Source organism: Catalinimonas alkaloidigena, from assembly GCF_900100765.1.
Lineage (GTDB): Bacteria > Bacteroidota > Bacteroidia > Cytophagales > Flexibacteraceae > Mooreia > Mooreia alkaloidigena.
In genome coordinates this window covers 1-57,034 of record NZ_FNFO01000006.1, presented here as the reverse complement: position 1 = coordinate 57,034, position 57,034 = coordinate 1, and the positions used below count along the sequence as shown (strand labels likewise).

The window sequence follows — 57,034 nt, the reverse complement described above, 5'->3', positions numbered from 1 at the left end:
GTTGGCACGAGTATCGGCAACGCATCTTTACGGATTTCTCCTGCTGTTCCTTTTTCTGAGCAGTCAGCGTGCTGTGCTGGCCCAAACCAAGCCCGAGGAGCCCCCTCCCACTACGCGCATTTTGTTTCTGCTCGACGGTTCCGGCAGCATGCTGGCCCGCATGGAAGGCAATTACTCGCGCATGGTAGTCGCCAAACGGCTTCTGTCCGATCTGGTTGATTCGCTCGCCGGAAAGCCACACCTGGAACTGGCCCTGCGGGTGTACGGACACCAGTTCGACCGTCGTCAGAAAAACTGCCAGGACTCTAAACTGGAAGTCGGGTTCAGTGCCAACAACGTCGACCGCATCAAAGAACGCCTCCGCGCCATTGTGCCGCGCGGCACCACGCCCATCGCCTATTCGCTGGAACAGGCGGCGCGCGACTTTCCGAGCGACCCGCGCTCACGCAACATCGTGATCATCATTACTGACGGCCTGGAATCGTGCGACGGCGATCCGTGTACGGTAGCGCTGGCGTTGCAAAAGAGCCGGACGTTTCTCAAGCCTTTCATCATCGGGTTAGACGCGCAGGGCAACAACTTTGCCGATGCGTTCGCGTGTCTGGGGCAGTATTTCGAAGCGTACGACATCAAAACCTTTCGGCAGGTGCTCGACAAGGTGATGAAACAAACGCTGGAACCGACCACCCTCAGCGTGGAGCTGCTCGACAGCGACGGCAAGCCGACTGAAACGAACGTCAACATGCAGTTTTCCAACAGCGTGACCGGCGCGACGGAGTACGATTTCTACCACTACCTAGACGAAAAAGGACAGACCGATCACCTCGCCGTCGATGCCGTGCTGAGCTACGACATTCTGGTGCGGACCATTCCCCCGGTGCTCAAAGAGGACGTGTACCTGGAAGGCGGGCAGCACAACGTGGTGCGCATCTCTGCCCCGCAAGGCGCGTTGCAGGTCCGGAAAGAAGGCGGCAGTCCGCAGGAACAACCCGCCGTGCTGGTGCGGCACCCGCGTACCAGGCAAACGCTCAACCAGCAAACCACCGGCGAAGCCGTCAAATACTTGGTGGGCACCTACGACGTGGAAGTGCTGACGCTACCACGCACGACGTTCGCCGATGTCAAGATCGAACAAAGCAAAACCACGCCGTTGAGCCTTCCGGCCCCCGGTATTCTGAACGTCACGAACCTGACCTACGGCATCGGGAGTTTGTACGTTCTGCGCAGCGATACCGAGAATGAACTGTTCTACCAATTTCAGGACCGGTTGCACTTAAATTTGGCACTTCAGCCGGGGAACTATAAAATTGTGTTTCGGGCCAAATCGGCCAAAGGTAGTCGGTTCACCGATGTGAAATATTTCACCATCAAGTCGAACCAGACTACCAACCTCAAGTTATTCTAACGTATTTTAGCACGTATAAATCCTTCTTCTCCCCATCTAACACGGTAACCATGGAAACCAAAATAGAACGTAAACATTATTCATATACCGAAAAACAGGATACGCGCTCGGGCTTCGGTGCCGGGCTTCTGGAGTTAGGCAAATCGAATCCCAACGTGGTGGCGCTTACGGCCGACCTGATGGGTTCCATGAAGATGACCGCGTTTCACAAGGCCTTCCCCGACCGCTTCTTTCAGTGCGGCATTGCCGAGGCCAACATGATGGGCATTGCGGCGGGCCTGACCATCGGCGGTAAAATTCCGTTTACGGGCACTTTCGCTAACTTTTCGACGGGCCGCGTCTACGACCAGATTCGCCAGTCGATCGCGTATTCGAACAAAAACGTAAAAATATGTGCTTCGCACGCCGGTGTAACGCTGGGTGAAGACGGCGCAACGCATCAGATTCTGGAAGACCTGGGCATGATGAAAATGTTGCCCAACATGACGGTAATCAACCCGTGTGACTTCAACCAGACGAAGGCCGCTACCCTCGCCATCGCCGAGCACGTCGGTCCGGTCTACCTGCGGTTCGGTCGCCCGAAGGTGCCGATTTTCACGGCCCCTGACCAGAAATTCGAGATCGGAAAAGCCTGGCTGGTCGATCAGGGAACGGACGTCAGCATTTTCGCCACCGGCCATCTGGTGTGGGAAGCCATTCAGGCCGGCGAGCAACTGGCCGAACAAGGCATCAGCGCCGAAATAATAAATATCCACACGATTAAACCTTTGGACGTGGAAGCCATCATAGCATCGGTTGGCAAAACCGGATGCGCCGTCTCGGCCGAAGAGCACCAGCTCAACGGTGGCCTGGGCGACAGCATCGCGCAGACCCTGGGTCGTCATCTGCCCGCTCCGCTGGAGATGGTGGGTGTTAACGACACGTTTGGGGAAAGTGGCACGCCCGAGGCACTGATGCAGAAGTACGGTCTAAACGCTGCACACATTGTCGAAGCAGCCAAAAAGGCGATCGAACGAAAATAAGCGCCCTGCGTTTTTATACAGAAGCCGACCTGAAAAGTCGGCTTTTTTTTTGCCGTAGCCAAAGCATGCGCCACGAAGCAAGCGTTATGGAGAGTACCGAATCGGTCGCGTTATCGGATCAGGAATTGTTGTCGCGGTTTGCGCAGGAAGCATCCCGTGCGTATGCCTTCAACCTGCTGGTGCGCAAGTATCAGCAACGGGTGTACTGGCACATCCGCAAGATGGTGATCGACCACGACGACGCCGACGACCTGACGCAGGAGACGTTCCTGAAAATCTGGCAGCACCTCCCCTCGTTTCGGGGCGATGCGCAACTCTACACGTGGATTTACCGCATTGCCACCAACGAGTGCCTGAGCTTCCTGAAGAAAAAGCGCAAGCGGTTTTTCCTGCCGATTGTCGATGTAGAACACGAGTTGCGCGGCAAGCTCGATACACAGGAACACATCGACGGGGAGGCCATTCAATTGCACTTGCAGAAGGCGCTGCTGACCCTGCCGGAAAAACAGCGGCTGGTCTTTAACATGAAGTATTTCGATGACCTGAAATACGAAGAGATCTCCGAAATCCTGGGCACGTCGGTAGGCGCACTGAAGGCCTCGTACCACCTGGCGGTGAAGAAGATCGAAAATTTTATGAACCAACATTAAACTCTCGCGCCGCCGCAGAGTCCAATACATGCCATGAGCACCTCCGATCAACAACCGTTTCGTCTGGACGACACCCCGCGAGAGCATCCGTTTCGGGTGCCTGAGGATTACTTTGCACAGCTGCCGGAACGCCTCCAGCGGCAAACCACAACGCGCAAGGTGGCACCGTGGTGGGCACTGGGGGGCAGTACACCCCGCTACCGCACGTACCTGGTGCCGGGCCTGGCGACGCTGCTTCTGCTGGTGATAAGCATCGCTTTCTGGTTCAGACCGGGCGACCCGGCGTCCGCTACTTCAGAAGAGCTGCTGGCCCAGGTGCCGGCGCAGGAATTGCGCCAATGGCTGGATACCGCTCCCCTGAGCGACTACGAATTGGTGGAACTCGCTACGCAACTGGACGAAGCGGCCATTCCCGAACCGGCATTCGAATTGAATGCTTCGGCGCGCGAATTGCAGGAAGAAATTGAGTTGTACGATACGAACGAAGACCTTGTATACTGATGAAAGCGATACATAGATTCCTAAAATCCGGAGCGCTGGTAGGGTGCCTGATGCTGTGCGCCTTCACGCTCCAGGCGCAATCCCGTGCGGAGCGTTCCGAGCGCCTGGAACAAGCCAAAATTGCCCATTTCACCAACCGGTTGGCCCTGAGTTCCGAACAGGCACAACGGTTCTGGCCCATCTACAATGAGTTTTCGGACAAGCGCCGGGCCAACCACCGGCAGATGCGTCGTTTTCACGCAACGGAACTGGACAGTTTGTCGGATCAGCAGATCACACAACAGTTGCAAGCCATGATGAAAATGCGCGAGGCCGAAGTCCAGATGGAAAAGGAGTACCTCGCCAAGTTTATGGAAGTGCTCTCACCCCGGCAGGTCGCTCAGTTGTACGAAGCCGAACGGGAGTTTGCCCGGATGGTGATGCGCCGGTTGAAAGACCATCCCCCCCGCGATGAGATGTCGCATCGGTAGGGCAATCAGAGGTTGATGTTTTCCAGCAGGGTCGCATAGCCCTGCCCCACACCCACACAAAGGGTGCACAAGGCGTACCGCTGCTTGCGGGCCTGCAGTTCCAAAGCGGCGGTTTGGAGGAGACGCGCCCCCGACATCCCCAGCGGATGCCCCAGTGCAAGAGCCCCGCCGTTCGGATTGACCCGCGGATCGTCGTCGTCCAGCCCCCACGAACGCAGGCAGGCCAGGCACTGCGCGGCAAAGGCTTCGTTCAATTCGATTACGCCCAGGTCCGAGAACGTAAGCCGGGCTTTTTGTAACACTTTGCGCGAGGCCTCTACCGGACCCAGCCCCATGAGGCGCGGCTCAAGTCCCACCACCTGCGAGGCCACAATGCGCGCCAGCGGTTGTAGGGCAAACGTTTTCACCGCCGTTTCCGAAGCGATCAACAGCATCGCGGCTCCGTCGTTAAGCCCGGAAGCATTGCCCGCCGTCACAGTTCCCCCCTCCCGACGAAACGCGGGCTTGAGCGTGGCCAGTGCCTCCAGCGTCGTATCGGGCCGGATAAACTCGTCTTCCCGAAAGAAGAGCGGCTCTCCTTTCCGCTGCGGAATCTCGATGGGTACAATTTCCTGGGCCAGTCTGCCCGTGTCGCGGGCGCGGGTCGCTTTCTGCTGACTTCGGTACGCAAACCGGTCTTGATCTTCACGGCTGATCGTTTGCAGATCGACCAGATTTTCGGCGGTTTCGCCCATGGCCTCTGTACCGTACAGGGTTTTCATCCGCGGATTGACAAACCGCCATCCAAAACTGCTGTCGTACAACTGCGCGTCGTTTCCGTACGGTTGCGAGGGCTTCGACAGCACCAGCGGACTTCGGGTCATGTGCTCGACGCCTCCGGCAATGAACAAATTCCCGTCTCCAGCCTTGATTGCCCGGTTTCCGTGGATCACCGCCGACATGCCGGAAGCGCACAGCCGGTTGACGGTTTCGCCGGGCACGGTGACGGGCATTCCCGCCAGCAACAGTGCCATGCGCGCAACATTGCGGTTGTCTTCGCCTGCCTGGTTGTGACACCCCAGAATGACGTCGTCGATATGGTCAGGCGGCACCTGCGGATTTCGGCTCAATAAAGCCTTGAGGACAAAAGCGGCCAGATCGTCGGCACGTACGTCCGAAAGGCCGCCTCTGAACTTCCCAATGGGCGAGCGAATGGCATCTACAAGGTAGGCGTCCTGCATGGATACGTCCGTGGCGGTGGTTGGAAAACGGGTGCCAGGGAAGGTAGCGAAAAAATGCCAGCTGGCTGCTTACAGCCTGACGACCTTGAAGGTATAAGTCTGTTGCGCGTCCCACACCCGGATCAGGTACACGCCCGGCGGCAGCGTTGCCACCGGAAAACGAAGTTCTTGCTCGGCAGTAGCACGCGCAACTTTCTCCTGATGTACTAACCGTCCCAGGGCGTCGTATGCCCGCACCTCGAAGGCGTGTTCCCACAACTCTCGCGACAGACCCAGTTTTACCGGCCCTTCTTCCACCACCGTAGGATAGATCGCTACGTTGCCCGCAGTTTTCTGACGAAGGAGTTGCTCTGCCAGCGTCGCCGCCCGGCCGAAATTAGGAATCCCGTAGCCCAGCAAACTGTCGGGATGCGTCGCCTGCGAGCCCGCCTGGTGCAACACCTGAATCACCTCCGCAGGCGTCAGGTCAGGAAACGCCTGCCATACCCCGACCGCCAGGCCGCACAAGATCGGTGCCGCGAACGAAGTGCCGTTCCCCGCCACCACCGCGCCGGAGGGCTGCACGACCACCGCTTGTACTCCCTGTGCGACGACATCGGGTTTGAGGCGTCCGTCGGCCGAAGGCCCCCGGCTGCTAAAGCTGGCATAACTGCTGTCGGACCACACCGCACCTACCGTCAGTACGGAATCGGCGTCGCCCGGCGCGGTAATTTTACCGTTCCAGCTTACGTCACTTCCTTCGTTGCCCGCACTAACCACCACCAGCATGCCCACAGAAGCGGCCATGTCAGCGGCGCGTGTCACAAAAGCTGTGTTGCCATCCATCTGCGCCGGTACGTACGACATGGCAGGATCGTTGAACTGCGAGTAGCCCAGCGACGAGTTGATCACGTCGACGCCCAGACTGTCGGCCCGCTCGGCGGCAGCCAGCCAGTTGAATTCTTCGATGGTACGCTCGCCCGACGTATCCTCGGTCCGAAACAGGTAGTACTGCGCCCGGTAGGCAGTTCCGACGGTTACGCCCGGCAGGTAGGCCGCAAGGCAGGACAGCACCTGCGTGCCGTGTGAACTGCTGCGGTAGAGTTGCGGAGTACGGCTGACAAAATCGTAGGTGCCGAGTACTTCGCCATTTTCCGGATTCTGGTCATAGAGATGCGCAAAAGCGGCCAACGCGTCGGCATTGGAGAAGCCTGCGTCGAGCACGGCCACTTGCATGCCCTCACCCCGCCAGCCCTGTTCGTGCATATGCTCTGCCCCCAGCATGGTCACCTGCGAAGCGGAGGCACCATAGAACGCTTCGGTTTCGTCGGCCAGCGCCGTGATCCCGCTTTTCAGGCGCGGTCCTTCGGCGGGCAACGACAGCGTCAGGCGCACATCGTTGGCAACAAAATGGAGTTTTTGAATGACGGTCAGCACCGAATCGCTGGCCTCGATCACCGCGCCGTTGAACCAGCGCGACGTGTAGCGTACCTCGGCACCGGCATTTCGCAGCGCTGCTACGTAGGCAGGTGTTACGGGCAGATCGCGGAGGGTCAGGTCAATGTGCTGTCGCTGGCGTCGCTGTATCGCGCGCTCCGACAAAAAAGCCTCCGGCCGATCGAGCGAATAAGGCGTTTGCAGTTTGTCGGTGAAGTACACAAAATACGTCTGTGTGCCGCCCAGCGGCGTAGGCGATTGGGCCCACACCAACGGTGCGCAGAGGAGCCATAGACACAGCCACGACCACATGCTATTCTTTCCCATAACCGACCAGCCGCTGACGGTAGATAACGCCGCGGCCGATGCGCTGCGGCACCACGGGCAGGCCATTTTCGGTGGCGTACTCCAGGTGCTCCAGGTGTACTTCTACCAGCCCCACGCCCCGGGCATACACTTCCGTATGCACATCGCGCCCCAACAGGTTTGAATCTACTTCGATGACCTGTCCTCCTTCTACGCGTCCGTTGTAGACCACCTTTAGCGTCTGGGCGTAGGTACTGTCGCCCACCGTTCTTTCGTCGCCCACTTCGGTGAACAGCAGCATTTCGGCTTCGCGGGGGTTGTACACGTTTACGTTCCAGGTCGCGCGGTTTTTCGGAGGAAAGATCAGGCGCACGAACGTGATGTTGTTTTCGATGCGTAGCGCCTGTTGGGCCGTACGGCGGGCGGTCCAGACCGAATCGGGAACGGAAGGCCAGCCCACGTTGGCATGGGCACGGCGAAAGCGCTCGATCCGAAAGGCCATCTCGCCCGTCAGGTCGACAAAACTATCCGTCACCACCTCCCGAAGTTCAAAATGGCTCGAATCTTTGCCCAGCACGCTGTACCCGATCGAGTCGACTACATACTCCTGGTACTGCCCGATTTCCAACGGGAAATAGGCATAGCCGGCGTCTACCGCTTCCGGATCGACGTCGTGGGGCGTGCAGCCGTTCCACAGCAAGGCCATGATGCCCAGCACAACCCACCCGCAATGTCGTTTCGTGCTATTCACGGTCGCGGTGGAAGCTTTTCAGGATCCAACCCCCTCCGACTACATCGTCGCCTTCGTAGAAGACGGCGGCCTGTCCCGGCGCAATGCCGTTGACACCTTCGTGAAAATCCACCCGCATGCGGTTCCCTTCCTGGGTGATCAGCGCCGGGGTGCCGCTGTCTTTGTAGCGCACTTTGGTTACCGTTTGCAGGGGTGTATCGAGTGCCTCGTACTTCATCATGTTCAGTTTACCGACGTACATGCCGTCGCGCGACAGATCGGGCAGACGCCCCAGCAGTACGCGGTTGGTGTCTTTCTGAATCTCGGTGACGTAGACGGGATAGCCCAAGTGCACGCCCAGTCCCTTGCGCTGCCCGATGGTGTAGAACGGATAGCCCTCATGGTGGCCCACTACCTGGCCGGTTTCCTCCAACACAAACTCGCCGCCGTTTACATCCGCCTCCAGGCCCGGCACCCGCCGTTTCAGAAAGCCCCGGTAGTCGTTGTCGGGCACGAAACAGATTTCGTACGATTCGGATTTGTTGACCAGATCCATGAAACCACGCTCGCGGGCCATGTCGTAGATCTCGGTTTTGCGCAAATGCCCTAACGGAAATAGCGTCCGGCTCAGGCTGGCCTGCGAAATGCCCCACAAGGCGTACGACTGGTCCTTGTGCTGGTCCAGTCCTTTGGAAATTACGTAACGGTCGTTTTCGTGCCGGATGTTGGCGTAGTGCCCCGTTGCGATGAAGGCGCAGTTGAGCCGGTCGGCCCGCCGCAGCAGTGCGTCCCATTTGATGTGCGTATTGCACAGCACACACGGGTTGGGCGTACGGCCTTCCAGGTACTCGCCGGTAAAATGGTCGATCACGTAATCGCCAAACTCCTCGCGAATGTCGAGGATGTAGTGGGGAAAGCCCAGGTTTACGGCCATGTTGCGGGCATCGTTGATCGAATCGAGACTGCAACAACCGGTTTCTTTTTTCGAGGAGCCGGAGCTGGCATAGTCCCACGTTTTCATGGTCATGCCAATCACTTCGTAGCCTTCTTCGTGCAGCAGCAGCGCGGCCAGGGAACTGTCGATCCCGCCACTCATCGCTACCAGCACTCGTCCATGTTTGCTCATAAAAGCCTACTGTTCAGGTCAATAAAAAAGAGGCGACCACGCCTCTGTCTCTTCTTGTTACGTTTAGTTCAGGCTGCTTCGGATGCGTTGCGCGTACGCCCGTACGGCCTGCGTATAGGTACCGCCCGTGGTGGTAAGGTACGCTTGAATCCAGCGCGCAGCCAGCACATGGGTCAGTTGTTCGGCCGCATCGGCACCCTCCACCACAATGGCGGGCGCTTCTTCCCGGAGCAATGCCTCCTCGGCATCGGCCAGCTGCTGTCGTTCGTAATGTTCCAGCAGGGTGCGGATGGCTGACAGGTTCATCCGTGCAACTTACGAATCAAAGCTACCACCTGCTCTTCTTTACGCGACGCCAGGGTGTCTTGCAATTGTCCGTTCTGAAAAACCGCAAAAAAGGGCAGATCAGTAACGCCCACCGCCTTCCGCGCCTCTGGGTTCTGCTCGGCGTCTACATCCAGAAACGTGACATCCCGAAAGCCGTCTTCTTCGGAAAGCCGACGAAACTTAGGATCGAACAAACGACACGAACCACACCAGCCTGCGTGGTATTTTACCACTACTTTAGGATACTGCTGGAGGAAACGGTTAAAATCGCGGTCAGATGCCACCAAAACGGCCATACTCCTTCATGGGTCTTAGGTAGAGCAAAGGTAGTAAACCAACAGAATACCGCCGCCACACGTACCTGCAATACGCCACCTCGTTTTTCCGAGGTAGGAACTTAACACGGTTTTATCCCTATTCGTTCTATCGCTTGATGTATACTTGCATATGATGCTAAAAACTACCGTTTTCCTGAGTTCGGTGAATAACCTGAGCGACGCGCGCTACGGAGCCGGCATGGGCGTTTCGCTGATCGGCTTTCCGCTGGCCACTTCGCACCCGCACCGGTTGAGCGAGCAGGACTTCCGGGAAATTACCGACTGGCTGGCGGGCGTCGCGCTGGTCGGCGAGTTCGACGACGAACCGGCCCACGAAGTCCGACGCCTGGCCGAGCGCTATCCGTTGCAATACGTGCTTACCAATAAATCGGAAGCCATCGAAGATCTAGTGGGGCTGGAATTGCCGATCATTCTGCGGGTGACCGAAACCAATCCGCAAAAACTACAGCAGCTGATGGCCTGGCACGCCGATACGGTCCACTATTTTCTGCTGGAACTGCCTCATGGGACCACTTCGCACGGGGACCTGCCACTTTCGCCGCCGCAACTCCAGCAACTGTGTGCCGATCACCCCATTTTACTGGGCTATCCGGTCACGCCCGAAGCGCTCGATCCGCTGCTTAACGACATCCGACCGATGGGGATTGCCCTCCGCGGCGGAGAAGAAATTCGCCCGGGCTACAAAGATTTTGACCAGATTGCCGATGTGCTGGAGGCACTCGAAGCCGAGTAGTACATGCGGCGAGCCCGTACAGTCTGTAATTTATTGTTTAGTTCATCACCGATACGCTTCACCTATGGCGACAACGCTAAAAATCCTTCCGAACGGCTCCATGAAAGTAGAAGGCGATTTTGAAATTCTGGATGCCGAAGGGAAACCCTACGGCTTAGGCGGACGCACGTTAGTGTCGCTCTGCCGCTGCGGAAATTCGAAGAACAAACCTTTTTGCGACGGCTCCCACAAGGGCTACTTCGAACACACGCCGCAAGCTTTCGATCTGCCTCCTAAAAAATAGGCACAAAACCGGTAGAACTTCTGGCGCTACCGGTTTTGTACATTTAAGATATCGAGGGCCTGCGCCACGTAATACGGTGTATAGTTGAACCCATAGGCTTCCAGGAAAACACGAATGGCCGTCACGATGCCCGTCTTCTGAAACGTGATTTCGTAGTTGGTGCTGATTTCTTTCAAGAACTGCTGCGCCTGCAACGGCAGTTTGGCAAACTCTTCCTCAAACGATTTCAGCCGGTCGTCACGCGTGTTTTCGCATTCGGCAAACAGCTCGCTTTCGGTTTGGGGCACCAGCCCGGCGACCGTCTTCACGTTGTATTCGTAGGCCTGACCGTTCCGCACGTACGAAACCACCACACCCGGCACCACTTCCTGGCGCTCTTTTCCTCTTCTAAACAAGAAGTAAACCCGCTGCCCTGCCTGATACTTAGGTGGCGCGGGGGTCCGATTTGTCTTCATTACATTCTCCATGTCATCTTAATTTAAGCGGTTCTCAATTGAGTTGGCATTTTCCATGGCAATGAGTTTGTTCTCCATGCCGTCAAATGTTCCCTCTAATTCACGTGCATACGCACGCCAAAAGTTTAGCTCCTGCCCCTGATGAAGGATGTACTTCTCTGCCTTTGCAAACAGATTTTGCACCATAGGTTTTTTCTGGATCCCAACCGTTCGTTTCTTCCAATTCATACTTTCAGTTTCCGAAGTCCATCCAAAGTATAAACTTTACAAGATCCTCCCTAACACAGGTTTTTGAAGACACGCTATTTTTACTCAAGGTTCTGCCAGTTCGGCAGGTTTCGTGTACAACGCCCTTTTTTTCCTACACTTCCTGCCAGAAAAAATTGTCTTTTTTTCTTACGCTCCTCGGTTTTTTGTCAGGCCGTTCCCACGGCGTCCTGTCGGTAACATTATACAGTAACAAATGAAGATAGGTCGCTGCGTAAAATGTTATGGAGCTCACTCAGCGGCGTTTCCGGCAACGTAGAAGCGAAAAATCGGCAAATATCGAATGGAAGAGGCACGGGAGATTCTTCGCAAAATCACATCTGTCACCAGCACGGTACAACCAGACTTTACGTCCCTAAAACCTTGGAGGCGAGGTAAATTCTTAAAACCTTACCTTCCCAAACATTGGGAAGCATTTCTACCGATTTCACAACTTATCGCGTTGCCAGAGTTTCGTGCCAAGAGGCGTGCCCTTCCTCCCGATCACCGGGATCTTGCACCCGCCAGCGGTATCGGCAACAGCCGAGGTTGGGCTAATTTGCTCGCAGAACCGGTGTAGGATCTGCCCCGCCTTCCGACGGTTTTAATGCCCGTTTGCGCGTGGGAGGATAACGGCACCGCCCGGGCAATCCAAACGCTTGCGTTATGCGTTGCACGAAATGAACAAAGCAGCCGATTTTTGCATTGGAAAGAAGGCTTACCCTCCTGTGTACGAAGCAGGATGTCTCCGCACCAAGATGTCGACATGAAGCAGATACCGCAACGCCCGATGGCCCTTTCGACCGGCAAAGCCATTGCCCTGGCTGAAATCCCCGAGTTTTTTGTGGCGTGCGAGCGGGTCGCCGATCCTTCTCTGGTGAGCCGACCGCTGGTGGTGCTTGCGCCCGATGCAGACGAAGTACGGACCTGCAGCCACGAAGCCCTGGCGTTGGGCATTCTGCCCGGTACGCCCCTCTTCAAAATCGGAGCTTTGGTCGAAGCGCACCAGATCGCCGTTTTACCAAGCAACGATGCGTTGTACGACGAGTTATCGCAACGCGTGTGGGATACGCTGGCGCACTATACGCCTCACCTGGAAGCGCATGGACCGGAGGCCGCTTTTCTTGACCTGGACGGCCTGACGGGACAGGACCTTCACCAATACGGACAGACGTTACAAACCACCGTCGGCAAGTGGCTCAACCTGCCGCTCTCGGTCGGCATTGCCGAAACCCAAACCCTGGCGAAAGTCGCCAACCGCATTGCGAGGCGCTCTAAAAAGGCGCAGGGAGTCTTGGCCTTGTTGCAACCGCACCACGTGGAAGCCGCCCTGCAACGCACCCCCATTCAAGACGTGTGGGGCGTGAGCACACGCATCGCCGACTTCCTGCAACGGCACAGCATCGAAACCGGCGCCGCATTTCGGCACGCGTCCCCCGACTGGGTGAAACAGCACCTGCGCACGCCCGGGCTTCGCCTCTGGAAAGAGTTATGGGGTTTTCGTTGCAATACACCGGGTCGGGCCGCTTCTGCCGCCCAGTCCATCAGCGCCACACGGGGGTTCCGCCCTCCCCTCTCCGACGCCAAACTAGTGACTGAAGCCGTGGCGGCACTCACCACCCGCGCGGCCAGGAAGCTACAGCAACGGCGGTCGGTAGCAGGAATGGTCTCGGTATTGCTCACCACGCCCGCAACGCACCACGCTTCTGCGTCGCACACCCTAACTCTAGCCCTGCCGCAGGCCACCCAGTCGCCCGCACAGTTGGCGCAGTTCACGTCCGAGGCCCTGTCGCGCTGGTTGCGTTCCGATCGTGAGGCCCCCGCCCCGCCTTACCTGAAAGCAGGAGTCCTTCTGCTGGACGTGCGTCCCGAAAGCCCGACTCAGTATAACTTATTCGAGGCCACGGACGAAGGCCACCAGCAGCGTCAGTTCCGCAAAATGATCGATCAGGTGCACCAGAAAATGGGCCATGACTTTGTACAACAGGTTGCCCAACGCGCGCGTCAGGAAACGGCAGACGCCCCGACAGCACCGCAGGCTACCCTCAGCTGGGACGACCTCCTCAACGTACATTAAAAAAACCATCCGACGGTTTTTACCGGGATGGTCTTTCTCCTCTTCGCTGTATCGATCCGGGTGTTATTCCTTTTCTACCTTGATTCCGTACGTGCCCGTCCCGTTCGAAGTGTTGTAATGACGCACCTGCACGGTATAGGTCCCGGGTATTAACTCGCTTACAATGCGGGCGTTGCGGCCCGTTCCGCTGTCGTCGTCCTGCGCCAGCAAATCGCCCGTCGGCCCAAACAACGTCATCACCACGTCGGTCGACCCGCTGGTCTCGACCGTATACCGTCCGGCACGTTTGGCCTGAAAAGAGAACAAGTCCTCTTCTCCGGGTTGCCCGATCTCGGCCTGGGTAGCGCCCTCGAAGACGGGCAGTTCGACCGGTGCAGTCGGCACCGCATTCGGATAGACCAACTCGGCAAATTGTCGATCCAGGTCGGAGAGCTGCTCATTCGGGTCGGTATGGAATCCGTTGAGGGTCCATTCGGCCGGAAAGCTGTACAGCATAATCGAGTCGGGATCGAACGTGCTGCCGTTGATCTGGCTGGTCTCGTACTTTTCGTACAGGTTGTGGTCGATGGTGGTTTGGTTCCAGAAATTAGGGGGGCCGCTGAGGGCCGTGTTGACCACCGGTTTGTTCCATTCAATTGGATTATCGCGGGGGTTCTGGTGCTCGTGGATCATGCCGAGCATGTGTCCGAACTCGTGCAGAATCACGCCCTGATCGAGCCAGCCGAAGTTCATAGTAGGTTGGTCGGCCGGAATGCTCAGCGCATCGGTCCCGATGTACGACCAAGCCCCGTCGTCGTTGAACGCAATTCGGATTTGTGCATCTACGGCATTGTCGAACACAAACGTGAGGTTGGCGTACTGCGTCCACTCTACAGAATACTGCTGCACCTGAGCCTGCTGTGCGGCCGTGCCTCCCAGGAAGCGGAAGTGCAGCGTAGAGCCGTTGGGCCAAAGTTTAGCGATCTGAAAGGCCGCGCGGGTGGGGCCAATGCCCAGGCTGAGCATCGGGCCGGTCAGGGGTTTACGAAGGTCGCCGGGCAAAATCCGGTCAAAACACACTTTATCAGTTTGTGCCATGGGGAAAATGGAGGATGAGGGTGAAAGGAGAAGGCGCCAGAAGCGCCTGTGTATAGACGCAAGCGCGGGCCAAGGGTTACGGGTGCTTAGCCCGCCCAGGCGGACAGACCGCAGCATGGCTTCGGCAACGGTTCAGGAGGGCAGCCCACATGCGTAGACACCTGCGACACAGACCATTGCGCAGCTTTCCCAAAACACGAGGCGAGTGAACTTGAGGGCAAACGGCCCGAGGAAAGCCGTCATCAGAACATGGGAAGGATCGAATGATACGGAGCGGTCTGACCTGCTCCCTCCTTGCGGATGCCTGCCCCAGAGCGAAAGCGCTGAGAAGCCGCTTGTCAAGAGCGGCAATAACGCAACGATGGCCCGGAAAGGCAATACTGATTTTTCAGTATTTTCCAGTCAGCACTTCACCTACTTACGTCAAGGCCACTTCCGGGTAGTGAGCACCGACACCCGGAAGTGGCCTTGACGTTATCAACCCAGGTCGACTATTCCTGGTCTTTCAGACGCTCCAGCGCAGTTTTCCCGTTTTCGTTGGCCGGGTCCAGGCGCAGAAGCTTCTCGTAGTTCGCAATGGCCATTTCTTTGTTGCCTGATTTCGCGTAAGCTTCTCCCAGCCCTTCGTACACGTTCCAGGAGTTGGGGTAGAGATCGGCATTTACTTTAAATACCTCGATGGCGGCTTCGACCATGCCCGCTTCCAGCAGATCGTAACCCGTTGAGTACAAGCTATTTTCGAGCGCCTCGGAGTTGGTGGTCAGCGTGCCGGGATTGGAACCCAGGGTCGCCGGGAAGTGCGTGATCTGCGACAGAATTTTCCACTTGTCGTTTTTCTTGACCAACACACGGTGTTCGCGCGTCAGTTGTTTGTACTGCTGGTCGGCCTCAGGCGTAGAGAGCGTCTGGTCGAATTCTACCCAGGCCATCATCCCATCCGAGTGAATCATGAAGTTCTCGTCCGTGAATTTCACGCCCGAGGGCCCCGAGTTTTCCTTCAGGTTTTTGATCATCTGCGGCCCGAAATTTTTCCAGCCGACCGTTGCGCTATAGCCATTGACCACAATCGTGCGCGACGCCTGTTCGTCGTGCAGCCAGGTATCCTGCCAGGCTTTGGCATCGCGCTTGTAAAAAGCGGCGGTTTCGGCATGAATGACATCCATGATGGCGCTTTTGTCGGCCGCCGACTGCGCCTTGGCCTGTTGAACGGTTCCGAATACGAGCGCAAGGCAAAACAGGGATAAGAGAGATTTCTGAAACATGGTGGTATGCGTTAGAACGAATGTATACATGGAGTAAGAGCGATGCGTATCAGCGCTGCTGAAGGCAAGACACGGAAGCAAATCCGCGTCGCAAAAAGTGGTACACAACTGAGCTGGTAACCTGACCAAGGACTGTCCGAGGGAGTCCTATTTCCCGTAGGGGACGTAGAAGCGGGGAGCGCATCTGTTCGATTTGTCTAATCCAATGTGCGCATGCACAATAGCATTATAAAAGCAAGCTACATGAATTAATCAAGGCGATTTACTCCGCTGTTTCAAGCCCGAAAAGCGCAAAATCGCCTAGGGCTAGATAAATAAAAAAAGTAGATATTCCAAAAAAATCGCGTGATTCAGGCTATTTCAAACGTTTGAACATGCCGGTCTTTTGCCCACGCTGGCTAGTAGGTCCCAGTGCATACTCGGGCCAAAGGACAGCATTCTGAGAACAACAGAATAATTGCATATTTCTAATGCACTCTCCCTCTCTGATGAGCAAAAATTGTTGCCGCCAAGCTCTTTACAGACGAAATACAATGCTTCAAGTGAAGGTACGAGCCAGATAAAAAAGAAAACCCGCCTCTGCTTTTTGCAGAAGCGGGTCCCGGTAGCGAGGAGCAGGATCGAACTGCCGACCTTTGGGTTATGAATCCAACGCTCTAACCATCTGAGCTACCTCGCCATTTAAGTGGCGCAAAGGTAATAGTAAATGGGGAAACATATCAAGAGAATGGCGCATTTTTTATAACTTGCGCTCCCATTTTCGGGGTGCGCAGGCGCACTCCGGCCTTAATTTCAGCGCAGATGGCATGGTAACGAGCACCCACTTTGAAAGAGAATACGAGCTCACAACTCATCCCAAAGACCTTTATCCCTTCCTGGTGAGCGATTACGGCTTGGCGAAATGGTTTGCTGACGAAGTGGTGATTCACAACGAGCGCTCGTATAGCTTCATCTGGGACAAAAAGACTTTCCCAGCCAAATTAGTGGGACGACGGCAGAACAAGTACGCCAAGTTCGAGTTTGCCCCGGTCGACGGAGAAAACCCGACCTGGATGGAGTTCACGATCGAAACCAACGACCTCACCCAGGAAGTTTACCTGAAAGTGGTGGACTACACGAACGACGGCGATCAGGAAGAAATGGAGAAAATCTGGGACAACCTGATTGAGAATCTGCGGGAGTCGTTGCTGAACGTCTGAGCCGTTTCGGCGAGATTTTTGTTACCCTTGCAGCGGAAGGCGGGCAGCCATTGGCCACCTCCTTTGCTCGTTTCTCTTTCTCGTGCGCATGAAAAAGCTGGATCAACTGATCATTCGATCTTTTCTGGGACCTTTTTTCCTCACGTTTGCGGTGGTGGAATTCATCCTCCTGACGCAATTCCTGATCAAATACCTGGACTATTTTGTAGGAAAAGACCTGGGACCGGAAATCTTCGCCCAACTGATCTCCTACTTCGCGTTGACCATCGCTCCTACGGCCCTGCCCCTGGCGGTACTGCTCTCGTCGCTCATGACCTTCGGCAACCTGGGCGAACACCGGGAGCTGACGGCCATCAAAAGCGCGGGCATTTCGCTGCTGCGGGTACTGCGCCCGGTGGGCGTCCTGGTGCTGCTGATTACCCTGGGCAGTTTTTTTTACAACAACACCGTGCTGCCGTGGTCTAACCTGAAGGCCTTCAGCCTGTTGTACGACATTCGGCAGAAGAAGCCCTCGTTCGACATCAAGGAAGGGGTGTTTTACGACAAGATTCCCAACTACCGGATCAAAATCAATAAGAAATACCCGGATGGCCGCTCCATCGCCGACATCCTGATTTACGACCACACGGAAGGGCGTGGCAACAACCACGTGATTCTGGCCGACTCAGGACAGATGTACAACATCATGAACGACCGTTATTTGGTGCTGGAACTCTACCACGGGAACGATTACCAGGAACTGCTGGAGGAGCGGCGTAACCCTGACGAAGAATACGTTCGGAACGAATTCGACCGCAGCAAGATGATTTTCGATTTGTCGTCGTTCAACCTGAGCCGCACGGACGAAGGGCTGTTCGCCAGCAACAAGATCATGCGCACGGTCCCCGAGCTGCGTTACGACATCGACTCGATGCACCGTTCCGTCGAAGGGGTGACCAAGAGCGTGGACGCCAACATCCGCTCCTATTACCTCTACAACCTGCGCAACAACGAGAACCTGCCCGCCCGGGCCATACCCGACACGGCCTGGATTCAGCGAGTGGAGCGTCGCTCGCCCACTTACTCGTCTACCGACCTTTACTCGCGGGCCATCAACCAGGCCCGCAGCATCCGCAGTTTCACCCAGAGCTATCGTGAGCGCTACAAAGGCTACTGGCACGAGATTACGGTTTATAACATCGAAATTCACAGCCGCTACACGCAGGCCGTCTCCTGTCTGATTCTGTTCCTGATCGGCGCTCCGCTCGGGGCCATCATCAAGAAAGGCGGCTTTGGTATTCCGGTCCTGATTTCGATCATTTTCTTCATTGTGCTCTACGTCCTGACGATTCTGGGGAAAAAGTGGGCCAACGAACACATCATCCCCATCGCGGCCGGGATGTGGACCGCCAACTTTGTGCTGTTCTGGGTAGGGTTGTTTTTCCTCCGGCAAGCCCGCAACGATTCGGCCCTGTTGGACAGCGACCTGTACGTGGATGCCTTCAAGCGCTTGTTCCGGTGGCTGCGCCTGCGCCCCGCCAAGTCGTGAACCAACGCAGGTCGTCGGCGTACGTTGGATAGAAGGGCCACCGGCCCGAATGGGGAGTTTACGAACCTAACCTGAGATTGCATTATGAAATGGGCACTACGCATCGCACGTATTGCAGGCATCCGCCTTTACATCCACTGGACGTTTCTTCTGCTGCTGGGCTGGGTTGTGGTCCGCGAAGTGGGTCGTGGTAGCGATACCGCTACCGTTTTACTCACCCTGGCCTACGTACTGACCATTTTCGGCTGTGTGGTTTTGCACGAACTCGGCCACTCCCTCACGGCCCGCCGCTACGGCATCCCGACGCGCCGCATTACGCTCCTGCCCATTGGCGGGGTCGCCAGCCTGGCGCGCATGCCCGAAGACCCGCGGCAGGAACTGCTGGTGGCCGTGGCCGGTCCGGCCGTAAACGTCGTCATTGCCCTGCTGCTGTTGCCCTTTATCGACGTGGGGCAGGCGTATACGGACGAAATGACGACGGCCATAACGCCTCACAATTTTCTGCTGTCGCTGTTTGCCGTCAACATCGTACTGGTGCTCTTCAACGCGATTCCGGCCTTTCCGATGGACGGCGGGCGGGTGCTGCGGGCCCTCCTGGCGCTCAAAATCGGGCGTACGCGCGCCACGCAGATTGCGGCCCGCATCGGGCAATTCATTGCCTTTGCTTTTGCGGCGTACGGCTTCCTAGGCGGCAATTTTCTGCTGATCTTCATCGGGATTTTTGTCTACTTCGGAGCCCAGGGCGAAAACCTGGCCGTCCAGCACCTGGAACACCTGCGCGACCACGTGGTGCGCGACGCGATGATGACGGACGTGGCGGTGCTGCGTTCCGACGATCCGATTCAAAAAGCGGTCGGGCAACTGCTGGCCCGGACCGATCAGGATTTTCTGGTGGTGAACGAAGAGGCCCAAGTGCTGGGGATTATCACGCGTGCCCGGCTGATAGAAGCGCTGCAACGCGGACGTACGGAGGCCACCGCGGCCGAAGTCATGGAAGCGCCTTCGGAGGCGTTTCACCCCACCGACCGCATGACCCAAATCTGGCCGCGCCTGCAGCGCGAACGCCGCACCCTTTTTCCCGTGGTGGAAGGCGGGCGACTGGTCGGTGCCATCAACCTGGAAAACGTAAACGAGTTCATCATGGTCCAGTCGGCCCTGAACCACTACTGACCCCAGTCTTTTCAGGAATTGCTCAGAATGAGCGCCGTCGCTTCGAGCAAACTTGCGGTCTCCCAGTGGGCCTCGGGGCCTTTCGGTTCGCGGCCGGCAATGTGAATCAGGTGCCCGACGCCGGCTTTGTGCCCGGCCTGCGCATCGCGGCGTGTGTCGCCCACCAGCCACGAGTGCGCCAGCGCCACCCCGAACCGGGCGGCGGCCCGTTCGATCATCAGCGAGTCGGGTTTTCGCGATAGCGATTCGGATACCGAGGGATGCCCCGGCGCAAAGTAGAGGGCGTCGAGCACATGCCCGCACGCTTCCTGCAAAATGGCGTGGCACTGCCGAACCTCGGCCGCCGTATACAGCCCCTTGGCAATGCCTGCCTGGTTGGTGACCACAATCAGATGATAGCCCGCCGCTTTGAGTTGCTGTAACGCTTCCGGCACGCCGGGAAGCACCACAAAATCGTCGGGACGGTAGGTGTAATCCCACCGATCCTGGTTTAGCACCCCATCCCGATCCAGAAATACCGCTCTATTTTTCATACCTTGGCGGCGCAAAATAGTGGATAAAAGGCATAACCCGGGCAGCATATTCCCGTTTGCCCAAGTAGCGTAACACGTAAACACAACACATGATTGGGATTATTGGCGCGGGCATCTCAGGCCTCAGTCTGGCGTACGAACTTCAAAAACGCGGCATCGATTATGAACTCTGGGAAGCTTCCGGCCACTCGGGCGGGGTCATCACCACCCAACGCGAAGGCCCCTACTTGTTTGAATTAGGCCCCAATTCCATTCTGGTCGATCAGGAGGTCGAGGCTTTTGTCCGCGAGGTAGTGCCCGAAGGAGAAATTCAGTTGCCCAACCCCATCAGCGAGGGACGGTACATTTACCGGGACGGTGCCTACCAGAAACTGCCCGCCAAACCCAACGAACTGCTGTTCAGCAACTATTTCTCTCTGGCCACCAAATGGGCCATTCTGCGCGAAACCACCCGCCGGGGCCAACTGGTGCCGAACGAAACGCTCGCCGATTTCTTTGCGCGCCGTTTTACGCAGGAAGTAGTCGACTACGCCGTCACGCCGTTTGTGTCGGGCATTTATTTCGGTGACCCGCGGCAGCTCCTGGTGGAGAAAACCTTCCCCATGCTGGCCGAATATGAGCAAAAGTACGGCTCCATCGTCCGGGGATTTGCCCAGCAGAAAGGCACCCAGCGGCGAAAATCGCTGAGCTTTCACAGCGGCATGCAAACGCTGCCCAAATCCATTTCCGCGCAACTCCACAACGTCCTGTTCAAGCACTACGTCACCAGCGTCGACACGACCGACGACGGGTTTCTGCTCGAAATCCGCTCGCCCGACAGCACCACGACCGTGGCGGTCGACCAACTGGTGCTCTGCGCACCGGCGGCGGTCAGCGCTACCCTGCTGGAGCCCTCGTTCCCGCAGTTTGCCAAAGCCTTGTCGGCCGTGCATTGCCCCCCTATGGTGGCGGTCCACACGGTCTACAAACGTGCCCACGTCGCTCATCCGCTCGACGGATTCGGCGGCTTGCACCCGAAGGTAGAGAATCTGTTTTCGGGCGGGAGCATCTGGAGCAGCTCGGTCTTTGACGGACGCTGCCCCGACGACGAAGTGCTGCTCACCACGTTTGTGGGCGGCAGTCTTTCGCCCACTCACCTCGACCTGCCCGAAGAAGAGATTATGAGCCGCGTGCACCAGGAACTGAAAGAGCTGTACGGCATCCGGGCCGACCGTCCGGTCCGGCAACGCATTGCCTGGTGGCCCAACGGCATTCCGCAGTACGACCGCCACATCAACCCGGTGTACGAACAGGCCGCGGCCGCCGAAAGCCGCCGCCTTTACAGTTGTGCCAGCTGGCAGGGTGGCGTCTCGCTGGCCGACTGCATTAAAAAAGCGCGCCGCCTGGCCGAACGCCTGAGCGCCAGCGTCTGACCGACTTCCCTGGTATTGGAAAACTCGCTTATCTTTGTGCGCTGGGTACTGCTGGCATACAGCGTTTTTCCTGAGTTCGCACCATCTTTGCTCTTTCGAAAAACCAAACTGCATTTGTGAACGAAGCTATTGTCGTCATACCGACGTATAACGAAATTGAGAACATCGAACCGCTGATCCGGCGGATCTTTTCCCTGCCCCGGTATCTGCATGTGTTGATTGTCGACGACGGCTCGCCCGACGGAACCGCCGTAAAAGTGCGGGAACTCAAGCAGGAGTTTCCCGAACGACTCCACCTGAAAGAACGCCACGGCAAGCTCGGTCTCGGCACGGCCTACATCCACGGCTTCCAATACGCCCTGCGCAACGGCTACGAGTACATTTTTGAGATGGATGCCGACTTTTCGCACAATCCGGAAGATCTGGTGCGCCTCTACGACGCCTGCGCCGTAGAAGGCTACGACATGGCCATCGGGTCGCGGTATGTGACGGGCGTCAACGTCGTAAACTGGCCCATGAGCCGCGTCCTGATGTCGTACTTCGCCAGCGTTTACGTCCGCACCATCACCAGCATGCCCATCAACGACGCCACGGCCGGGTTCAAATGCTACCACCGCCGCGTGCTGGAAACCATCGACCTGAACCACATCCGGTTCATCGGCTACGCGTTTCAGATCGAGATGAAGTTCACGGCCTGGAAATACGGTTTCAAGATCAAGGAAGTGCCCATCATTTTCACCGACCGCACCAAAGGCGAGTCCAAAATGTCGCGCGGCATTTTCAAGGAGGCGATTTTCGGGGTGATGAGCATGAAACTCAACAGCTTTTTCCGGAAGTACAACCGGCCCCTGGAAACCAGAAAACAGGAAAGCTGACGCCTGCCCGTGGCCTCTGGCTCAGTTCGTTCTCCTTACGTTAAACTTGTTATGACTCTCGTCCCGGAAATTCACCGCCTGTTCGGCGACCGCGTACGCCTCCGGGTCTGCGGCATCTGCCGACGGGGCGACGACGTGCTGCTGATCCGCCACGAAGGCATCGGGACCAAGGGCTACCTCTGGGCACCGCCCGGCGGCGGGGTACACTTCGGCGAAGCACTGGACCAGACCCTGATCCGGGAATTTCAGGAGGAAACCCACCTGGAAATTACGGTGGGGCCGTTTTTGTTTCTCAACGAATTTATCCGCCCCCCGCTCCATGCCATCGAGCTGTTTTTCGCGGCAGACGAACGGGGCGGCACCCTCCAGCGCGGTCACGATCCCGAAATGGCCCCGCACACCCAACTGATCGGCGAGGTGGCGTTTGTACCCTTTGCGCACATCAAGCAGGACGATCCGGCTCTGTACCACAACGCGTTTGGGGAAATCGAACACCTGGACGACCTCTACCGGCTGGGCGGGCGCGCGTTTTCGAGTCGCTAGCCAGGAACGGGTCCCCGACCGCAACTGCCCATAATTTACTATTTTGGCAGGCCACAACCCGACACCACCATGCAGTCTCAGAATCCGAATTACGAGCAAACCATCCGCGAAAAGCTGAAGGGGCAGCACTTTATGCACCTGATCGGCTTCGACCTGACGGAAATCCGCGAAGGCCACATTGAAGGCTGGCTCACGCTGGAAGAAAAGCACCGGCAACAGTTCGGGTTTGTGCACGGCGGTGTGATCTCCACGTTGTGCGACATTGTCGCAGGGTTTGCGGCCTATTCGCTGGTGCCACCGGACTGCGGCGTGGTGACGGGCGAACTGAAAATCTCGTACTTCAAACCCGGCCTCGGCGAGCGGCTGCACGTGGTGGGGCGGGTCCTCAAAGCGGGGCGGCGCATCCATTTCTGCGAAGCCGAAGTCTACGCCCATACCGGCGACAAGCGCGATTTCATCGCCAAAGCCACCACCACCATGGTCGTTGTCAAACCCACCACGCCCTGACGTCAGAAGGTCTTGAAACTCCGCCACAACCGGCTACAATCGCGTAAATTTGAGGAATGATCTCTCTGGCTTCCCTCCTGCGGGAACAATTTGTATTTACGCCGACGCCCGGCCAGGCTGCCCTTTTTGCGCGGCTTCAGGATTTTTTTGAGGACACCCACCAACCGCAACCGACTTTTCTGCTGCGCGGCTACGCCGGTACAGGCAAAACGTCGGTGATCAGCGCGCTGGTCCACACCCTCTACCGCCTCGACTACAAGGCCGAGCTGCTGGCACCGACCGGACGCGCCGCCAAGGTAATGTCCCAATACTCGGGGCGACGTGCCTACACGATTCACCGGCGCATCTACCACCAGCTGGCCGATCCTTACACCGGCAACATGGAGGTGAAGGTGCAGAAAAACTACCGGCAGCGGACGCTTTTCATTGTCGACGAGGCGTCGATGATCACGGACGATCCGGGCAGCGGCGAGTACGGCATTCTGATGGACCTGATTCGGTTTGTGTTCGAAAATCCCAACAACCGCCTAATGCTGGTCGGCGATACGGCCCAGCTGCCCCCGGTTGGCCAGCCGCTTTCGCCCGCGCTGGACCCGAAGCTGTTGCGCGAATCGTTCGGACTGTCGGTGTGGGAACACGAGCTGCAGGAAGTCACACGCCAGGCCGATCAGTCGGGTATTCTACTGAACGCCACCCAGTTGCGCCAGCAGATTCACCAGGAGGATTTTAAGTTGCAGTTTCGCACACGCGGCTTCCGTGATACGTTCCGGATGACGGGCGAAAAGCTGGAAGACGGCCTGCACTACGCCTACGACAAGTACGGCAAGGAAGGCACGGTGATCATCTGCCGCTCGAACAAAAACGCCTCGCTGTACAACGAACACATCCGCCGCCGCATCCTGCAACGCGAAACGGAGGTCGACGCGGGCGAGCACCTGATGATTGTGCGGAACAACTACCAGGCCCTCGGCGACGACGAAGCGGCGGGTTTCCTGGCCAACGGCGACTTTGTGGAAGTGCTGCGCGTCCGCAACACGGAAGAGATGCACGGGTTCCGGTTCGCGACGCTGCAACTGCGCCTCCCTGACTACCCCGACCAAACTACGTTCGAGTCGAAGGTGCTGCTGGACCTCCTCCACAACCAAAATGCGTCGCTCACCACGGAAGAGTACCGCCGCCTCTACGACAGCGTCCGCGCAGATTACGCCGATGCCAAAACGAAAAAGGAGTTCAAGGAGGCGATGAAGATCGACCCGTACCTGAACGCCCTCCAGGTAAAATTTGCCTACGCGCTCACCTGCCACAAATCGCAGGGCGGGCAGTGGCCCATCGTGTTCGTCGACCAGGGCTACCTGACGGAAGAGCGCATCGACCGCGAATACCTCCGCTGGCTCTACACGGCCGTGACCCGCGCCACCCACGAACTCTACTTCGTCAACTTCCACGAGCGCTTCTTCGAGAGCGGTGGAACAGCGAATTAGTGGAATGATGGATTAAGACATTCGTTAAGCGCCAACACAGAAGCCCTTCCAGCAGAACACGTGCTACTCTTCCCGTTCCGCGGCGCGGAGGGGTTCCCACCAGGGGGAAGTCGGTTCTTCCAGGGTGAGGCGTTGGCCGATGACCGGTGTCATCAGTTCCGTGAACCCACGCTCCCGGGCGGCGGCCGTCAGGCGTTCCACCGGATCGGTCCAGGGGTGAACGGCCAGCGCGAACGCGCCCCAGTGAATCGGCATCAGGCGCTTCCCACCCACATCCAGCCCGGCCTGCAGCGTCTGTTCCGGCATCATGTGGATGGCCTTCCACTTTTCGTTGTACTGCCCGCACTCCATCATCGCCAGGTCGAACGGCCCCAGCCGCTCCCCAATCTCCCTGAAATGGTCGCCGTAGCCACTGTCGCCACTGAAGTAGACGTTGGTGCGCTGCCCCCGGATGGCCCACGAGCCCCACAGGGTTTTGTTGCGGTCGGTCAGGCCCCGCCCCGAAAAGTGACGCGCCGGCGTGAGGGTGACCTGCAAGCCTGCGTACGCACGGGATTCCCACCAGTCCAATTCCGTAATTTTTTCGTCGGGAATGCCCCACCGCCGCAGATGCGACCCTACGCCCATCGGCACGAAAAAGTGTCCCGTCTTCTCTTTCAGGGCCATTACCGACGGGTAATCGAGGTGATCGTAATGGTCGTGCGAAAAGAAAATGGCATCGACTGGCGCGAGGCTGTCCAGCATCAAGGCCCGCTCGTACGGAAAGCGTTGCACGGAAAACGACACCGGCGAGGCGGCCGGTCCCAGCATCGGGTCCAGCAACAGTCGCTTGCCTTCCAGTTCTAACAAGATGGCCGAATGCCCGAACCACGTGAGGTACAGGGGCGCAGTCGGGACGGCCTCATGAGTTCCGGCTAGGCCCGGCCGGACAGGCAGCGGCACTTCGGGCACCGTATGCTGCGCCGTGAAAAACTCCCACAGACTTTCCAGTCCGCCCCGGAAGCCCAGGTCCATCCGGGTTTCAACCAGGTTGACGAACTGCCCGTCGGCGTAATGCGGCGAAGCCTGCACCCGTTCCAGGTACGGCCCGCGCGGCGATTCCCCGAACTGCGGCGCCAGGTTCACGAACAACGCCCCCCCAACCGCCGCCAGCAACACCAACAAAACCAGCAACCACAGCACTCGCTTTAACACTCGTTTCATACGAAAGACCACATGAATTTTTGAACCAGCAGGCGCACCGCCTTTGCAAGATTACACAGCAGCGACCAAAGTAAAGTCTACCGAAGAAACCCGACGGCGTGTTGGGGATTTTCCGACCTGACGGGTACTTTTAGGCATTTCTGAACGGGAACCCGACACGACACCTCGGCCGAACCGTTCAAGGCTTCATAACCTTTTCCATTCCCTGAGATGCTACAGAAATTCATACTTCCGCTCTTTCTGGCACTGGCATGGTGCGTCCAAGCCGCCACGGCCCAGACGACGATGACGCCCGAACTGCTCTGGCAACTGGGCCGCGTCAGTGGCGTGGGCCTGTCGGACGACGGACAACAGGTCGTCTACGCCGTTTCGACGCCCAACCTGGAGCAAAACAAAAGCGCCACGACGTACTACGCGCTTCCCCTCAAAGGCGGCACGCCGCAACCCGTGGCCAACCCCGCGACCCTGGTGCAAGATCGGAACGTCTCGCCCGACGGACGCTACACACTCACCACAAAAGAGGTATTGGTGAAGAAAGTGACGAGCGCCGAACTTTACCCCGACCTGCCCCAGGCCGATGCCTACGTGTTCGAAAGCCTGAATTACCGCCACTGGGACACGTGGGAGGACGGCAAATTCTCGCACCTGTTTCTCCACCCGATGCAAAACGGTCAGCCCGGCGAGGGCAAGGATATCATGCCCGGTGAGCCGTACGATACTCCCCAGCAACCGTTCGGCGGGGAGGAAGATTACACCTGGAGCCCTGACAGCAAAACCATTGTCTACGTGACCAAACGGGCCTACGGTACCGACTACGCCGTCAGCACCAACACCGACTTGTTCGCCTACGACGTGGCCACCGGCCAAACCCACAACCTGACCGAAACCATGAAAGGCTACGACGTGGCTCCGGCGTTTTCGACGCAGGGCGCGCTGGCGTGGCTGAGCATGAAACGCGACGGCTACGAATCGGACAAGAACGACCTGATGGTGCGCTCGGCCGAAGGAATTCCCCTCAACCTAACGCAGCAATGGGACGGCACGGTTAACTCGTTTCTCTGGAGCCAGGATGGCAAACGGATCTACTTCACCGCGCCGGTCGACGGCACCATTCAGTTGTTCCAGGTGGATTACCCCGGCCGCACCAAGAAGATGCCCGTGGTTGAGCAACTCACCGAAGGCGATTTCGACGTAAACGGCATCGTGGGGCAGTCGGGCAATACGCTGGTCGTGTCCCGCACGGACATGAACCACGCGGCGGAACTTTACACCGTCGACCTGAAAAAGGGGACGATGCAGCAACTGACGCACGTCAACGACGCCACCTACAGCCGACTGTCGCTCAGCAAGGTCGAGAAACGGATGGTGCCCACCACCGACGGACAACAAATGCTGGTCTGGGTGATCTACCCGCCCGACTTCGACGCTTCCAAAAAGTATCCGACGCTGCTTTACTGCCAGGGCGGTCCGCAGGCAGCGCTGACGCAGTTCTACTCCTACCGCTGGAATTTTCAATTGATGGCGGCCCAGGGCTACATCGTCGTCGCTCCGAACCGGCGCGGCATGCCCGGCCACGGTGTGGCGTGGAACGAACAGATCAGCGGCGACTGGGGCGGTCAGGTGATGCAGGATTACCTCTCGGCCATCGACGCGGTGGCGGAAGAACCGTTCGTCGACAAAGCGCGGCTGGGCTGCGTGGGGGCTAGTTTCGGCGGCTATTCGGTGTTTTACCTGGCGGGCATCCACGAGGGACGATTCCAATCCTTTATTGCGCACGATGGCGTCTTCGACCTGAAAAGCATGTACGGCACCACCGAGGAGCTCTGGTTCGTCAACTGGGATTTCGGTGGCCCCTACTGGACCCAGAACAACGCGGAGGTGCAGAAGACGTACGAGCAATTCGACCCGAGCAGTAGGGTCGCAAAGTGGGATACGCCGATCCTGATCGTGCAGGGCGGCAAAGACTACCGCGTGCCCATCGGGCAAGGCCTGGAAGCATTTCAGGCGGCGCAGTTGCAGGGCCTAAAGAGCAAGCTCCTCTATTTCACCGACGAAAACCATTGGGTGCTCAAAGCGCAAAACGCCCTCGTCTGGCAACGGGAATTCTTCAAATGGCTGGACGAAACGCTGTAGCGTAAACTAGCTTCACGCCTGTTTGTCATCTAAAGTTCCTCTTTGTCATCTCGAACAACGTGAGAGATCTTGTTCCAAAAGGCAGAAGATCTCTCCCGCTGGTCGAGATGACAGTTGGGTTGATGTGTCTTTTCTTGTGCGTGTGCATTTAGCAACAGAAGCCACCTGATCAACCGGATGAAGTACCTCCCGATCTTTTTTCTGCTTTTTATCTTGTTTGTGCAATGCAGCCAGCCGAAAAAGAAATTGACGGACGTAGTGAAAATCCATTCTCTAGCAAATGATGGAACGATTTCACAGACCGATACTCTATATTGGCAGACCACCCATCACGACGGGTACATCTCCACGAAATACGGGCAAAATCCGGACCCAAACCTGGACTTGGATACAGTCTTGATATTTTACGATTTCCGCCAGATGGTGGGAAATGATTCTAGCATAGAAATGTTTTCCGAATCGTGTCGAAAACTCGGCAGCGCAACCTATCCTAATCTAACAGGACAAGACTCTACCGCGGTTACCCTGTTTTTATATGACGACCCTGCCAGAATCGATGAAGAAATGATTTTCTTTTTTGACGAAGATCTGCGCCTGCTCATGACGTACGATTTGAACTGGAGATATGTATACGAACTTTATGAATACGATTCCACCTCGTTTCTGCTCTACCGACAGATTCTGGAAGATAGCCTCCACCGACCCCATTTGTCTGAATGGAAATGGAAAGGGCTGAAAGAAACGCTATCGGATCTCGACCTTGAGCAAACGCCCTGAGCATAGTCAGAAAACCAGTTGTCATCTCGCCCGCAGGGAGAGATCTGTTGCCCTTTGGAACGAGATTTTCCCTGCGGGCGAGATGACAGCAAGGGGCGAGATGACAGAAAGAGTTTTTTTACTTACCCCGCGCAATCGACCTGGTCGAGCGTTTCGGTGGTTTCCTCGCCACTGTCGCGGTCGAACATCGCGCCGTCGATTTCCACCTGGCCGGGGCGGGTGATCATGAGGCCCTCGTCGGTCAGCTCCATCGTAATTTCTTCCGTCTGGTTCTGCCCTTCAATCATGTAGTCATAAGTCGCCAGGATGGTGTTTCCTTCTTTACTGCCCCGAACGGACCCGCGCCGGGCGTCTTTTTCGGGCGGAAGCCAGTTGTATTCGCCGGTCACGTCCCCCCCCGCCAGCGTCAGGTGCACCTCCGTTCTCACGCCGTTGATTTCCTGTTCGAAGCACAGCGTCTCCTCGCGCATGGGCTCCATTTCGGTAGTGGTAGAATCGTAAGCGGCGGTCTCGTCGCGGGTTTCGGAGGATTGGCACCCGGCCAGCAGCACGAGGGCACAGGCGAAAGAAAGTAACGTTTTCATAAACAATAGCATTAGCGGAACAAACGCGCCCACACCTTTGCGCGCAGGCACAAAATTCTCCAAGGCTACGGCTTCCGGCTTCCAAAGGTTATGCTTACGCATCCGCAGCGGCCGACGTCACCCCCGATTCGGCTTGAATCACCCCGCTTTTTCCGATACCTTCGCCCCGACAGCCGTTCTTTTTGTTTTCCATTCCCGTCTATGAACCAACGCCTCTGCTTCCTGTTTCTGTTCTGTGGTTTTCTGCTGGGGGGATGCCAGCCCTCCGACGACCACAGCACCACAACCGATGCTGCCTCGTTTCAGGGCACCTGGCTGAACACCCGGGCCGACGCGCCGGAAGGCGTTGCCCGTCTGGAACTGACCCAAACCGGCGATTCGCTGCGCGGCACGTTCGAATACAAAACCTTCGACAGCAACGGTGTGCTGACCTCCAGCATCGGCGTTTCGTCCCTTCTCGGCACGGTGAAGGGCAACGGTGCTCAGGTCACGATTTATGACCCGAAAGGCCGGAAAGCTTCGGCCGCGCAACTCACCCTCGATGGGCAGACCCTCACGTTCCGGCGCACCGGTGCCCAGGTCAATTACCCCGACCAGTTTGTGGTCCGAAAGGATACCGCCCACGCAGCGGCTGCCGCACCGGATCTGGAACGCTTCAAAACCACCCCTGCGTTTTCGGAAGACGGCGTCGATTTCCGGGCCTCCGGCACCAACCCGGACTGGACCTTAGCGATCGATTTTCAGAAGATGATGCGGTTCGAGTCAGGCGACCTGACGCTCAACACCCCCGTCACCAAGCCCAGCCTGGCGCAGGACGCACCCGTTATCCGCTACGCGGCCCATACAGAACAGGGCACCTTGCAGGTCACCCTCCGACCCGAGCCGTGTGCGCAGCAAGGCAACGAATTGCCGTATCGGGTGACGGTCGCCGCCAAAACGGAAGCCATGTCGGGCGAACTGCAAGGCGAAGGCTGCGGCGAATACTTGGGTAACTACCGCCTGAACGGCAAATGGACGCTGGTGCAAGTGGGCGACACGAAGATCGATCCGGCCCAATTCCCGCAGGAAATTCCCTTTCTTGAGTTTCAGCTCACGCAGGGGACCGTCACCGGCCTGGCCGGCTGCAACCGCGTGCGTGGCCCGATCATCCTTCAGGGCGACCAACTGACCTTCGGGCCGTTGATGGGCACCAAAATGAGTTGCCCGAACATGGCCGTAGAACAAATCCTTACTTCGTTTCTTTCCGAACAGACCCATACGCTCCGTTTCGAAGCGAATCGCCTGGTGCTGGAAGGCACCCGGGGCAATCTCATCCTGACGCCCGCATCCTGATGAAAACACCGCTCCTGTTTCTGTTTCTCGCCTGGCACGTCGTGGCACGGGCGCAAACGCCTGCACAGCCGGGCCTCCAACCCGGCTTTGACCAGGAAGAGTACATCGAGTTGCTCAGGGCCTACTCGCGCTGGGGCGACTCCGTTTTTTACCACGGCATCGACGCGTCTACCCGCTACCAACCGGTGTACCGCTCGCCGGTAAACGGCCTGGAAAACGCATGGGAATTGTACCGCGATGCGACCCGCAATGTGGCGGTGGTGAGCATCCGGGGAACTACCGCCGATCCGGTCAGCTGGCTCGCCAATTTCTACGCGGCCATGGTCCCGGCGCGGGGGCAGTTGCAGCTGTCGGACGAACAGACGTTCGACTATACCCTGGCCGAACATCCGCAGGCGGCCGTGCACGTGGGGTGGCTGGTGGCGCTGGCGTCGATGGCGCCCGACATCCGCGCCAAGCTGGACTCGTGTTACCAGGCGGGTACGCGCGACATCATGCTAATGGGACACAGCCAGGGCGGTGCCATCACGTTTCTGCTCACGGCCTACCTGCATCACCTCCAGAAAGCCGGTGAACTGCCCGCCGACCTGCGGTTCAAGTCGTATTGCAGCGCCAGTCCCAAACCGGGTAACCTCTATTTTGCGTACGAGTACGAAGCTGCTACGGCAGGCGGGTGGTCGTCTACGGTGGTAAATTCGGCCGACTGGGTGCCCGAAGTGCCCATTTCCATTCAAACCCTGCACGACTTCAACCCCACCAATCCCTTCACCAACGCGCAGGCGAGCATCAAGCAACAGAAATTCCCCAACCGGGTCGCACTCAACTACGTCTACAAACAACTCACGAAACACACCCTTCGGGCGCAGAAACGTTACCAGAAGTACCTCGGAAAAATGGCGTCGAAGATGGTAGTCAAACAATTGCCCGGCTTTCAGGTGCCGAAGTATTACGATTCCAACCACTACGTGCGCACGGGTCCCTACGTCGTGCTGCTGGCCAACGGCCCTTACCTGAACGAGTTTCCCGACAGCGACACTACCGTTTTTATCCACCACATGCTGCAATCGTACCTGTGGCTGGCGCAACGGATGGAGGTAACGTCGGGCGGACCGTCGTCCGATTTGCAGGGAAGCTGGCAACTGGACTACCTCTCGGGCATTCGTATTGCGTTCGAGGGGCTGTACCCGGACGCCAGGCCCGTGCTGATGCTCGACCCCGAAAACCAGTTGGTGAACGGCAACAGCAGTTGCAATGCCTTTACGGCACAGGCCGAATTTGCCGGCACGTCGCTGACCATCCACAAACCGATGGCCGCCACGATGCGTGCCTGCCCGGGCGAAGGCGAAATGCGCTTCTTTCAGATGCTGGAGCAAGTAAACCGGTATGCCCTGACCGGCCGCAACACGCTCGAATTGTACGCAAACGACGTTCCCGTTATGCGTTTCACAAAACTTCGCTAGAGGCCCCTACGCCCCTGGCACACAAAACTTTGGAAAAACTCGCCGGGCGGTGTTTGTTTTTCAAAACTTATGCTCAAATTAACGACGCATTCCGGACCGACGCAGGACCACTCCTCCGCTTCGCGCATGCATACACGCGACTCTCTTTCCAGCTACTACCACGGCCGTGCAGGGCAGTAGTAGTACCTCTCAGCAATACGCTGTTGTTTCTGTCAAGTATGTTTCATCCTAATCTGATTACTGTATGTTGAAAGAGTTCAAGGAGTTTGCCATGCGTGGCAACGTCATGGATCTGGCGGTAGGTGTCATCATTGGTGCAGCCTTTGGTGCCATCGTCAAGTCGGCCGTCGATGACCTGATTATGCCCCTGGTCGGAAAAATTATCGGCAATGTAGATTTCAGCAACCTCTACGTGCCTTTGTCAGACGACATCACGCCCGGGTTGCCCCTGGCCGAAGCCAAAGCCCTGGGACCGGTCTTTGCGTATGGCAATTTCTTGTCTGTGCTGATCAACTTCATCTTTCTGGCGTTCGTCATCTTCCTGATGGTGAAAGGCATGAACAGCCTGAAACGGAAGAAAGCCGAAGCGCCTTCTGTGCCGCCGGCGCCAACCAAAGAAGAAGTGCTCCTGACGGAGATGCGCGACGCCCTGCGTCAGATTGCCGCCAAGTAAATGAACACACCTTAAAAAAAGGGGGACGCTCGTTAACGAATGAGCGTCCCCCTTTTGCGTGTTGTAGTCTGTGTCCCGATAGGGCCTCAACGGCTCCTGGTGTACGCCTGCGTGGTCAGGTAATACTTCGTGATCATGTTCTGTTTCTCCCAGGCAGGAATTTTTCCGTCGGCGAGGTACTGCAGAAAATCTTCCGTCACCTGCGAAAAGTGGGCTTCGTGCCCGACCTTAAACTCGTCGGGAATCTTGACCTCCCACCCTTCCGGCGTTTCGGCCATCGCCACCCCGGGGTACTGCTGCCCGATGCGCGCCAACGCCTGTTGTAACGCCGCGCCGATCGCCGCACGGTCCTGTCCCGCTACCGGCTCCACGTAAAGCGTCGGCTGGTAGTTCTGCGGCTGGTCCTGCCGGATCACGAGGTTGGCCTTAGTCCCCCGCATGATGGAGTAGTGCGTATCGGCCGCGCCCTCGGGGGCCTGGAAATTCCAGATGACCGACACTTTACCGTGCACGCCCCGCACGGTGAACACAAACTCGCCGTTGGCATGGGTACTCAGGCTGCCGCTTTCGTTCACGTGCGGTTGCAGAAAATCGGGGAAAGTCGCCACGCCGGTTGCCGTCTCGAACTGCCGGGGCGAAAGCTCGGTCGCCCAGCGGCGGGCCGACAGCACCTGCACTTCGCTCGTATCGATGCCCTGTTCGGGAAAACATTCCCACAGAATCAGGTCGACCAGGTGAGTCGAGACGTCCACGATACCGGCCCCTTGCTGGTCGGCATCGAAAAACCACGCCGGACGAATCAAGGGTTTACCCGCCACCATCTTATAAAAGTGGTGGACGCTCTCTTTCGAAATGGCGGGTTCCTGAGGCGTTCCCTTCACCAGCTCGCCAAACACCTCCGGAAAACCGGCCAGTTCTTTTTGCAACATCGTCGAGATTTCGTGCCGCTCGGTCATGATGTCGTAGATCAGCACGCCCCGCTCGTCGGCCTTGCGGAAGGCGTCCAGCAGACGCGGGTAGTCGGCCGGTTGGATCACCATCGGCTTGTCGGCCAGCACGTTCAGCCCTTCGTTGACCGCCGCGTTGATGTAGTCGGTTTTCTTCGCGTTGTTGCCCGACAGCACCACCACATTGCCCGGTTTCTGTTTCAGCATCTGTTCCAGAAAATCGGGACCGGTGTAGACCTTTTCTACCCAATGCGTCGGGTCCTCGGCCCGCGTGTTGAACTGCTCGATGCGCGCCAGGTGCATCTGCAGGTCTTCCCCCTCCGGCGCGTAGACGTGCACGACCGAGTCAACCTGTGGATAGTCGTATTTCTGCACCAGTGCGGCGTGGAAATGGCCGGGGTCGAGGGTCATCAGCCGTACGTCGGCCGTTTGGGAGGCGGAGTCGGCCGCGGCACGCGTCCGTTCAGACGAAGAAGAGGAACAGCCCGCGACACACACCGCAAGGGGCATCAGAAGCAATGCAGAATAAAATGAGTTGTACATCAGAACAAAGAAAGGTTATCGCGCAAAAGTAGCCCCCAGGCCCGTCTCGCTCGAACGCCGCAGGGCCGGAATGTGGTGGATGCCGTATGGATAACGCTGCGGCAGGGCCAGCATGGCGTTGGCTTCGTCGTCATTTTTGAAGCGCTCGTTCAGCGGGTCCCAGTACAGCTTCCGGGGCAGTTGCATGGCGATGTGCGCCACCAGACAGGCGCTGCACGAACGGTGGGCGATTTCGGCCGGGGCCACGGTCTGCCGACGGCTTTTGATGCAGTCGAGCCAGTTGCCGTGCTGTTCGGAACTTTCGTACAGGTGAATTTCGTCGGGGCCGATTTCCGATTTCAGGATCTTCGGATCGCTGGCCTGAAACGCTTCGGAGTTGCCGCTCGGTTTGGTCGGGTCGCTGGCCGTGACGCCCACGTCGCCCCGCGAGACGAAAATCCAGCCTTCTGACCCTTCGAACCGCACGCCGTTGGGGTACGATCCGCTGATGAGCATCGTGACGCCGTTGGCGTATTTGGCCGTGACGTTGAAGTCGCCGTGGACCGTCCAGAGGCCCGACTTCGGAAAGTCGGCTTCCGCTTCCACCTCGATCGGACCGGTGTATTCCGTGCCCATGCCCCAGTGGGCCGTGTCGACGTGGTGCGCGCCCCATCCGGTGATCATCCCCGCCCCGAACTGCCGGCAACGCAACCAGCCTGGCCGGGAGAAATCGGCCTGCGGATGGACGCGCTCTTCCGTATAATAGACGTAGGGCGTGGAACCCAGCCACATGTCGTAATTCAGGTTGCCGGGGATGGGCATTTCCTGCGTACTGCCGCCGGGCGGGTCGCCGGGCAACCCGATCTTAACGGTATGAAGCTCGCCGATGCGGCCGTTGCGCACCAGCTCGCAGGCGCGTTTGAACTGCGGCCACGGTTTGACGGACCGCTGCTGGCTGCCGATCTGAAACACCCGCCCCGTTTTGTGCAGGATGTCGCTCATCATCCGCCCCTCTTCCACCGTCAGCGACGCGGGTTTCTGTAGGTAAATGTCTTTTCCCGCCAGGGCCGCCTCAATGGCCGGCTGGGCGTGCCAGTGGTCGGGCGTGCTGATAATCACCGCGTCGATGTCGGGGTTTTGGAGCATCTCCCGGTAGTCGTCGTACATCTGCACGTCGACGTAGTTTTTCTTGCCCTTTTTCTGGTTGTACCACCCTTCGATGAACTCCTTCCCTTTCCGCTTGCGCTTGCGGTCCAGGTCGCTCACCGCCATCACCCGGGCCACGTCGTAGTTCAGGGTTTCGGGCAGGTCGTGTCCCTGCGCAATCCGCCCGAAGCCGATCTGCCCGATGTTTATTTTGTTGCTGGGGGCGTTCTTGCCAAAAACCGTCGAGGGCACAATGGTCGGTACAAAAATGGCCCCCGCTGCGCCTAGCAGCGACGTCTTGAGGTACGCGCGGCGCGTCAGGCCGTTGGTGGAAGAGGTAGGTTGGTCTTTCATATCAACAAGGTGAAAATCCGTTTGGGAAGAAGTTATGGCGTTATGAGTGTTGCGTTAAAAGTTGAAGGGTTGAAGTTCTACGTGCGATGGAACACCTGACTAGTGCGCTCAGCCGCTAAAGGATGAAATGCCCTCTCCACTTCACAATCCAGACTTCACACGTCACTTCCTCTGCACCCGCCCCGCTTCACACGTTACCATCGGCGTACTGCTGCCTGCGCTCTGCGCCCATTCCCTCAATCACGCATTAGTGATTCACGTTGCTTCACAAGGGCTACTTTCCCGGAAACTATACTCAGTGCATTCTTTTCAGGGGGTAGCCGCTTTGTCCGCCGCCCATTGGATGCCGCCCAGGATGTGACGCAGCAGCATCGGGTCCTGGTACTGTTCCGGCCGGTGTCCGAGGGCCGTGTACCACTGCCGCCCGCCGTCGAACGCATGATACCAGGCGAGGGGGCACAGCCCACCGAACACGTCGCCGGGGTACTCTCCTTTTTGATCGTCCGTTACCGTCGACAGGTCGGCGGCCAGCAGTACGTGCATATCGGGATTCAGAAATTTCAGGTAGTAGCACTCGTCGTCCTTCACCGGCCAGACGTCCGGCAGAAAGTCGGTGGACGGATGCGTGCGGTCCAGCACCTTCACGTCGAAGTCCTGGCGCTCAGGATGGCGGAAAAAGCGGCCGCCCAGCATCTGCGCAAACCAGGGCCACTGCCGCTCCGAGCCGCTGGTCGAGTGCAGTCCGACAAAGCCGCCCCCCTGCCGGATGTAGCGTTGAAAGGCGTCCTTTTGTGCCTGGGTCGTAAAGGTTTCGTTGTTGGTATTGGAAAAGATCAGGACGGCGTACCGCCGCAGGTTGTGGTCGGTGAAGACGGCGGGATCGTCCGATGCATCCACCGCAAATCCGTGTGTTTTGCCCAGCCCGCGGATGGCCTCCACACTGGCCGCCCGGTTTTCGTGCACGTAGCCTTCGCCGTTGCGGGTGTACACCAGAACGCGGAAGGAAGCGGGCGTTTGCGCCACGGCGACAGCGCTCGCCAGCCACAGCAGCAGGCCCCACAACGGGACCCAACGGAGGGAGAAGTTCGGCATGGTGGTTAGTAGATCGGTCCTAAAAGTAAGCGAAAGCCGTCGGAACTCGCAACCGATTGCATAAAATATGCTTTGGTCGAGCGAAGCACTAGCGGTAAACACTTCTTCACCGCACCCGTTATGGAAGTATGAAAATTCTTCTGACGGGTGCCAACGGTTACATCGGGCAGCGGCTGTTGCCGGTGCTGGTGGAACAAGAACACGAGATTTATTGCCTGGTGCGCGACCGGCGGCGGCTGAACGCGCCCGACCGCGTGCTGGAGCGGGTCAAGATTGTGGAGGCGGATCTTTTGGAACCGCTTGACACCGACACGCTTCCCCACGAGATCGACGTGGCCTACTACCTGGTGCATTCCATGTCGGGGTCGAGCAGTTTTGAGGAGAAAGAGGCCAAAACGGCGCAGCACTTCGCCGACTACATCGCCACCACCACCACCCAACAGGTGATTTACCTGGGCGGCATCGTGAACGACAAGGCCCTCTCGCCGCACCTGCGGTCGCGGTTGCAGGTCGAGGAGATCTTGCGGAGCAGCGGGCGGCCCGTCACGGTACTGCGGGCAGGCATCATCGTCGGGTCAGGGTCGGCTTCGTTCGAAATCATCCGCGATCTGGTCGAAAAATTGCCCGTGATGGTCGCGCCCCGGTGGGTCAACACGCGCTGCCAGCCCATCGCCATCCGCAACGTGATCGGGTACCTGGAGGGCGTGCTGCTGAAAAAAGAGGCGATGGGCAAAACGTTCGACATCGGCGGGCCCGACATCCTGACTTACCGGCAGATGATCCTGCAATTTGCACACGTGCGGGGGTACGACCGGTTGCTGATTCCGGTGCCCTTCCTCTCGCCACGCCTTTCGTCCATGTGGCTCTACTTCGTAACCGCCACGTCGTTCCAACTCGCCAAAAACCTGGTCGACAGCCTGAAGGCCGAGGTGGTCTGCCAGCTGACGGGCATCGAAGACATTGTCCCGCAGGAGTTGATTCCTTACGAAGAAGCCGTGCGGCTGGCCTTCGATAAAATCCGCCAGAACATGGTGCTGTCGAGTTGGACCGATTCGCTGACCCGCAGCCACCTCCCCTTTACCCTGCTCGACTACGTGGAAGTGCCGCGCCACGGCTGCCTGCACGACACGCGCGAAATTGAGCTAACGCGCTCGCCACAGGAAGTGATGACCAACGTCTGGACCATCGGCGGCAAGCGCGGCTGGTATTTCGGCAACGTGCTCTGGAGAATCCGGGGCTACCTCGACAAACTGGTGGGCGGCGTGGGCCTGCGACGCGGCCGCCGCAGCCCGTTCGACCTCCGCTCGGGCGATGCGCTCGATTTCTGGCGGGTGCTGGTGGCCGACAAAGAAAAGCGACGGCTGCTGTTGTATGCCGAGATGAAACTGCCGGGCGATGCGTGGCTGGAATTCAAGATGGAAAAGCGCGACCACGACAGCTGGGTGCTGAAACAGACCGCGACGTTTCGGCCACGGGGGCTCTGGGGGCGGCTCTACTGGTACCTGCTGGTGCCGGCGCACGAGCTGATTTTCGGGCAAATGCTTTACCGCATTGCTACCTACCCGCCTCCCACGCTACAGACACCGGGTGAAGGGTCGGCACCGCGTTCGGTACCTGCGCCAGATCGGGCAACCACACCGTAAAGACGGTCGTTTCGCCGGGCGTCGAGGTAGCCGAAATATGCCCCCCTACCTTCTGAACCGCCTCGCGGGCAATGTAGAGGCCCAGCCCGGCACCTGCGTTTTTGGTATGGGCCCGGTAAAACATGTCGAAAATGCTGCCCAGGTGTTCCGGCGCAATACCGATGCCGTTGTCGATGACCTGCAAGCTCATGCCTTTGTCTTCCGGATACGCCCGAATCCGCACCCACGAATACGCCCGGTTGGGATCGTAAAACCGAAGGGCGTTCGAAACGAGGCAATTCAACACCAGCAGCAACCGCTGGCGGTCGATGTGCACCTTCGGCAGATCGTGCGGCATATCCAGTAAAATGGAGGGTTGCGCTTCGTCGAACTCCTTGTGGTGCAGTCGCTCCAGCACCTGCGCGACTTCCTGACGCACGTCGATCGGCTCCACGATCAGCTCGGAGCGGTTGTTACGCGAGTACTCGACGATTTCCTTGATCACCCCGTCGATCTTCATCAGGCTTTTTTCTTTCAACAGCAGACACTCCCTGATTTTTTGCGGGTCGGATTCCAGCTTGAGCAGTTGTACCAACCCCATCATGGACGTAATCGGGGCGCGCAGGTCGTGCGACGCGCTATAGACAAAGCGGTCCAGCTCTTCATTGGCTTTTTTCAGTTGTTCGTTGCGCAGCCGCAGGGCATTCTGTTCGGCATCGTAATAGTACTTGAGCATGCCGGTGGCAATGCCCGTAAACGTCATGCACAGCAGCAGCACCGTGGCCTGATCGATTTTATGCAGCTCTTCTGTGTTGTAAGGTGTGACCCACTCCGGATGCAGAAACTCCAGCACGGTAAGCACCACGACGCTCCCCATCATCAGCCCCACAAACGGGAGGTGTTCTTTCCGGCCAACCAGCGTGACGTAGATAACCAGCACGGCAATGACGCCCAGCGGTGTGGACCCCAGCAACCCGCCCGACCAAAACCAGCCGACGATCAGAAACGACAGAAGGAAGACCCGAAACCAGGCCGTGTGGTACACCTTGACTCCCCGGAACCGGTGGAGGTAGTAGAACAGGAGAAACGCCACCCCACTAGCCCCCATCACTACACTCACCTCGTTCAGGCCCATGTAAAAATTGAGCGGAGCCAGGGCCAGCATAATCCCTCCTGCCAGCAGGGAACAGAGATTGAACAAACGCGCCGCTACGGTTCGGTCGGTCGGCCGATGGTCTTGCACAAGCCAACGAACAGCGGCTTTCAGCGGAGAAAGAGAGGTGAGAGGGTCCGAGAATGGCACGCGTCAGATGAAAATTTGCTCAATATAACCATATCTTCATTTGTTCAAACACAAATGCCCCCGTTCCCAATAGAGGGGACTCCACCTAAAAAAATGTACATTTATGTGAGCACAATTTATCCTTCGACAAGAAGCTCGAAAATTCTGATTCAACAACGCTGCGCTAAAATTCGATTTCCCGGGCCACCGCGTTTCCTGAAAAGACAGGCCTCTTCACCTCGCCAATTTTATCGACTTCGTCGCTGGCTTTTCTGCCTAAAAGGGTTAAACTGCGAGCCGGCGATGCGGTGGGGCCACATGGCAATCGGGTTTCCCTTCCCGGGGATTTGTCAAAGGACAAAGCAATTCGCTCCGCGCTGCCGCGTTCCCTAAGTAGCGGGTAGAGGTGATGAATGCGCTGCAACCGCAGCGGGCGAAGTGCAACGACGGGGTACTGCCGCAACGCCTGCCCTGATCCGAATCCAAAGCCATGTCTCCGATGCGAACCCTTCTTTTTACACTCTTTTTTCTGGCAGCCGGTTGGGCGCACGCTCAAAAGGCAAGCCCGACCACAACCGGCACGCCCCACCAGGAAGTGATGCTCTGGCCCGACGGCGCACCGGGCGCCAAAGGCTACGAAGCCAAAGATCAACCCAACCTGACGGTGTTTCTGCCGCCGGCCGACCGCGCGACCGGGGCCGCAGTTGTGGTGTGTCCGGGCGGGGGGTATCATCACCTGGCCATGGAAAAAGAAGGCTTTCACGTGGCCGAGTGGCTGAACTCGCTGGGCGTGGCTGCGTTTGTGCTGAAGTACCGTCTGGGAAGCGACGAAGCGGGCGGGTATCGCCACCCGGCCATGCTGCAAGATGCGCAGCGGGCCATCCGCACCGTGCGCCGCCGGGCCAAGGAGTACAGCATCGACCCGAAGCGGGTCGGCATCATGGGTTTTTCAGCGGGTGGTCACCTGGCCGCAACGGCAGGCACGCACTACGACGCCGGCAACGCTGATGCCAAAGACCGCATCGAGCGCCTGAGCAGTCGCCCCGACTTTATGGTGTTGATCTATCCGGTCATCACCCTCGAACAGAGCTTTACCCACGCCGGCTCGCGCCATTACCTGCTGGGCGACCATCCGGAGGCGTCGCTGGTGCACAGCCTGTCGAACGAGACTCAGGTAGATTCGCTGACGCCGCCTGCGTTTCTGGTACACGCCAACGACGACCAGTCGGTGCCGCCCCAAAACTCCGTGTATTTTTACCTGGCGCTGAAAGAAGCGGGGGTTTCGGCCGAGCTGCATCTGTACGACCACGGCGGACACGGCTTCGGCATGGCCGATGGTGCTTCCTACAGCACGGGACAGACCCTCAACGACCCGATGCTGCACTCCTGGACGCGGCGCTGCGCCGACTGGCTCCAGCATCAGGGCTGGCTGGGCGAAAAAAAGAGCCAACCGAAATAACGGCTGGCTCCCATCTATCCAAACTGTACATCTGTACTGTATACTCGCTTCCGGCCTCCCTTTTTGCCGAAAAGCTTTACCAGGAGGGGTGGTACAGAAGCAAGATCTTCAAAAGATTTCATTTAAAACTACTGTACTCTACTGTCCTTCTTCCGTACAGTACACCGGCTCCACAGGGCTCCGTTGCGTTTTGTACCTTTCCGGAAACCTACTTTTCAACCTAAATCTGATTACGCCGTGGAAGCTACGCTGCTCTACAAAACCGACACGAAACTGGGCGAAGGCCCCGTCTGGAACGAACGCCGCCAACTGCTGTCCTGGCTCGACATCCTGAACGGTCGCTTGCACGAGTACAACCCCGTTACCGGCGAAAACCATACGCACACGCTGGGAATGTACATCGGCGCCTCGGTCCTGCGCCCGGGCGGGAACGGCTACGTACTGGCCACTTACGAGGGTTTTATTTTCTACGACCCGGAAGCCCTGACCTGCACGCCCATTGTCAATCCCAAAGCCCACCAGCCCCGGCACCGTTTCAACGACGGCAAGTGCGATCCGTCCGGTCGGTTCTGGGCCGGTACGATGGAACTGATGCCCATCCATCCGACGGGCGCCCTCTACTGCCTGGAACCCGACGGCACGCTCATCCGAAAATTGGAAGGACTCACCTGCTCGAACGGCCTCGCCTGGTCGCCCGCCCGCAGCGAAATGTACTTCATCGATTCCCCAACCTTACAGGTGCAATGTTTCGATTATGACGACGCTACCGGCGACATCGCGTTCAAACGAACGGCCGTCACGTTCGACGCGGACGAAGGATTTCCTGATGGCATGACGATCGACGCGGAGGGCAACCTTTGGGTGGCGATGTACGGCGGCGGGCAGGTATTCTGCCACGATCCGGTTTCTGGCAAGCGCCTGGCCACGGTGAAGGTTCCTACGCCGCAGACCACCTGTCCCACGTTTGGCGGCCCCAACCTCGACATTCTCTACATCACCACGGGAGCCGAAGGTATGCACGACGAGGAAGATCCGCTGGCCGGTGGCCTGTTTGCCGTGGAGCCGGGCGTAAAAGGCGTGTTGCCCGATCGGTTCGGGACCTAGCCCGGCTTGCTGCCCCTTCCCCAAAACAAAAGCCCTGGCAGAACCGCCGGCAGCGACGGGTCCATCAGGGCTTCACTTCCATGACCAACCGCTACAAAGCCAGTGGGGTCACGAGCCGGAGCGGCTTAGTTGTGGGTAAACGAGAGGGCAAGCGCTGGCGTCGTGCCCAGCTGCTGCCGCACCTTTTCGGGGAGCGTTACGGTCACCCGATTGCCTTCGGCCTGCCATTTTAGTTTGGTACCGGTTGCGAGCAATTTCAGTGCAGATCCCTTTTTGGGCACATTCCCCGTCCAGGAGATCGTGGCAGGAAGGGCTTCCCCCTCCGGGACCGGTACGAGGGCGTAGTGCGTCTTGCCCGATTTGTGCTGCGTGAAATAGACCGATCCGTCCCGGTACTGATCCACGGGCCGCGTTTCGTAGATGGCCGCGCCGTTCTGGTCCAGCCAGTCGCCGATGGCCGCCAAGCGCGTGATGACTTCTTCTTCCAGCGTGCCGTCGGGTTTCGGTCCTACGCCCAGCAGCAGACTTCCCCCCTTCGCCACCACCTCAATCAGGTTGTGAATGACCTTCGCGGGCGATTTGAAATGCTGATCGGGTACATAGCCCCAGGCGTGGCCCAGCGTGATGCAGCTTTCCCACGGATGGTCGATCTTCTCGGCCGGAATCTGCTGTTCGGGCGTCTGGTAATTTTCGTAGGGTCCGTGCACCGTCCGGTCCACAATCAGCAACCCTGGTTGCGCCTCCCGCGCCATTTCGGCGATGCGGGGCATGTCAATGTCCTGGCTCCACTCCGGAATGTCCGCCCCCCAGGCCCGCACCTCGTCGTTTACCGTTTCGAGGGGCCGCACCCAGCCGCCGTCCAGCCAGAGGATGTCGACCTTCCCGTAGTCGTGCGTCAGTTCCCGGATCTGGTTGTAGGTATATTCTTTGAACTGGTTCCACCGCCACGGATGCTTGCGGATGTCGTAGTTGTTGTTGCGGTCGGCCGTCGCATACTTGGGCCACCAGTAGTACGGCGTGTGCCAGTCGGGCTTGGAGAAGTAGGCTCCGATCAGGAAATCCTCCTTCCGAAAGGCGTCGAATACGTACTTCGCTACGTTGGCCCGCGGATCGTTTTTGAACGGCCCGTTCGTGATTTTGTAGTCCGATTCCTGCGTGTCGAACATCGCGAAGCCGTCGTGGTGCTTGGTTGTGAAGACCACATAGCGCATCCCCGCCGACTTGGCCGCCGTCGCCCACTGTTCCGGGTTAAAGTTCACCGGATTGAACTGCTCGCTCTGCCCCCAGTACCAGTCCTTGTAGTCTTCGTAGGCGATGGTGCTGTCGCGCTCGATCCAGTCTTCCGAACAGATGCTCCACGACTCGATGATGCCCGGCACGGCGTAGATGCCCCAGTGGATGATCATCCCGAATTTCTGGTCGCGCCAGTGGTCGAGCTTGGCCAGCACCTGCGGATCGGTCGGCCACTCGTACGTTTTCGATTGCTGATGGAGGTTGCCCTGCGCCCGGGTTCCCCACGAAACCAGACTGGTCAACACCAAAAGAAGAAGGCTTTTTTTCACGATTGGATAGAAGGGGTTACTAAGCATAAAAAATAGTTTCACAAATCAGACGCGAACCCTGCCTATAAAACGGGGCGGCGCGCCCTGCACTTGTTCCGTATCCAGAAACAACAGATCGACTGAAGGATCGATCAGGAGTGTCGCCAGACCTCTTGCGTAGGTTCTCTGCAAGGCGGCTTCCCACGGCAGGAACTGGTCATCGTAGTCCCGATAACTAGAAATCACGTAACAGCGATTTTCCGGCTTCACCCTCAGTGCGGACAGCACCGCTTCCGGACTTTCAATTTCCGGGGAAAGTTGTGTCAGGTACTTCATCTCCAGCACATCCTCCCATCCGTGATTCAGCCGATTGATAAATTCACTTCGTTTTTTCGGATGCATCAACTCAAAAAGACTTCGCTCACGCCTCTCCTTCCGGACAAACCGCCTCACAAAGGTTTGAATCAATACTTCTTTATCCGCCATCACTTCGTTTTGTGATCTTTTCTCTGATTGTCTGATCTAGTCTGTCATCGCCCGTTGCCACGGGGGCCGTCCCACGGGGGCCGTCCTACGGTGGCCGGCGACCCGGCTCGAACGAATGTGAGCGGGGTGCGGTGCCCCGCCGGGTCTCGCCAGACCGGGACCCGTGCCAGATCTTCTGACTTTTGAAGCAAGATCTGGCACGGGCCACCCCGCTCCCGGTGGTCGAGCCGGGTCGCCGGGCGATGACAATAATGATTCAGCGTGTTTGTCATCCTGTCAAGGATCTTTTTGGGCTTTACGGCTCTTTTCCTGAACATGTGCAAAGATCCTTTCAGGATGACAATCCAATGGTAGACCGGTTATGCCGACTTCCGGACTCCGGACTCCCGTCTTCCTGTCCTCCCTATTTCACCACCTCCCCGCTTCCCAGAGTCCAGTCGTTGCCGAAGAAGCCTGCGCGTTTGACGCCGCTGCTGCCTTCTTTCAGCATGTCGAGCGAGAAGATCATGAAGTCAGGAAAGCCGCTACCACCACTGAAATACTGGTTGGCGTCGGTCGCCCGCATCCCGCGCAGCCCGGTTCCGGCAATCACCGCTACGGAGGCGGTTGGGCTGTCTTTCCGGGGCCAGGCGAAATACGCGCCGAGGTCGTCGCCCGTCAATTCCTCCTCGCCCAACTGGAGTTTGCCTTTTTGTACCTGAATCGGGCAGTCGGCCAGCAACTTGCTCCAGGCTTTGTTGGTCGAACTGTTGCCGTAGAGCACCACGCCCCGGTCAGCAAATTTCTTCGGGTTGAAGTCACGGTCTGCCACCAGATCGACGGCTCCGTTCCCCCGGAAGTACCAGGTTTCGGCATCGTACCGTGCCTTCTGGTAAGCCCACGCTCGTTCGTCGGCACTGCCGCCGGTGGCGTAGACGAACACCATCCGGTCCTGAAACGGCTCTTTGAACGTGCCGCTCCGGTGCGGGCCTTTTTGCGTCGCTTCCGGCAGTTCCGTGACGGTCCAGGCGTCGCCTTTCACCAGATGTACTTTTGCGTCCGGCGCTTCGATGGGCACCGCCACGGCCGACAGACTGTCCAGTTGGATCGTCACCGTTTCGCCGGGCTGAAAGTCGTTTAGGTCGAGGGTGAGCACCGCCACGTTTTCGGTAGTGCCTTTGATGGTGCGCGCGGCCTTGTCGCGGTGGAGTTGGATGCGGCTGTATTCCAGCGGTTGTTGTTGCTGCTGAATGGTCGCCCAGTGCATCGAGGCGGAAATCGCCGGGTTGGCCGTCATAAAGTCCAGGTCGTGTGCGGCGCTGTCGACCGGAATCGTATGCCACTTGAAGAAGTCGAATAGAGGTTTCCAGTCGACGCTTTCGTCGCCGTACCAGTGGGAGCCGCCGGGGTATTCGTAGTAGCTCAGATCGGGATGGAACGTACCGAGCAGTTGGCGCATCTGCCGCGCGTAGTCGACCGAAACGACGGGGTCGGCATCGCCGTGCAGCACGTAGACACCCAGCGGTTTGTAGTTGGAGGCTAGCGCAATTGTGTTGCTCGGGTTGCTGGCGCGCAGCAGGAGCGATTCCATCGGCGTCCCTCCCGCTTCGGGAATCTGGCCGTCGTGCGAGCCGTAGGTCCGCAGGGTCGGATAGCCCGCGCAGGGCGCAATGGCCGCCCACCGATCCGGGAACGTCGCGCCCAGGTACCACGTACCGTGTCCGCCCATTGAGTGGCCGGTCAGGTAGATCCGTTGCGGATCGGGTTGAAAGCGTTTTTTGGCGATGTCGAGTACTTCCAGCGCATCGAGGCGGCCCCAATCTTCCCAGTTGAAGCCACGCGGCCGCCGGTTGGTCGGCGTCACCAGCACGCCCCAGTCTTTCGGCCGGTAGGCCCGCGCCTGCCCGATGGCTTCCACCCCGGCTCCGTGTACCGACAGGAACAACGCAGGCGCTTCCCCGTCCGAATTTTGCTGCGGCGCCACGGCGTAGTACTGCACACTGCCGTCGATATCGCTCACAAACGTGGCGCTGTACTGCCGGCCGGGTGCGGGCGCTTCCAGCGGAATTTCTTTTTCGTCCAGCACCTTGCCTTTCTGCAACAGGGCCAGTTGCCCGGTATAATTTCCCTCCTGCGTCACGGCGCTGCCGTCCAGCCAGAAGCCTACTTTGCGAGTGGTCAGCGGCGGCACGGTGGGGAGTTCTGTCGTCAGCTCCTTCCCTTCGACCCGACTGCGCATCGACAGGTTGGTCAGGGGTTTCTCTGTCGTGTTGACGACCACCACCGCGCCCCACAGGCTACGGTTGTCCTGCCCCGGTACCAGCGAAGGCAGCGTGGGATCGTCGGTCGCCAGATGCACCGGTTTCTCCGGAAAGCGCAACTCGGCCGTGATGCTCTGCCAGCGGTACGGCAACGTACGCACGAACAATTCGTTTTTGCCTTTTTTCAACTGTACGGGCATATACATCCAGCCCATCCGGTACATATCGCCCGCACGCGGTTCGCCGTTAACGTAGACCATGTTGTGTCCCTGGATGTGCAGAATCGCCGGACCGGCTTCGGCGGCTTCGTAGGTCAGGTAGAGGTAGCCGTTGGACTGCACGCCGCGCCGGAATGCCCCGCTCGTGTCGACCTGCACGGCCTGCCACGTCAGCGTATCGCCGGGCGTTAACGCTTGGCCTTCCGTCGGAGTTGGCAGCTCGTTCCGGTACAGGAGATACGCCAGTTGATCGGTGTAGAGCGCCTCGCGGCCGTAGTGGTGGCAGGGACCGATGGTCAAACCTTCGGTAAACGTGTGAGTCTGTTGCGCCATCGCCCACGGCGAAAGGCTCCAGACGATAACAAGAAAAAGGAAACGTAGTTTTTGAGGCATGGGTAAATTGGAGGATTGCAAATTGGAAAATTGCAGATTGCAAATGGTTTATGACAGATTTTTTAGTAGCGCTTCTACTTCATTACTAGCTTCAGATTGTATCTGAAGCTTAAAAACACAGGGAAGCTTTTAGCTTCCTGGACCGTCCAGACAGGAAGCCACAGACCTCCTCGTTACTAAAAATCATCGCACCGGTACATACAGTTTCTGGACGTTCCAGCCTTCGACGGAAAGTTCGACCGGATCGGATGACGTGTAGTCCAGCGTTACGGTTTTCTGTTCGCCGGGCCGGACCGAGACGTAGTTGTCGTCGAAAAAGACGGGCAGAATGCGCTCTTTCGTTTTCGGATCGACCAGCGCTAGGCGGTTGAAGAACGCCACCGGACCGTTGGCCGGGTTCGAGAGGGTTACTTCTATTTTGCCTTTTCCGTCGGCTTTCGTAGCGATGCTCAGCGACGCTTTCTTCATCTTCTGTAAGCCGGAATACTGCCCGGTTGAGTCGGGCAACCAGTAGAGGTTGTCGCTCACCACATTTTGATCGGTATCCAAAAGTTGCAACGACAGAAAGCCGCCCTCTTTCGCACGGAAGGCATCGACGGTCGATTTGATCGGCAGGAAGTTTTTCGCCGTGCTGCCCTGAATCTCGTTGAAGACCTGCGTCACCAGTGTCTCCTTTCCGGCCAGGTCGTAGGTCTTGACGACCATCATCAGGTCGCGTTTCGTTTCGAACCCGTTGTTCACCAGCATCACCATGCCCTGCACGGGGTCGTACATGATGTGGAGCGGCGCGCTGCCGTTGCGCAGGCCGTAGAGGCAGGCGTTGACGTCGAGGTAACAGTCGTACATCTGGCCGCGGAGGGCCGTCCAGGGGTTTTGCGTTTTCCAGATGATCGTGCCGGTGTACCAGTCCCACATGTGCGAACTGAATCCTTCCATCAGGGCGCGGTACTGGTCGTAGTTGACGAGTTGCGCCTTCCGGGCAAAATCCTGCGCGTCTTTCGCCTTGCCGTACGGCGCGATGTACTGGTCGTAGCCGATGTACTTGTGGTAGTCCCACACCGAGTCGACCGTGCGTTTTTCGAAATCGGGGGCAATCAGGTTTTGTTCCGGAATGAACCGGGTGAGCGATTCGTAGTCGCCGACGCCCACGGAACCCACTTCGGAGTTGAACGGAAAGGTGCGGTGCTCCCAGAAGGTGTTGATCGGCTGGATGCCGTAGGGGCCGTCGCCGTTCCCGCCGATCGAATTGAACGACATGCTGTCGGAGTTCGAGTAATCGATGAACCAGCGCGTGCCGTCCAGGGCGGGAAGAATGGAGTCGCGCAGCGACAGGAGGATGTCTTCGGGCGGGGTGATTTCGTTGCCGCCGCACCACATCGCCAGCGAGGCGTGGTTGCGGATCAGCTTGATCTGGTCGGCCGCCGAGGTGAGGAACAGCCCGTGGTCGTCGGGATACTGCCGCCGCGTCCACTGGTCGTCTTTTTTGATCGGATCGAGCCAGCGCCCGTTGCAGTCACCCGACATCCAGAAATCCTGAATCACGAGCAACCCGTACTTGTCGCACGCCTGGTAAAACTCGGGCCGTTCGGAAAGCGCCCCGCCCCAAATGCGGATTAAATTCAGGTTCATGTCCCGGTGAAAGCGAATTTCGGCGTCGTAGCGTTCCGGCGTAAAGCGGAGCATCGCGTCGGAGATGATCCAGTTGCCGCCTTTGATGAACACCTTCTGACCGTTCACCAGTACCTGTTTGCTGCGCGTGTGTGTATTCCACTCCGTCTGAATCTCGCGCACCCCCACCGTGACCGTATCCCGGTCCGACACCTTTTTGCCGTCGACCGCGAACGACAGCGGCAACGTGTAGAGCGGCTGCGGACCGTAGCCGTGCGGCCACCAGAGGTGCGGATTGGGGAGCGTCAATTCCGGCAGGGCTACTGCGACGGTGCTGTTGGCTGCAATCGTCACCTCTTTCGCAATCGTTTGTCCGTCCAGGGTGTACTGCAACGTGCCCGTCACCGTTTTTCCGGTCGGGTTTTCCAGTTCGGCCGATACCTGAATCTGGGCCGGTGCCTGCGGACCTTTCACCTTGCGCACACCCGGAACGCGCGTCACCACGTGCGGATTTTTCAGATCGACCGCCCCGGTTTTCTCAATCGTCACCTTGTCCCAGATGCCCGTGTTGCGATCGCGGATCGGCTGAATCCAGTCCCATCCCGCCACGTACTGGTGCGACACGTTCCGCGCAATGGTGCCATCGCCGCCCTGCCCCCGTTCGGCATTCCCCACCGGATCGGGCGGATGCACAATGACGGCCAAACGATTCTTCCCGTCTTTCGCCAGCAGGTCCGTGATGCGGTAGCGCTGCCGCAGAAACATCCCTTTGTGCGTCTGGGCATTGACCTTTTGCCCGTTCAGGAAGACGTCGCAACTGTAGTTGATCCCCCGGAAATGGAGCCACACTTCTTCGTTCCGCCCCGCCTTTTCCGTAAAATCCTTCGCGAACCAGTAGGTGTAGTAGTCGCGGCCCGTGTCGTAGATGTCGGGAATCCGCTCGTTGTTCATTCCGTAAAACGGATCGGGCACTTTTCCGTTTTCCAGAAGGGTCGTCAGCACCGTCCCCGGCACCACGGCGGGCATCCAGCCCGATAAGGCATACCCCGGTTGGGAAAGCTCCGTACCGGCGACCTTGACGTCCCGGATCGGGGCACAGGTCCACCCCGTGTTGAGTTCGTACTGGGATTGTGCCCGGAGCGAAAATGCGCTGACGAGCAGAAGAAGAAAGCGTGTGTACTTGAAAAACATGCGTGTATCAGCCCCGGCCCTCTCCGGGGAAACAGTGTGGAAGATGCGCAACTGGAGGCTGTTCCGAAACATGGTGGGATGCGCGCCAAAAGTTAGGTCAAGCACGCAGCGGTGGTACGAACGAATCGCAAACCTACAGTGCCACGTCCACATCATCAATTGCCCTTTTCCCTGATCTTTCTCAAAAGTGTCCTTTTGACACCTTTCAGACCGAAAAACGCCCTTCTTGTAGAGCGACGCCTCTAGTTGGCAGAGTGCAAAGGTTTGTATGAAGGAAGTAACTCGAGCGCATGCAAGCGCTCGTCTTTCTGCTCCTGATTCTAATGGATTCGGAGTGCCAACTTCTCATCGACATTGTCATCTCGAACGAAGCGAAGCAAAGTGAGAAATCTTGTGCCAGAAGGTAGAAGATCTGACACGGGCCACCCCGCTCACATCCGTTCGAGATGACAAAAATTGAGAGAATCCTCTTCACTAGAAAACAAGCCTAAAGCCAACGCTTCACTCCGCTTTCTTCATCACCCGCGCCAGTTTTTTGGCGATGACGGCATTGCCCTGGTCCGAGGGATGTAGACCGTCGTAGGTCATGTCGATGGCGGCGGGAGGATACGGATAGTCGTCGGTAGCGGGATCGAAGGGGATGTCGGTATATGCCGGATACGTGTACTCGTGGTACTCGCCCGTCTGCGGATCTTTCAGACGTTTAAAATGGACTAACTTTTTGAGCTTCAGGGCAGGTAGGTGGTAGAGGTCAACGACCGGCAGGTGTTCGTATTTCCCGATGGCCATGACCGCCTCGGCAATGGATTCCAGCGATTGGTCCGCCTTCGTTTTGTAAGAGCCGTACGCATGGTTGTGCGGATCGTTGATGTAGACAAAGTCGGCGCGCTGCATCGGGGTTAGCAAAATAATCGGCGCGTCCGGGTTCAGCGCGCGGAGCTTGTCGACAATGATGCGGAACGAACCGTAAATCGTTTCCGTGCCCTTGTTCTTCTGGTAGTCGTCCAGCGTCCCGAGCGGCACCCCCGCCCACCAGTCGTTCGTGCCCAGAAAGACGGTGTAGACCTCGGCCCTCGTCAAGCCCAGGTGGTCGATCTGCTGCGCAATGCGCTGGGCCGTCCAGCCGTTGTAGCCCTTGTTGATGTACTCGTGCTGCGGCAGCATCTCCACCACCCGACTCAGGTACCCTTTGGTCACCTGCTTTCCTGTTTCGTCCAGGTGATCGTTCAGGTAGGTGATGCTGTCGCCTAAGGCCAGCCACGTTTTCGGAGCTGGCTGGAAGGAGGTGAAGCAGACAAAAAGAACGAGAGCGGCAATTTTTCTCATGGTGGTGTATGCGAAAGAAATGGGATCATGTTTCTGTCATCTCGACTCCAAGGAGCGGGGTGCGGTGCCCCGCCGGGTCTCGCCAGACCGGGTCTCGCCAAACCGGGACCCGTGCCAGATCTACTAACTTTTGAAGCAAGATCTGGCACCGGCCACCCGGCTCCCGTTGGTCAAGATGACAAAGAGGTTTCAAATTCAACGTCCTCCTTACTCTCCGCACCATGCCCTTTGCTCGTAACGCCCTGCGCCAAACGCCCCGCCCCCTGCGCCGCATGCATTACCAGCCGCCGCTGAAGCCTTCTTCGAGGGCTTTGTGGTAGCTGGCCAGGTCGAAGCGGTAGAGATACGGTGCTTTGTGGGCGCCGCCGCTCCGCCGTTCGTTGAGGCGTTCCAGAATGCCGTAGGCCAGCATTTTCCGTTGGAAGTTGCGGCGGTCGAGGGTTTTGCCCAGGATGGTTTCGTAAAGCTTCTGCAGCTCGGGCATCGTGAACTTTTCGGGCAGGAGGTTGTAGCCGATGGGCTCCCGGTTCAGTTGCTGCCGGAGGGCTTCCAGCGCTTTCTGGAGGATGCGCGCGTGGTCCATCATCAGAGGCGGCAGGTTGTGAAAATCCCACCAGTCGCAGGCGTCGGACAGTTCGTCGGGACGGGGCAGTGCTTTGGTGAAATCGACCAGTGCGTAGTAGCCAATCGTGATGAACCGCTGCAGGAGCCAATGGTCTTCGTGAGGGTCGACGCCCCGCCCCTGCAACATCTTGCGGTTGAGTTCCCGGTCGCTGCGTTCCACTTCGCCGAACAGGTAAAACTGACGCAGAAAAATGTTGTCGAGCCCCGTACGCGACTGCAGTACGTGGTGCGCCGCCGACTCTACGTCCTCGTCCTTCAGCACAAAGCCCCCGGGGAGCGCCCACCGCTGGTCGGTGTGCGACATCTTCAACAAGAGTACTTTGAGCTGGTTGTCGTGAAAACCAAAAATCACGCAATCGACGGAAAGTCCGGGGTGGTAGCGCTTGTGTCCGTCGTAGAGTAGAGGGTCGGTGTCTTGAGTCACGTGGCTGTTTTTCAAAACGCAAAAATAGTAGAATCCAGGGCTTTTGAGTTCCGTGCTAAATATACTACTTTGCGTCACACCGACACAAAGAATTCACATCTCCTTTTCTGCGGCGCTGGTTCTTGCCTTCTAAAAACCTAACTTATGCGCTACATTACCTCCACGTCTATGTTCTAGTTTCCACCTCTACAACACACCTACGCATGAACAAACTGTTCGCCTCTACCCCTTCGGCCTCGGCGGTACACGTCGGCCTGTTGCTGCTCCGCCTTACCCTGGGCGGGCTGGTGCTTACGCACGGCTTCCCGAAATTCACCAAACTGCTGTCGGGCGACCTGGGCTTTATGGACCCGATTGGCCTCGGTGCCGAATTCTCGTTCATTCTTGTGGTCATAGCCGAGTTTCTCTGCGCCCTGCTGGTGCTGATCGGCCTGGGCACACGGCTGGCCGCGATTCCGCTCATCATCAACTTCACGGTGATTTTCTTCATCGTGCACAGTGCCGACGAATTCGGCCGGAAAGAACTGCCGCTTCTGTTTCTGCTGCTGAGCCTCATCCTGCTGATTACGGGCAGCGGCCGCTACTCCGTCGATGCTGCCCTCGACAAATCGCCCACTTCCCGCAAAGCATGGTAAACCACTCGAGTCCTCAACCCCCTACGCTCCCCGATCCGATGCATTTCTCCCGAAACACGTGGCTTCTGCTGCTGGCCTGGCTGGTGGCAGTGCCCGCCTTTGCGCAACGGCTGCCTGCCGGACCGCAGGTGCTGACCATCTTCTCCGACATCGACGACACCGAACAACCCTACGCGTTGTACCTGCCTCCGAACTACGACGAATCCAAAGCGTATCCGTTTGTGATGATGCTGCACGGCGCGGGCTCCAACCACCGGCTGGCGCTGCGGCGTGTGTTTGGCAAAAGCAACGAAGAAGGCGCCACCGACGTGGAAACGTCGCGCGTTTTCCCCGACTGGAAAGCGGTCGACTACATCGTAGCGGCTCCGTTTGCGCGGGGCACCACCGGCTACCAGGGCATTGCGGAACAGGACGTGATGGACATTCTGGCCGATGTAAAAAAGCGTTTCCGAATCGACGAAAACCGCATGTACCTGACGGGCCTCTCGATGGGCGGCGGCGGTTCGCTCTGGATTGGGCTGACACGGCCCGACCTCTGGGCGGCCATTGCGCCGGTGTGTCCCGCGCCGCCGCAGGGCACCGAGGTGTTTGCGCCCAACGTGCTGAACGTGCCGATGCACTTTTTCCAGGGGGGAGCCGACCCGGTGGTGAAGCCGGAAGGGACGCGGCAGTGGGTCGAAAACCTGAAGCAACTCGGCACACAGGTGACGTACAAGGAGTTTCCCGGCGTGCAGCACGACAGTTGGGTGCAGGCCTATCAGGACGAATTTATCTTCGACTGGTTCCGGCAGTTTACCCGCAACCCCTACCCCGACCGCGTGCGCTTCGCGACCGACCGGTATGCATACAACGGTGCCTATTGGGTGACGCTGGACCAACTCACGACTGGCACGCCATCGGAAATCGACGTGCAGTTCACCGCGCCCAACACGCTGGAAGTCACGACCCACAACCTGAATGCCTTTACGTTGCAACTGGCCGACCATCCGAAATTCAACGCCGGGGCGCCGCTGGCGCTGTCCATCGACGGCAAGAAACTGAAAAAAGTGCCGGCAGCCGGAACACTCCACCTGTCGAAACAGGACAAGGGCAAATGGGCCGTTGCACCCTACACCGCACCGGCGATGGCCAAACAACCCGGGGCGGAAGGCCCGATCAGCGCGGCTTTTGCCGAACGCCACGTGTACGTTTACGGTACGGCCGACGACCCCACGCCGGAAGAGTTGCAAAAGCGGATGGCGATGGCCCAGAAAGCCGCCGACTGGTCTACGTACCGGGGCGAATTTCTGGGGCGGGTGATGGTGTTTCCACGCGTGCTGGCCGACAAAGACGTGCGCCCGAGCGACTTCGCAGAAGCAAACCTGATTTTGTTCGGAACCCAGGAAACCAACCGCATCATCGCGCAGTACAGCGATCAATTACCGCTGCAACTCGATCCCGGCGCCAGCGATTTAGGACTTCTATACGTCTATCCTGTACAGGGGCACTACGTGGTCGTGAATTCCGGCCTGCCGTGGTGGGCGAACCAGGAGGCGTCGGGGATGCCGTTTGTGCCGTCGGTACAACGTCTGCTGGGCGGATTCAAAGATTTTGTGCTTTTCAAAGGCTCGGCCGATCAGGTCGTGACCGACGGGTATTTCGACCAGCACTGGCAACTTCCCGCCGAAGCCGCCGCGGCAATGCAAGCCACGCACTCTGTGGCCGTCACCCCGTAACCACTGCGCTTCTATCTATCCAAATGCGCCACCGCCACCCGACCGGTTCGGGGGCGGTGTTTTTTTGTCGCCTGTTCCTGAGGCCGTTATTCTAAAATCCGCGCCCACTTGTCGTCGCGCGTGGTGGGGTCGCCGTGGCCGGGACATACCCATTGAAACGACAGAGCGCCGGTTTCCCGCACCGATTTGTGCAGAATCCCTTTGTCCCAGGTCAGGAAACCCGGCAACAGGGAAATTTTTCCGTCGCTTCCGGTCATCACCAGATCGCCCGCAATCAGCACCTCTTCCCACAGAAACGAGACGTGCCCCGGCGTATGGCCGGGCGTCGACAGCACCTGAATCGCATCGAACAGCTTTGCGCCTTCCGTATAAATTTCGTCGACGTGGGGCGCGTGCCAGCGCACGGTCAGCTCGATCATCCGGCGTGTGCCGTACCATTTCCGCTCGCGTTGGATGTAGGGCACGTCCAGTTGCGGGGCCCACAATGTCGCGCCGCACAGTTCCTTCAACTCTTTGGCGTTGCCGATGTGGTCGACGTCGTGGTGGGTCAACAGAATGTCGGTCACCTGATCGGGCGTGATGCCGATTTCCTGGAGCTGCATCAGAATCGTCTCCGTTTTGCCCGGAAAAGAGGTATCGATCAGAATCGTATGGTCGGGAAGTTGCAAAAGGTAGACGTGGCTCGCGCTGGTGTTTTCGACGAGGTAAAAGTGCGGTTTGATCTGTTTCATAGGGATGTAAAAAGTAAAGTCGTGTACGGGCTTCCCGTCCGCGGCGGACTGTGGAAGACGCCATGTTTGTAACGGGAGAAGCCCGCGGGGGTTGCTTCTGAACCCTCGCCCCGAAACGCCCGATTGCCCGATTCTGCTACTTTTGTCGCTACACCGTTTCTGCATGACACCTACGCTCCCTCTGCTGCACAACCAAGTCGCCCTCGTGACGGGCGCGGGTCAGGGCATCGGCTTTGCCATTGCCCGCCTGCTGGCCCAACACGGCGCATCCGTCCTCCTGAACGACCTCGACGAAACGCTGGCCACCCGAGCCGCCACCGCGATCCAACAGGCAGGCGGGACCTGTCATCCGCTGGCAGGCGACGTGTCGGACGTGGCCTTTCTCCAGCACATGGTCGACGAAGCGGTGCGGCAGTTCGGGTCGCTGACCATCGCCGTCGCCAACGCGGGCATTACGCTGTTCGGCAACTTCTTCGCGTACCAACCCGAAGCCCTCGACCGGGTGATGCAGGTCAACCTGCGCGGCACATTTTTCCTGGCGCAGGCAGCGGCCCGGCAAATGCGCCAACAACAACGCGGTGGCAGTCTCCTCTTTATGTCGTCGGTAACGGGCCACCAGGCCCACGAGAATCTGGCAGCCTACGGCATGACGAAAGCGGGCATCGAGATGCTGGCGAAAAGTCTGGTCGTCGAGCTGTCGCCCCTGGGCATCACGGTCAATGCTATTGCGCCCGGCGCCACCGCCACGGAACGTACGCTGGAAGATGCTACCTACGAACAAACGTGGGCGCGCCTCACTCCGATGGGACGCCCCGCTACGGTCGACGACATTGCGCAGGCCGCGCTGTTCCTCGTCTCGCCCCACGCCCGGCACATCACCGGCCAGAGCCTCGTCATCGACGGCGGCTGGTCTTCGGTAAGTCCCTCGCCGTATTGAAGTGCGAAGGGCGAAGTGAGAAGTCTGAAGTCAGAGGTTCGAAGTCACAAGTGACAGGTCGCAATTCCATTGACAAAATGCGTAGACGTACCACTTTTACTCAACCACGTCGCTAGTAAAAGTGGTACGTCTTCATTGCTTCCTGAAAGGCGTGAGATTTAACGTCGAAGATCCTAGTTTTTAGATCATTCACCAAGCATACCAGATACTCACAAGCTATGTGGCAATCAGATACTTATGAATTTGAAATCTGTAATGTGCAATTTATAATCTGACCATCACTTCACGTACTCGTCCCAGCCGCCGTACGTTTCGGTGACGTTGCCGCGCGGAAGCGCCAGGGCCGCTACGGCCAGTCCGGCAACGGTACAGACCAGATCGAA

At 58.2% G+C, this 57,034-nt stretch carries 51 protein-coding genes and 1 tRNA gene; 27 read left to right on the top strand and 25 right to left on the bottom strand.

Annotation, left to right across the window (positions count from 1 at the left end):
- The first annotated feature begins 1 nt into the window (after position 1).
- The 5 genes from BLR44_RS15765 (at position 2) to BLR44_RS15745 (ending at position 4,048) form a co-directional block, all read left to right on the top strand.
- Positions 2–1,405 carry a vWA domain-containing protein gene (locus BLR44_RS15765; RefSeq protein WP_089683682.1) on the top strand — a complete coding sequence of 468 codons (1,404 nt, stop codon included), beginning with the start codon at positions 2–4 and terminating at the stop codon, positions 1,403–1,405.
- A gap of 50 nt (positions 1,406–1,455) precedes the next feature.
- The gene (locus BLR44_RS15760; protein ID WP_089683679.1) at positions 1,456–2,427 is read left to right on the top strand and encodes a transketolase family protein; all 972 of its coding nucleotides are present in this window, start codon (positions 1,456–1,458) and stop codon (positions 2,425–2,427) included.
- 86 nt (positions 2,428–2,513) lie between these two features.
- Complete coding sequence (locus BLR44_RS15755; protein ID WP_089684152.1) at positions 2,514–3,077, top strand: RNA polymerase sigma factor; 564 nt, start codon at positions 2,514–2,516, stop codon at positions 3,075–3,077.
- A gap of 33 nt (positions 3,078–3,110) precedes the next feature.
- Positions 3,111–3,578, top strand: coding sequence for a hypothetical protein (locus BLR44_RS15750; RefSeq protein ID WP_089683677.1), 468 nt, complete (start codon positions 3,111–3,113; stop codon positions 3,576–3,578).
- Positions 3,578–4,048 carry a Spy/CpxP family protein refolding chaperone gene (locus tag BLR44_RS15745; protein ID WP_143017322.1) on the top strand — a complete coding sequence of 157 codons (471 nt, stop codon included), beginning with the start codon at positions 3,578–3,580 and terminating at the stop codon, positions 4,046–4,048. Before BLR44_RS15750 ends, BLR44_RS15745 begins: the two co-directional genes overlap by 1 nt.
- Positions 4,049–4,053: 5 nt before the next feature.
- Here BLR44_RS15745 and BLR44_RS15740 read toward each other — a convergent pair whose 3' ends face one another.
- The 6 genes from BLR44_RS15740 to BLR44_RS15715 all read right to left on the bottom strand — a co-directional run bounded on the left by BLR44_RS15740 (position 4,054) and on the right by BLR44_RS15715 (position 9,469).
- Positions 4,054–5,268 (bottom strand): 3-oxoadipyl-CoA thiolase, encoded by a 1,215-nt coding sequence (locus BLR44_RS15740; protein WP_089683674.1) that lies wholly within the window; start codon positions 5,266–5,268, stop codon positions 4,054–4,056.
- A gap of 69 nt (positions 5,269–5,337) precedes the next feature.
- Positions 5,338–7,011, bottom strand: a complete 1,674-nt coding sequence (locus BLR44_RS15735) for a S8 family peptidase (RefSeq protein ID WP_176956077.1) — start codon at positions 7,009–7,011, stop codon at positions 5,338–5,340.
- Positions 6,998–7,741, bottom strand: a complete 744-nt coding sequence (locus tag BLR44_RS15730) for a hypothetical protein (protein WP_143017321.1) — start codon at positions 7,739–7,741, stop codon at positions 6,998–7,000. Before BLR44_RS15730 ends, BLR44_RS15735 begins: the two co-directional genes overlap by 14 nt.
- Positions 7,734–8,846 carry a tRNA 2-thiouridine(34) synthase MnmA gene (gene mnmA, locus BLR44_RS15725; protein WP_089683668.1) on the bottom strand — a complete coding sequence of 371 codons (1,113 nt, stop codon included), beginning with the start codon at positions 8,844–8,846 and terminating at the stop codon, positions 7,734–7,736. The genes BLR44_RS15730 and mnmA overlap by 8 nt, the downstream gene beginning before the upstream one ends.
- Positions 8,847–8,909: 63 nt before the next feature.
- Entirely contained in the window at positions 8,910–9,152 is a 243-nt protein-coding gene (locus BLR44_RS15720; protein WP_089683665.1) for a DUF6952 family protein, read from the bottom strand.
- Complete coding sequence (locus BLR44_RS15715; RefSeq protein ID WP_089683663.1) at positions 9,149–9,469, bottom strand: thioredoxin family protein; 321 nt, start codon at positions 9,467–9,469, stop codon at positions 9,149–9,151. Before BLR44_RS15715 ends, BLR44_RS15720 begins: the two co-directional genes overlap by 4 nt.
- A 151-nt stretch (positions 9,470–9,620) precedes the next feature.
- Here BLR44_RS15715 and BLR44_RS15710 point away from each other — a divergent pair, with 151 nt between their 5' ends.
- Positions 9,621–10,244 carry a phosphoribosylanthranilate isomerase gene (locus BLR44_RS15710; protein ID WP_143017320.1) on the top strand — a complete coding sequence of 208 codons (624 nt, stop codon included), beginning with the start codon at positions 9,621–9,623 and terminating at the stop codon, positions 10,242–10,244.
- Positions 10,245–10,308: 64 nt separating this feature from the next.
- Positions 10,309–10,527, top strand: coding sequence for a CDGSH iron-sulfur domain-containing protein (locus BLR44_RS15705; RefSeq protein ID WP_089683659.1), 219 nt, complete (start codon positions 10,309–10,311; stop codon positions 10,525–10,527).
- Positions 10,528–10,553: 26 nt separating this feature from the next.
- Here the strand turns inward: BLR44_RS15705 and BLR44_RS15700 are convergent, their stop codons facing one another.
- Positions 10,554–10,922, bottom strand: a complete 369-nt coding sequence (locus BLR44_RS15700; protein ID WP_143017319.1) for a hypothetical protein — start codon at positions 10,920–10,922, stop codon at positions 10,554–10,556.
- A 78-nt stretch (positions 10,923–11,000) separates the two neighbouring features.
- Positions 11,001–11,210 (bottom strand): hypothetical protein, encoded by a 210-nt coding sequence (locus BLR44_RS15695; protein WP_089683655.1) that lies wholly within the window; start codon positions 11,208–11,210, stop codon positions 11,001–11,003.
- 784 nt (positions 11,211–11,994) lie between these two features.
- On the opposite strand from BLR44_RS15695, the gene BLR44_RS15690 reads away from it, so the two are divergent.
- The gene (locus tag BLR44_RS15690) at positions 11,995–13,305 is read left to right on the top strand and encodes a Y-family DNA polymerase (protein WP_176956076.1); all 1,311 of its coding nucleotides are present in this window, start codon (positions 11,995–11,997) and stop codon (positions 13,303–13,305) included.
- A gap of 63 nt (positions 13,306–13,368) precedes the next feature.
- Here the strand turns inward: BLR44_RS15690 and BLR44_RS15685 are convergent, their stop codons facing one another.
- The 3 genes from BLR44_RS15685 to BLR44_RS15675 all read right to left on the bottom strand — a co-directional run bounded on the left by BLR44_RS15685 (position 13,369) and on the right by BLR44_RS15675 (position 16,323).
- On the bottom strand, positions 13,369–14,382 hold the full coding sequence (locus BLR44_RS15685; RefSeq protein ID WP_089683652.1) for a M12 family metallopeptidase: 1,014 nt from the start codon (positions 14,380–14,382) through the stop codon (positions 13,369–13,371).
- A 491-nt stretch (positions 14,383–14,873) separates the two neighbouring features.
- Positions 14,874–15,644 carry a tetratricopeptide repeat protein gene (locus BLR44_RS15680; protein ID WP_176956075.1) on the bottom strand — a complete coding sequence of 257 codons (771 nt, stop codon included), beginning with the start codon at positions 15,642–15,644 and terminating at the stop codon, positions 14,874–14,876.
- A 605-nt stretch (positions 15,645–16,249) separates the two neighbouring features.
- Positions 16,250–16,323, bottom strand: a tRNA-Met gene (locus BLR44_RS15675).
- A 127-nt stretch (positions 16,324–16,450) separates the two neighbouring features.
- Between BLR44_RS15675 and BLR44_RS15670 the strand changes: the two genes are divergently transcribed.
- From BLR44_RS15670 to BLR44_RS15660, 3 genes are all read left to right on the top strand, one after another.
- On the top strand, positions 16,451–16,843 hold the full coding sequence (locus tag BLR44_RS15670) for an START-like domain-containing protein (protein ID WP_218127097.1): 393 nt from the start codon (positions 16,451–16,453) through the stop codon (positions 16,841–16,843).
- 88 nt (positions 16,844–16,931) lie between these two features.
- Positions 16,932–18,371 (top strand): LptF/LptG family permease, encoded by a 1,440-nt coding sequence (locus tag BLR44_RS15665; RefSeq protein ID WP_089684150.1) that lies wholly within the window; start codon positions 16,932–16,934, stop codon positions 18,369–18,371.
- A gap of 84 nt (positions 18,372–18,455) precedes the next feature.
- Complete coding sequence (locus BLR44_RS15660) at positions 18,456–19,541, top strand: site-2 protease family protein (RefSeq protein ID WP_089683646.1); 1,086 nt, start codon at positions 18,456–18,458, stop codon at positions 19,539–19,541.
- Positions 19,542–19,552: 11 nt separating this feature from the next.
- On the opposite strand, the gene BLR44_RS15655 is transcribed toward BLR44_RS15660, so the two are convergent.
- Positions 19,553–20,074: a D-glycero-alpha-D-manno-heptose-1,7-bisphosphate 7-phosphatase gene (locus tag BLR44_RS15655; RefSeq protein WP_089683644.1), complete on the bottom strand. Its 522-nt coding sequence runs from the start codon at positions 20,072–20,074 to the stop codon at positions 19,553–19,555.
- 89 nt (positions 20,075–20,163) lie between these two features.
- On the opposite strand from BLR44_RS15655, the gene hemG reads away from it, so the two are divergent.
- From hemG to BLR44_RS15630, 5 genes are all read left to right on the top strand, one after another.
- Positions 20,164–21,486 (top strand): protoporphyrinogen oxidase, encoded by a 1,323-nt coding sequence (hemG, locus tag BLR44_RS15650; protein ID WP_089683642.1) that lies wholly within the window; start codon positions 20,164–20,166, stop codon positions 21,484–21,486.
- Between the two features lie 116 nt (positions 21,487–21,602).
- Entirely contained in the window at positions 21,603–22,361 is a 759-nt protein-coding gene (locus BLR44_RS15645; protein WP_089683640.1) for a polyprenol monophosphomannose synthase, read from the top strand.
- A 51-nt stretch (positions 22,362–22,412) separates the two neighbouring features.
- Entirely contained in the window at positions 22,413–22,904 is a 492-nt protein-coding gene (locus tag BLR44_RS15640) for an NUDIX domain-containing protein (RefSeq protein WP_089683638.1), read from the top strand.
- Between the two features lie 69 nt (positions 22,905–22,973).
- Positions 22,974–23,411 carry a PaaI family thioesterase gene (locus tag BLR44_RS15635; protein ID WP_089683636.1) on the top strand — a complete coding sequence of 146 codons (438 nt, stop codon included), beginning with the start codon at positions 22,974–22,976 and terminating at the stop codon, positions 23,409–23,411.
- A gap of 56 nt (positions 23,412–23,467) precedes the next feature.
- The gene (locus tag BLR44_RS15630; RefSeq protein ID WP_089683634.1) at positions 23,468–24,892 is read left to right on the top strand and encodes an ATP-dependent DNA helicase; all 1,425 of its coding nucleotides are present in this window, start codon (positions 23,468–23,470) and stop codon (positions 24,890–24,892) included.
- 63 nt (positions 24,893–24,955) lie between these two features.
- On the opposite strand, the gene BLR44_RS15625 is transcribed toward BLR44_RS15630, so the two are convergent.
- Complete coding sequence (locus BLR44_RS15625) at positions 24,956–26,095, bottom strand: MBL fold metallo-hydrolase (protein ID WP_089683632.1); 1,140 nt, start codon at positions 26,093–26,095, stop codon at positions 24,956–24,958.
- Between the two features lie 210 nt (positions 26,096–26,305).
- Here BLR44_RS15625 and BLR44_RS15620 point away from each other — a divergent pair, with 210 nt between their 5' ends.
- Together BLR44_RS15620 and BLR44_RS15615 are read left to right on the top strand one after the other, a co-directional pair.
- Positions 26,306–28,228, top strand: coding sequence for a S9 family peptidase (locus BLR44_RS15620; protein ID WP_089683630.1), 1,923 nt, complete (start codon positions 26,306–26,308; stop codon positions 28,226–28,228).
- 177 nt (positions 28,229–28,405) lie between these two features.
- Entirely contained in the window at positions 28,406–29,005 is a 600-nt protein-coding gene (locus BLR44_RS15615; protein WP_089683628.1) for a hypothetical protein, read from the top strand.
- 122 nt (positions 29,006–29,127) lie between these two features.
- On the opposite strand, the gene BLR44_RS15610 is transcribed toward BLR44_RS15615, so the two are convergent.
- On the bottom strand, positions 29,128–29,589 hold the full coding sequence (locus BLR44_RS15610) for a hypothetical protein (RefSeq protein ID WP_143017317.1): 462 nt from the start codon (positions 29,587–29,589) through the stop codon (positions 29,128–29,130).
- A 201-nt stretch (positions 29,590–29,790) separates the two neighbouring features.
- On the opposite strand from BLR44_RS15610, the gene BLR44_RS15605 reads away from it, so the two are divergent.
- From BLR44_RS15605 to mscL, 3 genes are all read left to right on the top strand, one after another.
- Positions 29,791–30,921, top strand: coding sequence for an META domain-containing protein (locus tag BLR44_RS15605; RefSeq protein WP_176956074.1), 1,131 nt, complete (start codon positions 29,791–29,793; stop codon positions 30,919–30,921).
- The gene (locus BLR44_RS15600) at positions 30,921–32,381 is read left to right on the top strand and encodes a lipase family protein (protein ID WP_089683622.1); all 1,461 of its coding nucleotides are present in this window, start codon (positions 30,921–30,923) and stop codon (positions 32,379–32,381) included. The genes BLR44_RS15605 and BLR44_RS15600 overlap by 1 nt, the downstream gene beginning before the upstream one ends.
- A 244-nt stretch (positions 32,382–32,625) precedes the next feature.
- Positions 32,626–33,054, top strand: coding sequence for a large conductance mechanosensitive channel protein MscL (gene mscL / locus BLR44_RS15595; RefSeq protein WP_089683619.1), 429 nt, complete (start codon positions 32,626–32,628; stop codon positions 33,052–33,054).
- Between the two features lie 86 nt (positions 33,055–33,140).
- Here the strand turns inward: mscL and BLR44_RS15590 are convergent, their stop codons facing one another.
- The 3 genes from BLR44_RS15590 to BLR44_RS15580 all read right to left on the bottom strand — a co-directional run bounded on the left by BLR44_RS15590 (position 33,141) and on the right by BLR44_RS15580 (position 37,115).
- Positions 33,141–34,544, bottom strand: a complete 1,404-nt coding sequence (locus BLR44_RS15590) for a putative oxidoreductase C-terminal domain-containing protein (RefSeq protein WP_089683617.1) — start codon at positions 34,542–34,544, stop codon at positions 33,141–33,143.
- A gap of 15 nt (positions 34,545–34,559) precedes the next feature.
- Entirely contained in the window at positions 34,560–36,023 is a 1,464-nt protein-coding gene (locus tag BLR44_RS15585; protein WP_089683615.1) for a Gfo/Idh/MocA family protein, read from the bottom strand.
- A 309-nt stretch (positions 36,024–36,332) separates the two neighbouring features.
- A complete protein-coding gene (locus BLR44_RS15580; protein WP_089683613.1) occupies positions 36,333–37,115 on the bottom strand; it encodes a ThuA domain-containing protein in 783 nt (260 codons plus the stop codon).
- 128 nt (positions 37,116–37,243) lie between these two features.
- Here BLR44_RS15580 and BLR44_RS15575 point away from each other — a divergent pair, with 128 nt between their 5' ends.
- Entirely contained in the window at positions 37,244–38,758 is a 1,515-nt protein-coding gene (locus BLR44_RS15575; protein WP_089683611.1) for an SDR family oxidoreductase, read from the top strand.
- Here the strand turns inward: BLR44_RS15575 and BLR44_RS15570 are convergent.
- A complete protein-coding gene (locus BLR44_RS15570; RefSeq protein ID WP_089683610.1) occupies positions 38,670–39,980 on the bottom strand; it encodes a sensor histidine kinase in 1,311 nt (436 codons plus the stop codon). The genes BLR44_RS15575 and BLR44_RS15570 overlap by 89 nt on opposite strands.
- Before the next feature lie 538 nt (positions 39,981–40,518).
- Between BLR44_RS15570 and BLR44_RS15565 the strand changes: the two genes are divergently transcribed.
- Together BLR44_RS15565 and BLR44_RS15560 are read left to right on the top strand one after the other, a co-directional pair.
- Positions 40,519–41,478, top strand: a complete 960-nt coding sequence (locus tag BLR44_RS15565; protein ID WP_218127096.1) for an alpha/beta hydrolase — start codon at positions 40,519–40,521, stop codon at positions 41,476–41,478.
- A gap of 237 nt (positions 41,479–41,715) precedes the next feature.
- On the top strand, positions 41,716–42,582 hold the full coding sequence (locus BLR44_RS15560) for an SMP-30/gluconolactonase/LRE family protein (protein ID WP_089683606.1): 867 nt from the start codon (positions 41,716–41,718) through the stop codon (positions 42,580–42,582).
- Between the two features lie 125 nt (positions 42,583–42,707).
- On the opposite strand, the gene BLR44_RS15555 is transcribed toward BLR44_RS15560, so the two are convergent.
- From BLR44_RS15555 to BLR44_RS15530, 6 genes are all read right to left on the bottom strand, one after another.
- Entirely contained in the window at positions 42,708–44,144 is a 1,437-nt protein-coding gene (locus tag BLR44_RS15555) for an alpha-L-fucosidase (protein WP_245706081.1), read from the bottom strand.
- A gap of 45 nt (positions 44,145–44,189) precedes the next feature.
- On the bottom strand, positions 44,190–44,609 hold the full coding sequence (locus BLR44_RS15550) for a hypothetical protein (protein WP_089683602.1): 420 nt from the start codon (positions 44,607–44,609) through the stop codon (positions 44,190–44,192).
- Positions 44,610–45,012: 403 nt separating this feature from the next.
- Complete coding sequence (locus BLR44_RS15545; protein WP_089683600.1) at positions 45,013–47,460, bottom strand: carboxylesterase family protein; 2,448 nt, start codon at positions 47,458–47,460, stop codon at positions 45,013–45,015.
- Positions 47,461–47,643: 183 nt separating this feature from the next.
- Positions 47,644–50,364: a glycoside hydrolase family 2 protein gene (locus BLR44_RS15540; protein ID WP_245706080.1), complete on the bottom strand. Its 2,721-nt coding sequence runs from the start codon at positions 50,362–50,364 to the stop codon at positions 47,644–47,646.
- A 396-nt stretch (positions 50,365–50,760) separates the two neighbouring features.
- Entirely contained in the window at positions 50,761–51,585 is an 825-nt protein-coding gene (locus BLR44_RS15535) for an SGNH/GDSL hydrolase family protein (RefSeq protein WP_089683596.1), read from the bottom strand.
- Between the two features lie 277 nt (positions 51,586–51,862).
- A complete protein-coding gene (locus tag BLR44_RS15530) occupies positions 51,863–52,633 on the bottom strand; it encodes an NUDIX hydrolase (protein ID WP_089684148.1) in 771 nt (256 codons plus the stop codon).
- A gap of 203 nt (positions 52,634–52,836) precedes the next feature.
- Here BLR44_RS15530 and BLR44_RS15525 point away from each other — a divergent pair, with 203 nt between their 5' ends.
- Together BLR44_RS15525 and BLR44_RS15520 are read left to right on the top strand one after the other, a co-directional pair.
- A complete protein-coding gene (locus tag BLR44_RS15525; RefSeq protein ID WP_089683594.1) occupies positions 52,837–53,268 on the top strand; it encodes a DoxX family protein in 432 nt (143 codons plus the stop codon).
- A complete protein-coding gene (locus tag BLR44_RS15520) occupies positions 53,262–54,983 on the top strand; it encodes a carboxylesterase family protein (RefSeq protein WP_245706079.1) in 1,722 nt (573 codons plus the stop codon). The genes BLR44_RS15525 and BLR44_RS15520 overlap by 7 nt, the downstream gene beginning before the upstream one ends.
- An 86-nt stretch (positions 54,984–55,069) precedes the next feature.
- Here BLR44_RS15520 and BLR44_RS15515 read toward each other — a convergent pair whose 3' ends face one another.
- Positions 55,070–55,714 carry an MBL fold metallo-hydrolase gene (locus BLR44_RS15515; protein WP_176956073.1) on the bottom strand — a complete coding sequence of 215 codons (645 nt, stop codon included), beginning with the start codon at positions 55,712–55,714 and terminating at the stop codon, positions 55,070–55,072.
- A 163-nt stretch (positions 55,715–55,877) separates the two neighbouring features.
- Here BLR44_RS15515 and BLR44_RS15510 point away from each other — a divergent pair, with 163 nt between their 5' ends.
- A complete protein-coding gene (locus tag BLR44_RS15510) occupies positions 55,878–56,651 on the top strand; it encodes an SDR family NAD(P)-dependent oxidoreductase (protein WP_089683588.1) in 774 nt (257 codons plus the stop codon).
- Positions 56,652–57,034 lie beyond the last annotated feature (383 nt).

What these genes read in the sequence shown, in the direction of transcription:
- BLR44_RS15670 (WP_218127097.1), top strand. Translation starts at nt 16,451, where the DNA reads ATGGTAACGAGCACCCACTTTGAAAGAGAATACGAGCTCACAACTCAT.
- BLR44_RS15760 (WP_089683679.1), top strand. Translation starts at nt 1,456, where the DNA reads ATGGAAACCAAAATAGAACGTAAACATTATTCATATACCGAAAAACAG.
- BLR44_RS15635 (WP_089683636.1), top strand. Translation starts at nt 22,974, where the DNA reads ATGCAGTCTCAGAATCCGAATTACGAGCAAACCATCCGCGAAAAGCTG.
- BLR44_RS15755 (WP_089684152.1), top strand. Translation starts at nt 2,514, where the DNA reads ATGGAGAGTACCGAATCGGTCGCGTTATCGGATCAGGAATTGTTGTCG.
- BLR44_RS15690 (WP_176956076.1), top strand. Translation starts at nt 11,995, where the DNA reads ATGAAGCAGATACCGCAACGCCCGATGGCCCTTTCGACCGGCAAAGCC.
- mscL (WP_089683619.1), top strand. Translation starts at nt 32,626, where the DNA reads ATGTTGAAAGAGTTCAAGGAGTTTGCCATGCGTGGCAACGTCATGGAT.
- BLR44_RS15640 (WP_089683638.1), top strand. Translation starts at nt 22,413, where the DNA reads ATGACTCTCGTCCCGGAAATTCACCGCCTGTTCGGCGACCGCGTACGC.
- BLR44_RS15510 (WP_089683588.1), top strand. Translation starts at nt 55,878, where the DNA reads ATGACACCTACGCTCCCTCTGCTGCACAACCAAGTCGCCCTCGTGACG.
- BLR44_RS15520 (WP_245706079.1), top strand. Translation starts at nt 53,262, where the DNA reads ATGGTAAACCACTCGAGTCCTCAACCCCCTACGCTCCCCGATCCGATG.
- BLR44_RS15605 (WP_176956074.1), top strand. Translation starts at nt 29,791, where the DNA reads ATGAACCAACGCCTCTGCTTCCTGTTTCTGTTCTGTGGTTTTCTGCTG.
- BLR44_RS15685 (WP_089683652.1), bottom strand. Translation starts at nt 14,382, where the DNA reads ATGGCACAAACTGATAAAGTGTGTTTTGACCGGATTTTGCCCGGCGAC.
- BLR44_RS15580 (WP_089683613.1), bottom strand. Translation starts at nt 37,115, where the DNA reads ATGCCGAACTTCTCCCTCCGTTGGGTCCCGTTGTGGGGCCTGCTGCTG.
- hemG (WP_089683642.1), top strand. Translation starts at nt 20,164, where the DNA reads ATGATTGGGATTATTGGCGCGGGCATCTCAGGCCTCAGTCTGGCGTAC.
- BLR44_RS15720 (WP_089683665.1), bottom strand. Translation starts at nt 9,152, where the DNA reads ATGAACCTGTCAGCCATCCGCACCCTGCTGGAACATTACGAACGACAG.
- BLR44_RS15740 (WP_089683674.1), bottom strand. Translation starts at nt 5,268, where the DNA reads ATGCAGGACGCCTACCTTGTAGATGCCATTCGCTCGCCCATTGGGAAG.
- BLR44_RS15735 (WP_176956077.1), bottom strand. Translation starts at nt 7,011, where the DNA reads ATGGGAAAGAATAGCATGTGGTCGTGGCTGTGTCTATGGCTCCTCTGC.
- BLR44_RS15545 (WP_089683600.1), bottom strand. Translation starts at nt 47,460, where the DNA reads ATGCCTCAAAAACTACGTTTCCTTTTTCTTGTTATCGTCTGGAGCCTT.
- BLR44_RS15660 (WP_089683646.1), top strand. Translation starts at nt 18,456, where the DNA reads ATGAAATGGGCACTACGCATCGCACGTATTGCAGGCATCCGCCTTTAC.
- BLR44_RS15565 (WP_218127096.1), top strand. Translation starts at nt 40,519, where the DNA reads ATGCGAACCCTTCTTTTTACACTCTTTTTTCTGGCAGCCGGTTGGGCG.
- BLR44_RS15655 (WP_089683644.1), bottom strand. Translation starts at nt 20,074, where the DNA reads ATGAAAAATAGAGCGGTATTTCTGGATCGGGATGGGGTGCTAAACCAG.
- BLR44_RS15525 (WP_089683594.1), top strand. Translation starts at nt 52,837, where the DNA reads ATGAACAAACTGTTCGCCTCTACCCCTTCGGCCTCGGCGGTACACGTC.
- BLR44_RS15615 (WP_089683628.1), top strand. Translation starts at nt 28,406, where the DNA reads ATGAAGTACCTCCCGATCTTTTTTCTGCTTTTTATCTTGTTTGTGCAA.
- BLR44_RS15710 (WP_143017320.1), top strand. Translation starts at nt 9,621, where the DNA reads ATGATGCTAAAAACTACCGTTTTCCTGAGTTCGGTGAATAACCTGAGC.
- BLR44_RS15695 (WP_089683655.1), bottom strand. Translation starts at nt 11,210, where the DNA reads ATGAATTGGAAGAAACGAACGGTTGGGATCCAGAAAAAACCTATGGTG.
- mnmA (WP_089683668.1), bottom strand. Translation starts at nt 8,846, where the DNA reads ATGAGCAAACATGGACGAGTGCTGGTAGCGATGAGTGGCGGGATCGAC.
- BLR44_RS15715 (WP_089683663.1), bottom strand. Translation starts at nt 9,469, where the DNA reads ATGGCCGTTTTGGTGGCATCTGACCGCGATTTTAACCGTTTCCTCCAG.
- BLR44_RS15610 (WP_143017317.1), bottom strand. Translation starts at nt 29,589, where the DNA reads ATGAAAACGTTACTTTCTTTCGCCTGTGCCCTCGTGCTGCTGGCCGGG.
- BLR44_RS15600 (WP_089683622.1), top strand. Translation starts at nt 30,921, where the DNA reads ATGAAAACACCGCTCCTGTTTCTGTTTCTCGCCTGGCACGTCGTGGCA.
- BLR44_RS15745 (WP_143017322.1), top strand. Translation starts at nt 3,578, where the DNA reads ATGAAAGCGATACATAGATTCCTAAAATCCGGAGCGCTGGTAGGGTGC.
- BLR44_RS15705 (WP_089683659.1), top strand. Translation starts at nt 10,309, where the DNA reads ATGGCGACAACGCTAAAAATCCTTCCGAACGGCTCCATGAAAGTAGAA.
- BLR44_RS15630 (WP_089683634.1), top strand. Translation starts at nt 23,468, where the DNA reads ATGATCTCTCTGGCTTCCCTCCTGCGGGAACAATTTGTATTTACGCCG.
- BLR44_RS15680 (WP_176956075.1), bottom strand. Translation starts at nt 15,644, where the DNA reads ATGTTTCAGAAATCTCTCTTATCCCTGTTTTGCCTTGCGCTCGTATTC.
- BLR44_RS15535 (WP_089683596.1), bottom strand. Translation starts at nt 51,585, where the DNA reads ATGAGAAAAATTGCCGCTCTCGTTCTTTTTGTCTGCTTCACCTCCTTC.
- BLR44_RS15590 (WP_089683617.1), bottom strand. Translation starts at nt 34,544, where the DNA reads ATGTACAACTCATTTTATTCTGCATTGCTTCTGATGCCCCTTGCGGTG.
- BLR44_RS15585 (WP_089683615.1), bottom strand. Translation starts at nt 36,023, where the DNA reads ATGAAAGACCAACCTACCTCTTCCACCAACGGCCTGACGCGCCGCGCG.
- BLR44_RS15620 (WP_089683630.1), top strand. Translation starts at nt 26,306, where the DNA reads ATGCTACAGAAATTCATACTTCCGCTCTTTCTGGCACTGGCATGGTGC.
- BLR44_RS15625 (WP_089683632.1), bottom strand. Translation starts at nt 26,095, where the DNA reads ATGAAACGAGTGTTAAAGCGAGTGCTGTGGTTGCTGGTTTTGTTGGTG.
- BLR44_RS15550 (WP_089683602.1), bottom strand. Translation starts at nt 44,609, where the DNA reads ATGGCGGATAAAGAAGTATTGATTCAAACCTTTGTGAGGCGGTTTGTC.
- BLR44_RS15575 (WP_089683611.1), top strand. Translation starts at nt 37,244, where the DNA reads ATGAAAATTCTTCTGACGGGTGCCAACGGTTACATCGGGCAGCGGCTG.
- BLR44_RS15515 (WP_176956073.1), bottom strand. Translation starts at nt 55,714, where the DNA reads ATGAAACAGATCAAACCGCACTTTTACCTCGTCGAAAACACCAGCGCG.
- BLR44_RS15665 (WP_089684150.1), top strand. Translation starts at nt 16,932, where the DNA reads ATGAAAAAGCTGGATCAACTGATCATTCGATCTTTTCTGGGACCTTTT.
- BLR44_RS15750 (WP_089683677.1), top strand. Translation starts at nt 3,111, where the DNA reads ATGAGCACCTCCGATCAACAACCGTTTCGTCTGGACGACACCCCGCGA.